Raw genomic sequence first — 55,645 nt, forward strand, 5'->3', positions numbered from 1 at the left:
CGCCACCCGAACATCCCGCGGCAACCAACGACGACGTATCCCAGCCACCACAACACCTCCACATCAGATGCTGCGACGACCACTAGAACCCAAGCTGCTGTCGTGGGCGGTCGAGCAACAGTGGTTGGACAAGCACGAAGCGGCAATCCTCACCGCGCGGTACTTCGGCGACCAGATCGATCAAGTACGGCGTGATCGCCGCGATCTTCCTCGGGATCCTGCTCAACCTCGACGGTGTGTCGGGCATGTTCGGCGCCTGGTTCACCAAATGACCTCGCAACGGGCACGCGGAGATGTCCTGATTGGACGGTCATATACAAGGTCGCGGCATTTTCCGCGAATGTTCGGACGGATGCCCGGCCGGGACGGCGGTACCTGCCTGGTGGTCCGTACACGGTCACCGGTCACTCAGGGCGTGGTCTTCCTCGTCCTTCTGCTGGCGGTGTGGAAGCTGCCGCTCCTGGACTGGCTCGGCCCGGCGCGCTGGGGCGTGCCGCTGTCCGCGATAGCGGTTCGCCGCGCGCGGATCGAGTCGCGGACTCCCGCTAGCTGGCTGATCGGCCTCGTTACGCATCTGCTCGCGCCATCCTTCTCGCCGGCAGCGGCTGGCGTGACGGAGGCCGTGCCCTGCTGCGAGCCGCAGGCGCGGCGCTGAGCGCGGGACTCGGCGTTCCGCCGCGTCCTGCGTCGGCTCAAGCTGTCGTTGAGGCGCAGGAACTGGCGCGTGTCATCGAGCACGAGCTCGGTGGTGCGATTTCGCTTCGGGGACCGACCTTCGGCCCGCGGCCAACGACGTGGCCGGTCGCGTGGCGGTGCTCGACCCTGCTCTGGATGCGGTGGTTGCCTGCGCAAGGACCGCATCCAGAGGACTAAACGCGGAGCACTGGTGTCGCGTGATCCTGCTTGCTTGACGTTGGGTTTCGTTCCTCAGATGGACATCACGCGAGATCTCCGTCCAGTCACGTGTAAGACCTGCAGGATCACGCGACACCAGGTGACTCTCACCGACGCGAACGGTGCCGAAGTCGCGCGACCGTGTCCGGTGACACACGGAGCTCCCGCTCAGGGGAAGGTTGCGCATGATCACCGAAATCGACAGCGAAGCACCGGTGGTGGCCCACAGTGAAATCGTCATCGACGCGGCACCACCGCGCGTGTGGCGGTTGCTCACCGAGGTGTCCTCGTGGCCGGACTGGCAACCCGACATCACCGCCGCTACCGGCGATAGTCCTCTTCGGACAGACAGCGTCTTCCGCTGGAGCACGGCCGGGATGGACATCGAGTCCACTGTGTACTCACTACGGGCACCGCGCCGGATCCTTTGGGGAGGCCCACCTGCGGAATCACCGGCATCCATCTGTGGACGGGGCGCCGGTACGTTCCGACGTCGACGGTATGCGCGCCGCCTTCCGCGAATCCCTCTCCGCTTGGCTCGTCCACCTCAGGAAGGCCGCGGAGAACTCCCGAACCCCCGCTCACGATCCGTTCCACCGATAGTGATGACTCGGCCGTCCGACCCTGCCGTGCCGCACGGACATCGTCGCTTCCCCGTGGTTGACCAGCTGTCGCAGATAACGTCCCGCGGCGACCGTCGACAGTCCGCACCGTTTGGCGATGTCGTGGACCGACATCGTGTGATTGTGCTGGCGGAGCACCGTCGAGACCTGGTCACGGGTGCTGTCGGACGCCGCCCGGCTCCGGGCGGGCCTGGTCCAGTCCGACGGCAGGAATTCGTCCACGACTCGCTGGGAGAGCTGTTCGTCCGGCGGCAATCGGGCCAGTTTGCGGGCCCTGTCCCGCCAGCCCGCCGCCCGCTCGCTGACCGACTCCGCGTCGAACGGTGAGACCAGGCACGCCAGGACGCCGAACCGCCCGGCGTTGCGGACCAGGGAGGCCTTCGGATGATCAGTGACGATGACCAGGTCACTGTTGTGGCGCCCAGGATCTCGGAGCCGGTGAAGCAGGGTCAAGCCACCGTCTGGGATCCCGTCCAGGGACAGCACCATCAGGTCGGGCTGCACGTCATCGAGGAGGTGCAGCGAATCCGTCGTGTCGTGCGCACCGAGCAGGGTTTCGAGGTCCGGAACCTTCCGCAGCCCGGCCACGATCGTCGCCTGATGCGGTCCGCCGTCGCTCACCAAGACCCGGTACGGGGCCGCCGTGTCGTCCGAACGGACGCCGGGCTTACGCTCGATGGCCTGCCGATCGGTTACCCCCATGTAGGTTGTATACCAATTATCCCGACAGCTGGCAAGGAACTTTCGGCCCATTCGGCGGGCGCCGGTTTCTAAAGTTTTTAAACGTCGCCCAATGCTCCGATCAGGTCTGCGAATGCCGAACTCTTGACGTGCTACTAATGCGTCGCGATGCTGGAGATCGCAACCCCGTCCGGATATTAATGTCGATTGGGGAAGGCAACCAGAGAATGTCGACGGAAATCGGAGATGGCTCCGCTTTGCCCGATTTCGGATTGGTCACACCGGTTTCTCTCCCCGCGGACGGCCGTGTTCCCGATTCGGTCACCGGCGCGGCGACGGCCGCGGAGTACGACGGCTACTTCCGCATCGCTCGCGAGGCGGCTGATCTCGGCGAGTGGACCCGGAGCTGTCTGAGTACCACAGGCAAGCTGCTGGACGACTTGCCGTCCGGTGGTCTGACGGATTCGGAACGGGCCGACCTGATGCGCGGCCTCGTCCTCGTTCTGCAGTCCACTTTGGAGCGTTGGCTGACGGTCGTGGAAACGGCCGACGGCCGCTGAGCTCCGACCCGTGAGTACGCCCAGGGAGCCCACCCATGCCCCAAGCTTCCGCGCTTTTCCCTGGTTACGCCGACGCCGTCCGCCGGTGGAAACTCGGCCACCAGGTGTTCCACTTGCAACTCATCGTCATGAACAGCACACTCGCCGACCTCCACGCGGCGTGCGGGCAGGCTCGCTGGGAGGAAGCGGATCGCCTGCTCCACGGCCTCACCCACCTTTACGACGCGGCCACCGCCAGCATGAAATACGCCGCGGACTTTCCGCCGCACGCCTACCGGGAGCTGATCCGGCCCTCCATGGGTGAACCGTTCCTGAGCCCCGGATTCTCCGGAACGCTCAACAACGACCATGGCCTGATGCTGGCGGGCCTGCGTGAACTGCGCGCCCGGCTGCGGGATCACCGCGACGCCGGGAGGCTGCCGCGGAGCACGGCGGCCGCGGCCAAGGCGCTGTGGTCCGCGCAGGCCCGGAACCGGCGCCACCACATGCTCGTCTGCGAGCGGTTCGTCCCCGGTGGCGAGTCGCAGCTGCGGGAATTCCTCAGCGGCCAGGACACCGCCGAGCACTCCGATCGCGAGAAGGGACAACCATGATCACCGTCAAGGAAACGTGGTACCTGCGTGCCGACCTGACCGACCGGGCCGTGGAACTGATGCAGGAGATGGACGACCTCACCGGGCCCAACGCACACGACGATCCGGGCTGGTCCGGGCACGCCCGGTTCTTCCAGCGCCAAGCCGACCCCCGCCAGGTGATCATGATCTACCCGTGGCGCAGCCACGAGGACCACGCCCGGTTGCGCGCCGCCGAGGAATCGCTTCTCGCCGACTTCCACGCGAAGTACTGCACACGCGAGCGGGAGATCGAGTACCTGGACGAACTCGCGGTGGAGGTCGAGGGCGAGCACGGGCACGGCCACGCGCACGGACACGCGCACGGCCACTGAGGCGCACCGACCGGACAGAAAGGACTCCCCTTGATCGGGACCGACGAGCCGCCCGGTGATTGGGCGCCCGAGGAGCTGGAGAAGAACGGGCAGCTTCTGCTTGCCCGCCTCCGGGAGCACTTCGCCGCCATCCGCGCCACACCGGTGACTTCGGATATCTCCGCCGCCGAACTGCAACGGCGGATCGACGCGCCCCTGCCCGAGGAGCCGACACCGTTCGAGCAGGTCCTCGCGGACACCTGGTCCGACGTGGTGCCGCATCTGGCGCTGTGGCACCACCCGAACTTCCACGCCTACTTCAGCAACAGTTCGAGCGGTCCCGCCATCCTGGCCGAGACGCTGACCGCCGCGCTGAACGTCAATTGCCAGCAGTGGCGGACCGCACCCGCGGCGTCGGCGGTCGAACGCCTGGTGCTGCGCTGGCTCGCCGAACTGGCGGGCTATCCCGCCGACGCGGACGGCGTGCTGGTCAACGGCGCGTCACTGGCGACGATGTACGCGCTGGTCGCGGCACGCGACGCGCGGAGCGAACTGCGGGTGCGCGAACGGGGGCTCGCCGGGCGCGATCTCCCGCGGATGCGGGTCTACACCTCCGATCAGGCGCACAGTTCGGTGGACAAGGCCGCGATCGCCCTGGGCATCGGGCTGGACAACGTGGTGCGCCTGCCCGCCGGTGACGGCCTGCGGCTCGATCCGGTGGCGCTCGCGGAGACACTCGACCGGGACATCGCCGACGGGGTCCTGCCCCTCGCGGTGTGCGCCACCGCCGGGACGACCTCGACCGGGGCGATCGACCCGGTGCCCGAGCTGGCGCGAGTGTGCGCCGAGCGAAACGTCTGGCTGCACGTCGACGCCGCCTACGGTGGATTCTGGCGGCTGGTCGAGAGGCTGGGGCCGGAGCTGGCCGATCTCGCCGCGGCCGACTCGGTGGTGGTCAACCCGCACAAGGTGTTGTTCTGCCCGATGGAGGTTTCCGCGCTCTACTGCCGGCGCGGCGGGGCGCTCGCCGACGCGTTCCGCCTCGTCCCGGAATACCTGAGGACCAGCCCCGACGAGGGTTCGGTGGACTACATGGACCACAGCCTGCAACTGGGCAGGCAGTTCCGGGCGTTGAAGGTGTGGTGGGTGGTCCGCTGCTTCGGCAGGGCCGGGCTCGCCCGGCGGCTGACCGACCGGGTCGACTACGCCGACTGGTTGCGCTCCGAAGCCCACGCGAATCCCGAGTGGACGGTCGCCGCGGAATCGGTGCTTCCGTTGGTATGCCTGCGTTACGACCCCGGCACGGCGCCGCCGTCCGGCGTCGATCGACGCGAATGGGTCGACGGCCTCAACGAAAGCATCTGTGCGGCGGTGCACCGGAGCGGCCGGTCGTTCGTCTCCCACACCGTGCTGGACACGGGCTACGTGATCCGGGTGTCGATCGGCAATATCCAGACCACCGGCGAGGACATCCGCGATTTGTGGTCCCTGCTCAAGGAAACCGCGGCCCAGTGCCGTGACCGTACGTCCGGCGCACCGAGGAGGACCGCATGACCGGCACCGTTCCTGACACCGACGAGGAATTCTACGCGCGGCTGGCCGAACTGAGTACCGAAGCGCGCTGGACGGCCGAGGAGGGCGCCTGGTCGCCCCAGCCCGCGTCGGCCGCGATGTTGTGGCGTTACGCCGACTTGCGTCCACTCGCGCTGCGGTCCGCGCAGTTCGTCCGGTCGGACGCGGCGGCTCTTCGCGTGATGACGTTGAAGAATCCCGGTGGTGCCGAGCAGATCGCCACGCCGCACGGCAGCGCGCCCGCGGTCGGCCATCTGTACACCGGTCTGCAGCTGCTCAACCCCGGCGAGTCGATGACGGCGCACCGGCACGCGGCGACGGCGCTGCGGTTCATCATCGAAGGCACCGGGGCGTGGACCGTCATCGGCGGTGACCGCGTCGAGGCCGGGCCGGGGGACTTCATCGTCACACCGAGCAGATCGTGGCACGAGCACGGTACGGACTCGCTCGAAGAGCCGGTGATCTGGCAGGACGGCACGGACGACCCGCTGGTGAACACGCTGGACGCGAACTTCTACGAGCTGCACCCCGATCTGCACCAGGTGCACGGCAAACCGATCGACGCCTCACTGCGCGCACACGGAAGCGCGCTGCTGCGGCCCGATCGGCGCCGGGCCACGCCCGCCTCGCCGCTGCTGCACTACCCGTGGGAAATGGCCTACAGCACGCTGCGCGGCTACGCGGAAGTCACGGACGGTTCTCCGTACGACGGAGTGCTGATGGAGTACCAGAATCCTGCCACCGGCGGCCCGGTGACCCCGACCCTCGGCGCGGCGTTGCAGATGCTGCGCCCCGGCGAGCGCACCAGGGCGCATCGCCACACCGGCTCGGTGGTGTACCAGGTCGCCAAGGGCCGCGGGCATTCCGTGATCGCCGGTACCCGGTTCGACTGGGCACCGCACGACATCTTCTGCGTTCCGTCGTGGGCTTGGCACCAGCACGCCAACGACGATCCCGACGACGACGCCTGCCTGTTCTCGTTCACCGACCGTCCCGTTCTGGACGCACTCGGACTCTACGTCGAGGAAGCGCCGGACGGGGACGCCGATTCACCGGGGAGTCCGACATGACCACCGCCTTGTTCGCCGTCACCGCAGCCGACCGGCTCAGGCTGGCGGACGGTTCCGAGCACCCGTGCGGCTACTGGCCCGAGGAACTCGTCACGCCGCACAAAGTACTGCGTGACGCGGGAATCGACGTCATGGTGGCCACCCCCGGCGGCGTCGCCCCGACCCCGGACCCGGCGGGCATGGCACCGGAATGGAAGTCCTATTTGGACACTGTCGGCGATCTCGCGACACCGCGGTCGCTGGAGGACATCGAGCCGAGCGAGATCGACCTGCTGTTCGTTCCCGGCGGGCACGCGCCGATGGCGGATCTGGCCGAGTCGGAACGGTTCGGCGCGTTGGTCGCCGCACTGGTGGTGAAGGGGACGCCGGTGGCGGCCGTCTGCCACGGACCCGCCGCGTTCCTGCCCGCCAGGGCCGCGGACGGCGGCTGGCTGTTCGACGGGTACCGGATGACCGTGTTCACCAACGCCGAGGAGCGGGACACCGGGCTGCACGAACGGATGGCCTGGCTGGCCGAGGACAGGCTGCGTGCTGCGGGCGGCGTGGTGTCCGCCGCGGCCGAACCGTGGGCCGAACACGTCGTCGTCGACAGGACCCTGCACACCGGCCAGAACCCGGCGTCCGCCGGACCGCTGGCGCAGGCCCTGATCCGGACCGTCGTCGCCGTCCGGCGATGAACGAAGGGAGACGGCAGTGCCCTTGACGACGATCAACGGGATCCGCCTGTCCTACGCCGACCGCGGCACCGGCAGGCCCGTCGTGTTGCTGATGGGGACCGGCGCGTCCGGCTCGGTCTGGGAGCTGCACCAGGTGCCGTCGCTCCTGGCCGCCGGGATGCGGGTGATCACGCTCGACAACCGCGGCGTACCGCCCAGCGACCCCGGCGAGGACGGGTTCACCATCGACGACCTCGTCGCCGACGTCGCAGGGCTGATCGAATCGCTCGGGATCGCTCCCTGCGCCGTGGTCGGGACGTCCATGGGCGCCTACATCGCGCAGGAACTCGCACTGGCCCGCCCGGACCTGCTGGACCGGGTGATCCTGCTGGCCGCTTGCGGCCGCAGCAGCCTTGTCCAGCGGACACTGGCGGCGGCGGAGGCGGAACTGATCGCCGCGGGGACCGAGCTGCCGCCGGGATATCGCGCGGCAGTGCGGGCCTTGCACCACCTAGGGCCCGCCACCTTGGCCGACGACGAGCTGACCGAGGACTGGCTCGACGTGCTCGCGAAGGCCGGGCCGACCGGGCCGGGAATACGGCACCAGTTGGCGGTGAGCGCGCTGCCCGACCGCCTCACCGCCTATCGGGCGATCACCGTGCCGTGTCACGTGCTGTCGTTCGAAAACGACATCGTCGCGCCGCCGAGCGCGGGTCGCGAACTCGCGGCGGCCATTCCCGGTGCCACGTACGACGTGATCGGCGGCTGCGGCCACTACGGGTATCTGGAGGATCCGGACGCGGTGAACCGGTATCTCGTCGACTTGCTGAGTGACCGGTCCGCGCTGGAGCGGAGCGCATGACCGCCTCGCCCACCGAGGCGCGGCTGCCGTCGCCCCTCGACGCGCCGACCACCGCCGCGCTGTTCGAGGCGGTGGCTGCCTCGGCACCCGACCTGCCCGCCGTGCTCCACGGCCGCGCACGATTCGGCTACGGCGAGCTCAACACCCTGGCCAACCGGTTGGCCCGACGGCTGGTGCGACGCGGTGTCGGGCCCGAGCAGCTCGTCGCGCTGATGATGCCGCGGTCGGTCGAGTTCGTCGTCGCGATGCTCGCCGTGCACAAGGCAGGCGGCGCCTATGTCCCGATCGATCCGGACTATCCGGTGCGGCGCCGGTCGTACATGGTGACGGACGCGGCGCCGCGGTGCGTACTCCGGTCGCCCGGCCAGGACGTGCCGGGGAACGGCGAGATACTGGACGTCGAGCTCTCGGAACTGACATCGGGGTCCGCGGCCGACCTGGACGACTCGGAGCGGTCGGAGCCGCTGCGATCCGATCACGCCGCGTACGTCATCTACACGTCCGGATCGACCGGACAGCCCAAGGGTGTGGTGGTGCCCCACCGCGGGATCGTCAACCTCGCCGCCGACTACGTGCCACGTCAGCGGCTGACCCCCGACAGCAGGCTGCTGGCGTTCGCTTCGCCGAGCTTCGACGCATCGGTCGCGGAATTCTGGCCGTCGTGGGCGGCAGGCGCCTGTCTGGTGCTGGCGTCGAAGGATCGCCTGATTCCGGGTGAGCCGCTGGCCGGGCTGATCCGGGAGCACGGCGTCACCCACCTGACCCTCCCCCCTTCGGCTCTGGCGCCGCTGGCGGAAGAGGGCGGTCTGCCGCCGGACCTGACGCTCCTGGTGGCGGGCGAAGCGTGCCCGGCGCCGGTCGCCCGCCGCTGGGCGCCCGGCAGGCTGATGATCAACGCGTACGGCCCGACCGAGACCACGGTCGCGGCGACCGCGAGCGATCCCCTCGACGGCGAGGGCGCCCCTCCCATCGGCAGGCCGATCCGAGGGACCACGGTGTCTCTGCTCGACGATCTGATGCGGCCGGTCCCCGACGGCGAGATCGGCGAGATGTACGTCGCGGGTCCCGGTGTCGCCCGCGGGTATCTCCGGCGGCCCGAGGAGACCGCGCGACGGTTCCTTCGCGATCCGTCCGGGCCGCCGGGTAGCCGGATGTACCGCACCGGCGACCGCGCGAGGGTCCGGCCGGACGGGCAGCTGGAGTTCGTGGGCAGGGTGGACGACCAGCTCAAGGTGCGGGGCTTCCGGATCGAACCCGGCGAGGTGGAGTCGGCGCTGCTCGAGTCGGCCGGGCTGGCACAAGCGGCGGTGGGCGCGCACGAAGACCGGCTTGTCGCCTACGTGGTGACCGCGGCGGAAGGCACCGTGGACGCCGAAGGTGTCCGAGTTCGGTTGCGCGATCGGTTGCCGGAGCATCTGGTCCCGGATGTGGTGGTCGACCTGCCGCGGCTGCCGACCACGCCGAACGGCAAGGTCGACCGGGCGGCCTTGCCCGCCCCCGGAGCGGGCGCGACGGGACGGCCTCCCACGACGCCGACGGAGATCGCGCTGGCCGATGTCTTCGCCGAAGTGCTCGACGCGCCCGAAGTCGGGATCGATGAAAGCTTCTTCGACATCGGCGGGCACTCGTTGCTCGCCACCCGCCTGGTCGGCCGGATCCGTTCGGCGCTGGGCGTGCGGCTGAGTGTCAAGGCGTTCTTCGAGGCGCCGAGCGTCCGTGGACTGGCACGGGTGCTCGACGAGCGGACCGGGTAGCGGGGCAAGCGATGGACTACGGCGACCCCGACCTCTACACCTCGGCGGAACGGCACACACGCTGGCGGGCGCTGGCGGCCGCCGACCGGATGGAATGGAGCGCGCCGGGCAGCTCGCCGACCGGGTTCTGGTCGGTGTTCTCCCACCGCGCGTGCGCGGCGGTCCTCGCCCCTTCCGCGCCGTTCACCTCCGAATACGGGATGATGATCGGCTTCGACCGGGACAGTTCCGGCGGCCGGATGATGGTCGTCACCGACGACGGCCCCCACCGCGGGCTCCGCAAGCTGGTCGGACCGCTGATGTCGAGGGCGTCCGCGCGGTCCGTCGCGGACCGGGTGGACAAGGAGGCGGACGAGCTGCTCGACCGCGTGCTGGACGCGCCGTCGTGCGACGTCGCCGCGGAATTCGGGCCGCGCGTCCCGGCGGCGGTGGTCTGCGATCTGCTCGGGATACCGCCGGACGACCAGGACATGCTGATCGGGCTGACCAACCATGCCTTCGGTGGCGAAGACGACCTCTTCGACGGGATGACGCCCCGGCAGGCACATACCGAGATCCTCGTGTACTTCGACGAACTGATCACCGCTCGGCGTCGCCTGCCGGGTGACGACCTGGTCAGCGTGCTGCTCGGCGACGGTGGCCTCGACGCCGACGACGTCCTGCTCAACTGTGACAACGTGCTGATCGGCGGCAACGAGACCACCCGGCACGCGATCACGGGTGCGGTACACGCCTTGGCGACGACACCCGGTCTGCTCGAAGTGGTGCGCGACCGTGGCGACGATCTCGGTCCGGTGGTCGAGGAGGTACTGCGGTGGACTTCGCCCGCGATGCACGTCCTCCGGGTGACCACCGTCCGGACTGTCCTCAATGGACATGAGCTCGACGCGGGCACCCCCGTGGTCGCCTGGCTGCCCGCCGCCAACCGGGACCCGGCGATGTTCGACGAGCCCGACGCCTTCCGCGTTGATCGCAGGCCGAATCGGCACCTCACCTTCGGACACGGCGCGCACCACTGTCTCGGCGCCGCGTTGGCCAGGGTCGAGCTGGCCGTGGTCCTGCGTGCGCTGGCGCGGCGGGTGTCACGGGTCGAGCTCGCCGGTGACGTGAAATGGCTGCGGGCGATCACCGTGCAGGGCTACCGGGCGCTCCCGGTCCGGTTCACCGCGTCCTGACGGGAAGCCAGCGCGGCCAGCAGGGCGCGTACCGGCGGGCCCTGATCGTCCTCGCGCCAAGCGGCGCGGATTTCGCGGTGCAGGACCGGTCGGGTGCGGACGAACCGGACCCCCTCCGGGGCGGGTCGCTGGGCCATCCTGGGGACGAGGGCGGCGGTGAGACCCGCGGCGACCAACGCGAGCTGGGTCGGGAATTCCGTGACGGTGAACCGGATGTCCGGCTCGACGCCGAGGCCGCGCATGGTCTGGGTGAGCGTCACGTCGGCCTCGGTACCCGCCGGGCAGCAGGACCACGTCTGCCCGGCGAGGTCGGCGAAGTCCACAAAGGACCGGTCGGCGAGCGGGTGATCCGCGGCGAGGGCGACTTCGGCCGGTTCCCGCACGAGGGTGCGCACGGCGACCCCCGCGGGCAGGAGCGGCGGCCGGACCTCCCAGCTCTCGATGAGCAGCACGGTGAGCTCGTCGGTGAGCAGCCGGGGCATGAGATCCACCACCTCGCCGTCGCACAACGTCACGACGAGCCGCGGGTGCTCGGCGACCAGCTCGGCCAGCACGTCCGGGAGCAGCGCCCGGATCGCGCTGCCGACCGACCCGATCTGCAGCGGTCCGGCCACCTCCTGGTCCAATGCGGCGAGGTCGGCTTCGGCCGCGGCCACCTGGGCGAGCACTCGCACCGCGTGCTCGGCCAGCAGCCGGCCGGCCCTGGTGAGCCGGACGCCGCGGCCCACAGGTTCCAGCAGCGGACGGCCGGTCTCCCGCTCCAGCTTGTTCAGCTGCTGCGACACCCCGGACGGGGTGATGTGCAGGATTTCCGCCGCACGGGCGACGGATCCATGCTTCGCGACCATGGCGAGGGCTTGCAGACGGCCCAGGTTCATGAAGCGATGCTACCGATTTCCCCCTACGAACATTTGCTTTTGCTGTACGGCCCGGCTGGGCATAGTGAACGACATGAGCGTTCAGGCACCGGATCGGCACCGCGCGGCCGCACTGCGCATCACCGGGGGCGCGGCGTGCACTTCGGTGTCGGCCGGGTTCGCCAAACTGTCCGGTGCCACGCCCGGCACCACCGCGTTCCTGCGCTGCGCCATCGCACTGGCGGTCCTCGTCCCCCTGGCCGTCCGGGAATGGGGGCGGGTCGGACCGCGGCCGTGGCGGCTGGTGCGGTTCGACCTCGCCGCGGGGGTGCTGCTCGGCGTCGACTACGTGTTCTGGGTGGCCAGCATCCAGGACGTCGGAGCTTCCATCGCCACCGTGCTGATCAACATCCAGGTGGTGGTGTTCCCGCTGCTCACCTGGCTGTTCCTGGGGTCGAAGCCGTCGGGGCGGTTCCTCGCGCTCGCGCCGTTCATGCTGATCGGCGTGACCATGGCGGCCGGCGTGATCGGCGAGGCCGAGCCGGGCACGGACCCGGTCGGCGGCATCGTGTTCGGCACCATCGCGGGCATCGCCTACGCGGGATACCTGTTCTTCATGCGGCGAGGCAGCGGCCAAGGCCACGCGGTGTTCCCGGTCTGCGCTTCCACGGCGGCGGCCTGTCTGGCCGCGGCGGTGGTCGGCGGCCTGTGGACGGGGATCGACCTGGACCTCGAACCGTCCGCGTGGCTGTGGCTGATCGCGCTCGCGCTGATCGGGCAGGTGCTGGCCTGGCTCCTCATCGCGGGAGCCCTTTCCCAGGTCGCGCCCCAGGTCAGTGCCGCACTGCTCCTGCTGCACCCGGTACTGGCCGTCCTTTTCGGTGTCCTGGCCCTGCACGAGCGGCCCACCCTCACCCAGCTGGCGGGCTGCCTGCTGGTGATCGTCAGCGTGTGGGCGGTGAGCCGGGCGCCGCGCGGTGGCTGAAGCCCCTATCGGATCCGGCGGTCCACCGCGCTCCAGTTCGTTTCCCACGTCGTGCCACCGTCCGCCGAGAACGCCTGCTCGAAGCGTGCCTCGTCCGGATTCGGGCGGAAGACACGGAAGCGCACCTTGATCGGGCGGCCCGAGCTGGTCGTCGCCGTAGAACTCCCCTACGCCGTCAGCGGCCGACAGCGATCACCAAGGCTTCCGTGCACGGGTACCTGAGATGCTCGTGCGAAGGAAGAAGGTCGATGACGTGACGTAGCCAGTTCAGCAGTTCCTGCTTGGAGTCTGCAAGCACGTCGACATCTTCTCGTGTCCTCTTAGCGGCTCCTCAAGCACCTCGCTTCGGGCGCACAACCTGTCGGCGTCGCAAGTAAGTCGCGCCGTCGCCAGTCACAGCACCTACGCGCTCGTTATCTGAAGCCGGGTGCTTAAGGCCCGCCAGCTCACCTTCGTCAACCCGACCGCCCGCATCAGCGTCCCCACACCCCACCCGCGGGCTCCGCCGTCGGTCGACCTGTCGGCGCTGCGCGCCGCGCTCGACTCCGAGGACCCGACCCGCGCGGCGCTGGCCGCGCTGCTGGCATTCCACGCCATCCGCATCTGGCAACTCTGCGCCCTGCACCTGACCGACCTTCGCGACGGACGACTGCACGTCGACGGCCGGGTCATCCCGCTCGCCGCACCTGTCCGGCTGCGGCTGGCTGCCTAGCTGACCTGTCGGCAACGGTCCTGGCCCAACACCGCCAACCCACACTTGTTCATCCACTACCGCAACGCCAACACCACCCGGCCGGTCACCCCCGTGGTGGATTCGCAAACGCCTCGGCATGAACGCCCAAGCCATCCGCCAGGACCGCATCCTCGACGAAGCCCACACCAGCAACGGCAACGTCCGCCTCATCTGCGACCTGTTCGGCCTCTCGGTCGTCGGCGCCTACCGCTACGCCGCCACCGTTGACCACCCCGGTGTCAGGAGGCATCAAATCCACGAGCGATGAGCTGCCCGTTGCCACCACCGCACGCCCGCCTGCCGTACAAACCTCTGGGGGACAACAACCATGGTGCTCAGGTGCCTGCCCATCGACGAACAGATCGAGTCGGCTGCCCATGAGATCGCGATCAGGCATATCGTTCCGGTCATGAACACGGACGACTGGTTGGCCGACACCCGGACCTCGTACGACACGGTCGCAGTTAGCTATGCCAACCAAGTCCGTGGTGCCCTCGCCGGTCACCAGTACCTTCGCGCGGCTCTGGCGGTGTTCGCCGACCGTGTGAGGGCCGGTGGAGGCGGGCCGGTAGCGGACGTCGGCTGCGGCCCCGGAGAAGTCACCGCCTACCTGCACGAGCTCGATGTCGACGCCTTCGGCATCGACCTTTCCCCAGGGATGATCGACGTGGCCCGGCACGAGCACCCCGGTCTGCGGTTCGAGGTGGGCTCGATGACAGACTTGGACCTCCCGGCCGCTTCGGCGGCTGGCCTGCTTGCCTGGCAGTCGTTGATCCACATCCCCGACGGCGATGTGCCGACAGTCTTCGCGCACTTCCACCGAGCGTTGCGTCCGGGCGGACCACTGCAACTCCTGTTTCACGTAGGCGACGGGTCGCAGTTGAAGACCGAGGGTTACGGCGGCCATCCGATGAAGCTCCATGTCCACCGCCGTCGGCCGGAAAGGGTCGCATCCTGGCTGCGTGAGGCCGGATTCGAGGTCGAGGCCCAGTGGCTGCTCGACCCGGACGAGCAATTTCCGCAAGCGATCTTTTTCGCACGTAGCCGTTCCTGACGACTGCATCCATCGCGTTATGGATCGGGCGATACTCGTGCCGGTTGGCAGTACAGGTGGTGCGCTGCCCCAACTGCATGCAGTTCCTGAACCGCGGGACCGCGATACCCTCATTACAGCTCCACCCACCCTGAGTTCGTGCCGGAATCCTGAAGAGTTGCGAGGAACTTCGGGTCAGTCGTGACCAGTTGATGCTCGACCGGTGAGATCGAGGCCCATGGGCAGGCTGGTGATCCAGCCCTGCAGGCTGCGGTAGGTGGTGGGTTTGCAGTCCAGCAGCAGTGACGCCGCCAGCGATCGGATCGCGGCGACTTCGTCGCTGAGGGCTTCCTCGGTGGGGGCCCGAGCCGGTAGAGCTTGCCCTCGCCGCGGGCGACTCGCGCGGACAGGTCGTAGGCGTCCTCGGTGGCTGCTTCGACGTGCGGGTCGACCAGCCGGCCCTTCTCGCTGGTGTGTCGGCGACCGCTTTCGAGTTTCGACAGCTGTTTCTTGAGGCGGTCGGCCGCGGTGACCGGGTCGATCGGCTCGATGTGCAGCGAGACGTCAACCCGTCCGGGGTAGGTCAGCAACGGCTGCAACCAACCGGGGTGGACCTCGCGGGGGTAGCCGACGACGGCGAAACTCGCGACCCATTCGCCACCGACTGCCAGCGCACGGAGATTGCGTCCGGGGTGAACGCGCTGGCACGCCCGAGCGACGGTTGTGATCTCGTCGAGTGGTGGCCCCGATGACGCGATGCAATGCGGGCAGTTGGCGACTCAACCGGCACGAGCGGCGAGTCCGCTCACCGCGTCCAGGTACACCTTGGGGCGCTCGAAGTGGACCAGATGGCCGGACTTCACGGTCACGACCTCGGGCTCGCCCAGCAGTTCCACGGCTCGTGCCCGGTCGTCTCCGTCCATCGCGGCCATGAGGACGCCGTCGTCCGAGTAGTACGTGCCGTGCTTGTCGAACCACCAGGTCGTATGGATGAGGGTGACCGGCACGTCGACCGCCGCGAGGGCGGCGGCGGTGTCGAATCCCTCGTACCAGGCCCCGTCGTCCCAGGCGACCCCGAAAGCCGGGTCGTAGTGGACCAGCCCGGCGAAATAGACGCTGACGATCAGTGGCAGGAAGGTGATCCGAAGGGGTTCGCCGGGATGCCGGTCGATCCACCTGAGCGAATACCTGACGAGCCACGGGGCGAACGGCCCGAAGAAGGCGAAGTAGCCGCTTCGCTCCACGTAATACCGCTGGAAATCGTCGTCGGGCCGATCACGGAGGTACTCGGCGGCCAGGCGCATCAGTACCGCACCGGTCGTTTTCTCGGCGCGCGGCAGCACCGACGAGAACAACGGCGGATCCTCCAGCAGCAGGCCTGATACCAGAGGGGAGTGGTGGGCGGCGAGCCCGAGCGCGAGGAGTCCTCCGGAAGAGTGGCCCGACACGATGGCCGGCTTCCGAACGATCGTTTTCAGGAACTCGGCGAGTGACGCTGTGACGCGAGCGTTGGTGTAGTCCTCCGGGGCGAGACGACCCGACCGGCCGTGACCTGGGACATCGACGGCGTAGACGTGATGGTTCTCGACGAGTGTGGGGAGCACTTTGGCGTAGTCCTGCCACCGTGAGCCCTGACCGTGCAGAAGAACGAGCGGAGGGCCGTTGTCCGGCCCTTCCGCGTAGTTGAGGACGTGCGCGCCGACGTCCACCTGACGCTCCACCACGGGATACGGGTCGGGACGACGTGAAGACCGGCTCAGCCGTTTGCTGGCGTCCATGCACACCTCTAGTACTAGTAGAACTTCTCCTACTTTTCCTACTTTACGCACATTGAGGTGGACCGGCTAGAGTGGGTGGCGGAGGAGGTCGCCAGGTGAACGGGATGATTCAGGGCCCCGACGGGCGGTACATCGTCGGGACGGTCAAGGTCGGTGAGAAGGGACAGATCGTGATCCCGAAGGACGCGCGCGACCTGCTGGGGCTGTCGCCGGGCGACACGCTCCTGGTGCTCGTCGACACCACGCAGGGGATCGCCCTCGTTGACAACGAACGCTTCCAGCATTTCGCCCGCAGCATTCTCGACGCTCCGGAAGCCGCCGACTGATCGGATGCCCGGCCGGCACGAGTTGCCGGCCCGCAGGTCGTCGACTTTCGGCAGCAGCGGCTGCCCCGGACGGCCCGCCACGTCAGTATCTCCGCTGACCTGCGGGGATTTGATTTTTCTGTGACTTGTCCACTTCGGCGTGGACCGTGATCGGATTTCCGTTCGCCGGGCAGGACCGTTGTCATCAAGATTTCATCAAAGAGCCCTAAGGTTTGCGCGGTGACCGAACCACAGTGGCAGCAGGAACCATCGCCGAAGAAGAAGCTCAACTTGGGCCTGATCGTCGGCATCGTCGTCGGCGTGCTCGGTCTCGCGGGTGGCGCCGTGACCGCGCTGGTCGTCACCCTGAACGACGGCGGTGGCAGCGCGCCCGCCGCCGCGGCCAAGTCCGGTGACATGCTCGCCACCGCCGAAGAGTTCGTCCAGGCGTACAACAACGCGCTCGACTCCTCGGACCTTGCCGCGTTTCCGCTCGATGACTACGTGTGCGCCGCTAACCACGACGACGTCGCGCAGCCGTTGAAGGACGGGACCGCGCAGCGGGATGGGCTGCGGCTGAGTGTCCGGGCGGTGACGCTGTACGTCGGCGGTGCCGAAGGCAACGTCACCATGTCGGTCGAGAAGCAGGGCCGCGCCCACCGTGAATTGTCTGTTGAGGCGACCCGGACCGACGGCCGCTGGAAGTTGTGCGACTCCAAGTTCGACATCGTCAAGCGCTGAGTGTCAAAGCCCGGTCGGCCCGACTCCCTGCCGACACTCTCCGCCCACTCCGGCGAGCTGCTCGACCACGACGGGCTCCCCTTGAGTGCGTGCGACGGAGATGATCGACCACTGTTGCTACGACCTGCCCGATCAGGCAGTGTCCTGGGGACCTTCATCGGAGGTGGAGGATGATTTCGGTGCGGTGGTATTCGGCGGCTCGTTTGGCGAACCGTGTTGCCAGGCCACGGAATTATTTGAGCCGGTTGAAGCATTGCTCGACCACGTTGGGGAGTTTGTAGAGGTTGGGGTCGAAGGCCCGTGGTGTCTGCCACCGGCCTTGCCCTTCGCTTTCCGGTGGGGCGATCTGGTCGGCGCGTTCGGGGATGGTGCCCTTGATCCGGCGCTCCCGCAGCACCTGCCAGCACCCGCCCGACCCGCACTTTCTGACCGTCCACCTTGATATCCCGGATGTCGTCCAGTAGGGGCAGCGGTTGCGGGTTCTCCCCGGCCTGGCCTGGGTGACAATCACCGCCAACGGCAGGCCCGCCGCGTCGACGAAGACTTCGGAAGGACGACGCGAGCAAGCCCTCTGACCGCGTGCGGCCGGGGGTCATCGCGAAGGCGCCGCCGGCAGGTAGCGGTCATCGGGTTCGGGAAGGTAGTCATGGACGTTGACGAACCGGATGTCAGCGGCCGCGGCCTGCCAGGGCGTAGCTCGACGACGCCGCCCTTGTCGCCGGTACGGTCGGCTGCCTTCCCTACTTGGTGCCCGTCGTCACCGGCAACATAGGACACTCCCGGAAAGCCTTGGATCCCGGCATGGCTCATCGCTGGAATTGGTGATCAGAAGCGGCCGATAGACGGAACCGGCGGCGCCATCTCCTTTGCCGAGCGACAACCTTACGTCGTCTGACTGGCACAGGATGTCTGCGGTGTGCGGCGTCGATGTCGATCCGATGGAGATGCTTGCCGAAGACACAGGTGAAGTGCCGGTCGCGGCCGGTGTCGTTCCGTCATCACCGCAGGCGGCAGGAGAGCGCAAAACGATGCCGTGATGGCCAAGGTCCATTTCGGACTTGGCTTCACCATGTGAATCCCTTTCTGGTCTGGTGGCGGGAGGTCCATGCCTGTCTTGACGAACCGTTACGTCAGGGACATGGGCGGCGGCATCTTCAGATCGCAAGGGAATCGTCAGGTCGAGCCCCGCGGGCGGCCGCCACACTGGTGTGAAGGTCCCGTCGGCCTGGCGGGGACGCAGGACGACGGGAGTCTTCTCATAGGTATGAAGTTGCGCTGGCCGAAGGTAACCACAAGCGACAGAAATGGCAGTGAAGCGGACGAAACGAGCCGCCTGGCTCCCGCTGTAGGGGGAGCGTGTACGTTTCTCGCCGGTGTCTGGTTGATACTTTCATCGTTTGTGCTCGATCATGAGTACACCGGAGGCGGATTCGACGGCTACTGGAACGATGTGCTCGTGGGTATCGCACTGATCGCAATCGGTTCCGCGCCCCTGGTGGAACCTCGCGCGGCTTCATGGTGGTCCTCGGTGCCGCCGGTTCTCGGCTTTTGGCTGCTCGTAGCGCCTTTTGTACTGGAGTACAACGACGGTACGCCGGCACCAAGAACCACGACGAGCGATATCGCGGTTGGTGCGTTCCTGCTGCTCATCTGGCTTGTGATCCCCATTTCTCAGGCAGGCCACTCACGCGGACAGTGACGCCGAGTTACGCAGGCCTCAGTGTGCGGTGATCCGGTCTTCACGATGCCGTTTCGGGGTGGTGGCCACCGGCCCCGCCGTATGCGCTAACGCAGGCGACGTGCTCGGCTACTGGCTCAGACTGCTGTACAGGCCGCGGCTGCGGCAGACCAAGCTGGTCAGGCGGTGGCGCGACGGCAGGGGGCCGCGGGACGGACGCACCTGCAGCGGCGGGGCGAGTGCGCCGCGCCGATCGCGATCGGCGCCGCCGCGGGCAAGGTCGAGCGGCGTAGGTATTGTCGATTCTGCCGGGCAATTCCGTGGTCGCGGTGCCCTGTCACCCACGCCGACAGGCGCCCTGGGCGGCAGGTGAATCGCAAGGCTATCGTCAGGTGGGCTCACTGGCGGGTGCGGCAGACTGAGCTTTTGCGCGGCGTTCGCCGGGCAAAGCGTCCGCGACGTACTGGGGCGCTGACGGGATGAGATCTTGGACGTACGACGTCCGAACCATCGCCGAGAATCGCAGTGCGGTACTGGCCGTCGCCGACGCCCTCGTATTCTTGCTCGGCCTATGGCTGCTGTTGTCGCCGTTCGCGCCGGATGATCCGGTCGGTGAGGTCGACCCGATGACCGGTCTGGTCGCTGGTGCCCCTCTCGTCGCGGTCGGTGCGGCTTCTCTCACCGAGCCGGGCACGAGGCGGGTTTGGCGGCCGATCCAGCCGGCCAGTGCTGACTGCTGCTGGCCCGTTCCTGGTCGACCGTGACGCTATATCTGGTTTCGACGCCGGAATAGCGGCGGTCTCGCTACTTGTTTTATGGGTGGCCTGCGAGAAGTGAATGTTATAGGGGGATATGGCGGGGACTCGCGGAGCAATTCTGTGGTTGGGCATGCCCAATCCAAGATAGGTCCATAGTGGACAGACGTATTCGAGTTGGCCTGAGTGAGTTACAGATGGGCCTGGCATGTGGCACGATCCGGGTCGTCACATTCGCCTCTCTTGGAGGTTCTGCAGTGCGGTCGTACGATGTCTTGGCCGAATCGGCGGCGCCACCGGCGGTCGTGTGGGCATTGTTGCTGGACCCGAGGACGTGGTCCGCCTGGTCACGCGCCGGTGAACTTGACGTCAGCAGTTCGAGCGGCCTCTCCCCGGACGGGCGTGACGGAGTCGGTGCCATCCGGGTCTTCCGCTCGGGTAAGGCGGTCGTCAGGGAGCGGATCACCAGCCTCACGCCTGGGCGGCGGTTCGCGTACGAGGGGCTGGAGAGTCCGCATATGGCCGACCACCAGGCGACGATCGACCTCCACGAGGTGCCCGGCGGTGGAACACGGATCCGTTGGCAGGGAACATATTCAGCTCGTGGCATGGGGCGCTGGTCGTCAGAGGGGCACGTGCAGCGCACGATGTCGAAGGTCGCCACAGGGCTTGCCGAGTATGCCTCCAGTGAAATCGTAAGGTGATTGTCAGGTTCGGGTTCGTAGTTCTGGTGCAAGCTGGTCGCCGTCCGGCGAAAGTCGGAGGGCGTAGGTGACAGCTCGGAAAGCGCGGCGATGATCGATCGGCAAAGCCCAGGTATGGACCGTGACGTGGCCAGACGGTGAACCCTGGTCGCGATCTTGGCTGTACCGGACCATGAAGCGGCTGCCGTGGATGTGCTGACGGGTCTGGAGCGACGTGCCTGGTGCGCGCTCGCGGCCGAACCTGTCGCCGCACGGTCGTACTACGAGAAGGTTCGCGATGACCGCATCGTGCTGTTGCCGATCGACCAGCGGCCTATCCAGGTGCGTGACGCAGCTTTGGTCGCCTTGTGCGGGGCGCGGTGGAAGGCATGCAGCCTCGCTGATTTGAGTGCGACAAGGCTTAGTCTCGCCGTCTGCACGGTCAACTACAGCGTCGCTGCCACCAAAGACGGGGTTCCTTACTCGGCGCGGGTGAGCAGTGTTTACGTTCGCCGGGACGATGGCTGGAAACAGACCTTTCATCAGCATATGAGTTGGTAGGTCGCTGCTGCCATTTTCGTAGTCGTGACTGTCGGTCGGCGCGCTCATCGGCCGCCGAGTGTGCGGAGCACACGAAACCGAGCCAGCCGATGCAGCGTTTCTCCCATGGCATCGGGTCCAACCTGGCCTTCGAGATCGGCGTGGGCCGAGCGCACGATCTCACTGACGGCCGATTCGGCCATCGAGGACGCGAATTCGCGCGCAAGCCAGTGGCGGACTTCGTCGGCGATGTCGTCGGGTTGGTGATGGTGGACAGACATGTCCATCTTCTCCTTTCGACGACTTCCTCATTGTGTTGGAGATGCGGAAGTCTGCACCTGACGACTGCCTGACGATCGCGTACGACTTGAGGGCGGTGAGGGTGGAGCTGTCCGGCTGGAGACCGTAAGTCGGAGCGACTCGATTGAGCGGGCTCAGGCGAAGACGAAGTACCGCAGCCACAGGTAGGGCGCCGCGACGAGAACGGTGATCAGCGTGACGAGAACGCCCTTCTTGGTGAATTCCCAGAAGGAGATGGGGCTTCCCGCTCGGGCGGCGATGCCGAGGACGACGACGTTGGCACTGGCTCCGATGGCGGTGGCGTTGCCGCCGAAGTCGGCGCCGAGAGCGAGTGACCACCAGAGAGCTTCGGAGTGGGCGGGGTCGGCGATGCTGCCGGTGAGGTCGAGGACCAGCGGGCTCATCGTCGCGACGTAGGGAATGTTGTCGACGACACCGGACAGAAGCGCGGAGACGCCGAGTATCAGCAGGACGGCGAGGAGCGCGTTGCCTCCGGTGGCGTCGGCGGCGAGTTTCGCCAAGTCACCGATGACCCCGGTTTTGACCAGGGCACCGATCATGATGAAGAGCCCGGCGAAGAACAGCAGGGTTTCCCATTCGACGCTCGCGAGGTAGTCCTTCGGCTTGGACTGGGACAGGAGCACGAGGGTGCCGGCGCCGAGCAGGGCGACGACCGACGGTTCGATGTGGAAGACCGAGTGGCCGATGAACGCGGCGAAGACGGCCAGGAGCACGACGCCGCATTTGACGAGCAGCTTCTTGTCGCGGATGGCTTCGCGCTCGTTGAGGGCCATGACATCGGCGACCCGCCCCGGGGCGACTGTGAAGGAACCGCGGAACAGCCTCGGCAGGACCAGGCAGAAGACGACCAGCTCGATCGCCACGATCGGGGCCATGTTGACGAGGAAGTCGTTGAACGTCAGACCGGCCCGGCTGCCGATGATGATGTTGGGCGGGTCGCCGATCAAGGTCGCGGCGCCGCCGATGTTCGAGGCCATGACCTCCGCGATCAGGAAGGGCGCCGGCTTGATGTCGAGCCGATCGCAGACCAGCAGGGTCACGGGTGCCATCAGCAGCACCGTGGTGACGTTGTCCAGGAACGCCGAAGCGACAGCGGTGATGAGGACCAGCAGGAGCATGATCCGCAGCGGCGATCCCTTGGCGCGCTTGGCCGCCCAGATCGCGGTGAACTCGAAGACGCCGGTCTTCCGGAGGACTCCGACGATGATCATCATGCCGAGCAGCAGGAAGATGACGTCCCAGTCGACACCGGTGTCGTGGGAGTAGAACGCGTCCTCGGAGCCGAGTACGCCGAGGCCGAGGACGATGCCCGCACCGGTGAGTGCGGTGACCATCTTCGGGATCTTCTCGGTGGCGATGAACAGATATGCCACCACGAACACGGTGATCGCGACGGTGGCGCTCATGCCACGCCCTCAAGGGCGAAAATCGGCCGATGACGCTGCCAGATCACTTGTGCTCTCACCGATTCCTGTCCATACCGACCGCCCCGGCCGATCAGGACGGGGTATGCCGACCAGACTTCCCGGCGCTCCAGGCGTCAACATGCCGTAAACGAGAAGCGGAGGCAACTCGGACAAATGCCACCTCGTCCAGTGGATTCGGTGATGGTGCCGTCCTGTACCCTGGACTGTGCCGGTGATCACAGTGATGTGAGATGGGGAGCTTATGTCCGGACTGCTCGGTCCTCTCGCGTTGATCGCCGTGTTCGTCGTCCTGATGGCCGCCCTCCGCGTAATGCACCTGCGGCAGGAGCGCGGTGAATCGTCGAATAGCACCGGAATCTCGTCGGGCCGTAAAGAATCGGACAGTAACGACGGATGACTCGGGCGCACCTGCCCGGACGGTCGTAGTCTTGCGCCATGCAAGCCAGCGAGATGGCCGAGGAATTCCCGGTCGTGGACATGGATTCCGACGCGCTCGACGCGGCGCGACTTCTCGCGGAGCACCGCCTGCCCGGCATCGTCGTGACCGACCGGAGTGGCTGCCCTCAGTCGGTCCTGCCTGCTTCAGAGGTGGTCCGTTTCCTGGTGCCGACCTATGTGCAGGACGACCCGTCGCTCGCCGGTGTCCTCAATGAGTCGATGGCCGATCGTGTCGCCGACAAGCTGGGCGGCCGCAAGGTGCGTTCGTTGCTTCCGGCGGAGCCCGCCGAGCTGCCTCGAGTGAACTCCGACGACACGATCATCGAGGTCGCCGCGATCATGGCGAGGCTGCACTGCCCGCTGGTCGCGGTGATGCAGGACAAGACGCTGCTCGGCGTGATTTCCGCGTCCCGCCTCTTGGAGTTGGCGCTCGCTCCACGGTGATCAGCTGACCTCGGTCAGCGTTCCGGCCTTCACGTCGTAGACGAAGCCACGGACGTTGTCGGTGTGCAGGAGAAAATCCGACCGCTTTACGCGCTGCATCGAGCGGCGGACGCTGTCGGAAACGTCGCGGAACGCCTCGATCGACCACGTCGGTCGCAGCCCGGTGTCGGCTTCCAATTCGTCCTTGAAGTCGTCCTCGGTCACCAGCGACAACCCGCAGTCGGTGTGCTGCACGACGAGGACCTCGCGGGTGCCCAGCTTTCGTTGGCTCAGCGCGAGCGAGCGGATCACGTCGTCGGTGACCACGCCGCCGGCGTTGCGCAGCACATGCGCTTCGCCCTGGATGAGGCCGAAGATCTCGAATACTCGCACGCGTGCGTCCATGCAGGTCAGGATGGTCACCTGCAGGGTAGGCCGGGGTGATCGCCGATCGCCTGGCACCGCGTCGCCGAGTTCGTCATTGCGTTTGAGCAGTACGTCGATCGCGGTCATGACTTCCCATCGTTCGGCCGGTTCGCGGCACTGGGCGCGTTCCTGATGACGGTGGTGAGTTTGTCGCGCTGTTCGTCGTTCGCGAGCGCGGTCAATTTGTGCTCGACATGTGGTGGCAGATCCTTGAAGTCGAGTTCCACGTCGGATCTGTGGGAGTGATCGATAAAGGTCAGCAGTCCCTTGGCGCCGGACATGTCCATGTAGCTCACGTGCTCCAGGCTGAGCGACAGCTTCGGCTTGTCGTCGCGCAGTCTGGTCAAGACGCCGTCGATGGAGAGGAACGACAGCGGCCCGTCGATGCGGTAGGTACCGGTCTCGTCGTAGCTGACCGAGGCCCGGCTCCGGCGCGATTGCGCGAAATGCACGACGAGCGCCACGGCCACGCCGACCGCGACCGCCACGGTCAGGTCGACGAGGACGGTGATGATCATCGTCGCGAACATGACCACGAGGTCTCCACGGGGTGTGACGCGGGCCTTGCGGAGGCTTTCCCAGTCGAACATTCCGATCGCGGTCAGGATCAGGATGCCCGACAGCACGGCGAGCGGGATGTACTGGACGACCGCGCCGAGACCGGCGACCAGGGCGAGAAGTATGACGCTGTGGGTCGCGGCGGAAAGCGCGGTCTTTCCGCCGCTGCGCACGTTGACCACGGACCGGACGGTCGCCCCCGCACTGGCCAACCCGCCGAACAGCCCGCTGGCCATGTTTCCGAGCCCCTGGCCGACCAGCTCGCGGTTGCTGCGGTGCCGACGGCCGGTGATGTTGTCCATCACGACCGAGGTCAGCAAGGAGTCGATCGAGCCCAGCAGCGCGATGCTCAACGCGGGCAGCACGAGGGTGAGAATCAGCGAACCGCTCAACTCCGGGAAGGTGAAGGTGGGGATCGACTCCGGGATCCGGCCGATGTATTCGACGGTGCCGTTGAGTGAAATCGGCCCGATTCGAACGTTCTGCAGGGCGGGTTCCGCGAAGGACAGGATCGCGGTGATGATCACGAGCGCGATCAGGCTCGCCGGGATGGACCTGATCACCCGTGCGGACGCGAGCATGAGCACGATCGTCGTCGCGACTACCAGAAAGCTCTTCTGCACCTGGTCGAGCTCGCCCAGGATGATGATCAGCGCGATTCCGCCCATGAATCCCGACACCACGGGGTGTGGGATGTAGCGGATGAGGGAACCGAGCCGGCACACGCCGAACAGGATCTGAAGCGCACCCGCCATGATGAACGCGAGGAACGCGCCCTCGAGTCCGTGCGCCGCGATGACCCCGGTGGCGACCACGGTGATCGGGCCGGTCGGGCCGGTCACCTGCGCCGGGGTCCCGCCGAAGACCGCAGCGAAGAACCCGGCGAAAATCGCGCCGTACAGGCCGACGAGCGCGCCCTCGGACGTGCCGGTCGCCGTGATGCCGAAGGCGATCGCCAGTGGCAGCGCCACGATGGCCACGGTCAGCCCGGCAAGAAGTTCTCTGGCGAAACGCTGGAGCATCGGTCCCCGCTCGTCGGCATGCCTCTAACTCGGCCCCTCGGTGGGCCAAGCCGCCGACCAGACTTCCCGGCACTCCTGGGCGTAAAGATGCCCTAAAAGAGTGTAATGGTCCAGTAAAGAAGACTTGCGGTCGAGATCATCACGCCGATGGCCTAGCTGACGCCCGGTCGTTCGCGGCATAGTTGAAATGACCGATTTGCCGTACTCTGCGAAGATGCACGCCGCCGTCATGGCCGAGAAGTTCCCGGTAGTGCGTCTCGATTCGCTCGCGCTGCAGGCGGCTCGGCTTCTTGCCGGGAACCGGCTACCCGGGCTCGTCGTCATAACGGCCGATGGACGGCCCTACACGGTCTTGCCCGCCTCGGACGTGGTGAAGTTCCTGGTGCCCGCCTACGTCCAGGAGGCACCAACGCTGGCCGCGGTGCTCTCGGAATCGATGGCCGACCGGGCCGCGGACAAACTGGGCGGCAAGACGGTCCGCGACGTCCTTTCCACGCGGCCTTCTGAACTGGCTGTTGTCGAGCATGACGACAACATCGTGGAAGTCGCCGCGACGATGGCTCGACTGCGCTGTCCGCTGGCCGCCGTACTGCGCGACGGAACGATGATCGGTGTGATCACGGCGTCCCGGCTACTGGAACTGGTACTCGCGCCACACTGATCCCCGTGCTGCCCCGAGGTGTCGCGTACGGGCCGACGCAACGGAGCGGAAGTGCTGGCCTTGCGTCGTGGCACAGCTGTGGCGGATCGACCGGTTCGGCTGGCTCTGGGAGCGGGCCGAGGAGCAGGCGGCCGCGTGAAAGCGTCAGTCGTCGACTATCCGTACCGTGCCCGCGGTTCCGTCGATGGCGATCAACTGGCCGGTGGTGATTTCGCGGGTGGCGTCGCGGACACAGATGACGGCGGGGATGCCGTATTCCCGGGCGACCGTGGGGCCGTGCGCGACCGGTGAGCCGGTTTCGGTGACCAGACCGGCCGTGGTCAGGAACAGCGGGGTCCAGCCGGGGTCGGTGGTCGGCGCGACGAGGATCTCGCCCGGCTCGATGTACGCGCCGACCGGATCGCGGATCACGCGCGCTCTCCCGGTCGCTTGACCCGCCGCACCGGCCATTCCGACCAGTACGCCGTCTTCTGCGGGCCCGGGTGGGGCAAGTGCTTCCACGTCGGTCCCGTCGGAGAGCAGGGCGCCGGGGACGGTGTGCCGTCGTAGCTCTCGCCGGTGGTCCGCGCGGCGCGCGGCGGCCAGGTGGCGGTGGTCGGTCGCGTCGTGGACGGCCGCGCGTGCTTCGTCGAGGGTGAGGAACATGATGTCGTCGCCGCGTTCCAGCAGGCCACGGGACATCAGGTCATCGCCGACGAGGAGAAGTTGACGGCGAGCCGCTTGGATCGCGGGCAGCCACGCGAACTTCCCGATCTCCCGCAGGCCGGTGAGCTTGCGGGAGCGGTGCATGAGGAAAGTCGCGACCCTGCCGCGGATCGGACGCCGGTGCCGCGCTCGCTGGGACAGCGTCTCGATCATCGCCTCGGCCTTCTCCTCGGCTCTGTGGAATCGCCGGTCGGGGGCCTGCTCGGGGTCGTCGACACGGAGGTAGTTCGCGATCGTGGCGAACAGCGGCGCCGGGTCCTCGTCCCAGCGGGGCATGCCGACGTCGATCTCGGCCGCGGCGCGCATGCCGTACTTGTCCAGGAATCCGGCCATCCCGATGTCGGGCAGTCGCCCGGCGCGGTACGTCGCGGCCAGTTCGCCGGGTGGGGTGGAGAGGAACAGCTCGTGGTGCTCTCGCGCGTTCACGGCGAGGCCCCAGAGGGCCAGATCCATCTCGGTGGTCACGTTATGGGGCATTCCGCCGAGGACGATGTCCAGTTCCTCGTCCGTGGCGATGCCTTTGAGCAGGCCGGAGGGCGCTGTCCCGAGGGCGATCCCGGCCATCAAGGGCCCGGTGAGACCCAGCATGCCGTGGCTCATGATCGCTCGATGCGAGTCCTCGATGACCCATCTCAGCCGCTCAGCCGTGGTCGCCGAGTCCGGAGGCGGTACGGTCATGCGCCGGATTTCCTCCACCGCCCGGTAAGTGCGGGCGCGTGCCGCGTCCGGGCGGGCCAGGCTCGACACGAATCCCGAGACCACGCTCGGCGTCACCTTCGCCGTTGCCCTGAGGATGTTGCCCGGCCGGAACGGAAAGCCGCGCCGTGGGGCGAAGCGTGGATCGGTCATCATGCGCTCGACTGCGCCCTGGACCCGTGGCCCGTACACCTGCAGGGACGTCGGCAGCCGCTTGCGCATGACCCTGTTGCGGACGAAGTCGGTCAGGTCGAAGTAGAGCCGTCCGCCGATCGGCACCAGCCGCGGCAGTGGATCCCGCGGATCGCCTCGGACACCGTGCGCTTCGAACCACATCGCCGATCCGGTCTTGAGCATGGAGATCCCCATCGGTGTGCACGGGCGGAGCATTCCCTGGATGTGGCCGAACTCGAGGTACAGCCGGGTGTCGCTGGTGTCCGGCGGCGGCGGGAACAGGGTGGTGATCGGCCGGGACTGCAGCAGCCACAGCACGCCGTCGGAATCGATCGCCCATTCGATGTCCTGTGGCGAGCCGAAATGCCTTTGCAGCCGCAGACCGGCGTCCCGGAGCAGTTCCAGCTGCCGGGTATCGAGACATCCCTCGGCCTGGTGCGGCATGGTCCGCGCACGGTGCCCGAACACGTAGTGATCGGGAACGACGGTGCCCTCGACGATCGCGGTACCCAGACCGGGGGCGGCGTCGACGACCATCTCGGTGCGGCAACCGGTGATCGGGTTGGCGGTGAACAGGACACCGGCCACCACGGGGTCGATCATCCGCTGGATCACCACCGCCATCGCGGCGTCGTCGATACCGACGGTGGCACGGTAGGCCACCGCGCGATCGGAACGCAGGGAGTCCCAGCACTTGCGAACGGCGTCGGCGAGCGGGGCGGCCCCGTCGATGTCGAGGAAGGTGTCCTGCTGTCCGGCGAAGCTGGCGTCCGGCAGGTCTTCGGCGGTGGCGCTGGAACGCACCGCGACCCGGCCGCCGCCGAGCCGTTCGTAGGCGGCGAGCAACTCCTTCTCCGGGAGATCGCGCGATCTATAGGCCTCGACGGTCAAGCAGAAGCCGTCCGGCACACGCTCGCCGGTCTTGATCAGCTCACCGAGCCCGGCGGCCTTCCCGCCCACCAGATCGATCATCGAAGCGTCGATCTCGGACAGCTGAAGGAGTTTCATCTCATTCTCCTTGCCGCGTGGGTGATCAGGTGGTCCGATGCCGTGCCCGATACGTCACCGCGGCGACGAGCCCCAGCCACGCGATGCCGAACAGGATCGCGTGCCCGGAATGGCCGAGCATCATGTTTCCGAGGCAGGCGAGGAGAAGCAAAATGGAGATCGGTGCCCACATGGCCTTCGTCCTTTTCTTGGTGGTCGGAGCGCCGAGATAGTGCTCGTAGAGCGTGGTCCAAACCTCGACCCGATTCAGTTGCCGAGTGAACTCGCGACCGGTAGCGGTGAGCTCATAGCGGGTCGACGGAGGAGGGAGAATGTCCCAGCTGCCGCAGTGTCCGCGGCGGCGGACCACCCCGGCCGCGGCGAGAACGCGCAGTGCCGAGGAGATCGTCCGGCGAGTCGCTTTCAGCTGCCGGTGCAGGTCCGTGAGCGGGCGAGGCGTTTCGGCGAGGACGTCGAGGATCTCGACCGCGCAGGGTTGACTGACCAGCCAGGCCAGCTCTGCTGTGGGGTGGTCGGGCACCGGCCGTGGTTCCCCTTTCCCGCCGTCGGGATAGTCGGCATTACACGATAGGCGTGAAAGCGCGACGCGCATGACCGCTGTGCTGCCGCACCGCCGTATTTTGATGCTTTCTCTACGGCGTTGGACCGGTCAGGCGATCCCGGTGTGCCAATAGGCTTACGGGTTGTGCCGGTCTTCGCCGTTGGTGTCCTTCGTGTAGAGGCCTCGGCGGATCGAACCGGGGGCCATCTCGGGCCGGTTCGCGGGTTTCCTGCGTATTTGTCTGGGAAGGAGTGACCCAGTATCTGACCGAGACCGGTGTCCGCAAGACGCTCGGTGTCCTGGCCAAGGCCGGCTCCGGAAGCCGGCTGCTGTTCACCTACATGCGTAAGGACTTAGAAGGACCGGATCTGGCGGTTCGGGTTGAACCCGGACGACGTAGACCGGTTTATCGCCCGAGTGCGGCTGGCGGAACTCGAGCAAGTGGGCTCCGGCAGGGCGGCCCACGTCGGTCTCGGACCTGGAACGAACCGTTCACGACGAGAAGCTTTGAGGAACCGTCACGTGTCCGGGTCGTGCCGGAAGCACACTTCAAGGTCAAGGCCGGCCAGAGCAGGCTGAAGACGGTGATCGCCATGCCCAGCGAATCGGTCCAGTGACCGGTGAACGCGCTGTCGATCCAGACCAGGACCCAGCCGAGTACCGCGGGGAGCTGCAGGTACCAGTAGCGCCTGGGGATGACGCCGAGCAGGACCATGAACAGCAACGCGAACACCAGGGCGGCGGTGATGCCTCCTATCAGGAATTCTCCTTCTGTGGAAGCTTTTCCGGTTGTCCGGTGGGCAGGTTGTCCGGTGGTTCGATGCGGAGTGCTTTGGCGACGGGGACGTCGGTGGAGGAGTGCAGCACGATCGATAGTGCGATGGTGATCGCGACAAGATCGAAGACATGCTCTCCCGCTGGGATCCCCGCTTGTAGCGCAAGGAGTCCATAGACAACGGAGGCGAAGCCCTTGGGGCCGAACCAGGCCGCGACCGATCGTTCCCTGGCGGGAAGCGGTGTGCGTATCAGCGAGAGCATCATCGCGGCGGGCCGCACCAGCACGATCGCGATCACCGCGACCGCCCAGTCGCCGATGCTGAGGTGCGACAGCCGGTCCGGAGTGATGAGCGCGCCGAATACAAGGAGAGCGGCGAATTTCGTCGTTTCGGACAACAGATCGCCGAAATGCTCGAAGTGCTCGGCCGAGACTCGGTCCATTGTGGCCAGTGTCACCCCGGCCGCGAACGCGGCGAGGTAAGGATTGGCGTGGGTGAGGTGGCAGGTCGCGTACAGGATCACCGCGACCGCCAACGGTCCCAAGGCCTGCAACCGTGGTTCCGCGGTGAGGACCTTCAGCCGCCAGGCGAGCGCGATGGCTGCGGGGATGGCGACGCCGAGCACGAGGCCGGCGACGAGTTCGATGGCGATGCCGCCGAAGTCGGTGTCCCGGTTCGCGGCGGTCGCAAGGAAGATCAGCACGAAGGGCAGCGCGAGGCCGTCGTTTAGGCCTGATTCGACGTTGAGGAGCCTGCGCAGGCGTAGCGGCACGTCCGTGCGGCCGACGATGGCGGAGGCGAACACCGGGTCGGTCGGCGACAGGATCGCGCCGATCAGGAACGACGTCGTCCAGTCCAGGCCGGTGAGGTAGTGGGTCGGCACCGCGATGCCCACCATGGTCAAGGGCATCGCCAAGCCCAGCGCGCGGCCGGAGAGCCGCCAGCCCTCCTTCAGGGAGGGCAGGTTGGCGCGCTGGCCGTCGGTGAACAGCACGGTGAACAACGCCAGATCGGCGAGGCCGGTCACGAAGGCCCCATTGGAGGGGATGTCGACGAGGCCGAATCCGCCCTGCCCGATCAGTGCGCCGCCACCAGGAACAGTAGTGCGGTCGACAGCACGGTGCGTGCCGCGAGTCCGGAGAGCGACACGCTGATCAACAGCACCAGCCCGAACGCCAAAGCGAGAGCCATCTGAACCCCGTCCACGTCGAACGACCCACCCCTTGTGGATGGGTTGTGCCGACCAGACTTCCCGGCGCTCCGCGCGTAAAGATGCCGTATGGGCGCGGTGGACGCAAACTTCCGTCCCGGTCACGCCGAAGCCGGGGATACCGGCGGCTCCTTGCCTCCGCCGTCAGGCGTCCTCGGTTTCCGTCGTGGCCAGCGGGTGAGCACTGGCCCAGCTGTGGCGAGGATGAGGACGTAGGCGGTGACGAGCGGACCGAGCGCGGCGCTCGCCGTGCCCGCGAGGCTGACGATCACCACCGAGAACTCCCCGCGCGCGATCAGAACCGTCCCGGCTCTGATCCGTCCTCGGCGTGCGGCGCCGTCCCGGCGTGCGGCCAGCCAGCCGGTCGCGAATTTGGTCGCTGTCCCCGCCACCGCGAGAGCCAGCGCGGCGGGCAGGACGGGCAACAAACCCGCCGGGCTGACCGCGAACCCGATCGAGAGGAAGAACGCGGCGGCGAACAGGTCGCGCAGCGGTGCGAGCACTGTCCTCGTGCGCTCGGCCGCGTCGCCGGTGAGGGTCAAACCGACGAGGAACGCGCCGACGGCCGCGGACACGTCCACGAACTCGGCCAGAGCGGCCACGACCAGGGTCGAGCCGAGGACCCGCAGCATCAGCTGTTCCGAGTCGGGATGTGCGAGCCACCGGTTGACGTGATGTCCCCAGCGATGGGACGCGACGAACGCAGCGGCGACACAGACGATAGCGATCAGGACACCGGTGACCGCCTCGACCCAGGTGCCTCCGGACGCGAGGACCGCCAGCACCGGGAGGTACAACGCCATGGCGAAGTCCTCGATGACCAGGATCGACAACACCGCGGAGGTTTCCCGGTTACCGAGCCGTCGCAGGTCGGCGAGTAGCCGGGCGATGATGCCGGAGGACGAGATCCAGGTCGCCCCGGCGAGGGCGAACACCCCCACCCAGTCCAAGCCGAGCAACCATCCCGCGATCGCTCCCGGCGCCGCGTTCAGCACGAGGTCGGCGACGGCGGAGGGAAGATGACGGCGGAGGCTGTCCCGGAGCTCGGAGGCGTCGAATTCCAGGCCAAGGGTCAGCAGGAGGAGGACGACTCCGATTGAGGCGCCTGTCTGGACGAAGTCCCCAGCGGCCGGGATAGGCGCGATTCCGCCTTCGCCGAGGGCCAGGCCGGTAAGGAGGTAGAGGGGAATCGGTGAGAGCGACAGGCGGCGTGCGAACGCGCCCAGCACGCTGAGCACCAGGAGGATGATGCCGAGCTCGAGCAGGAGCGCGAGCGAGGTGTGCATGGTCAGCTCTCGATGATCGCACGCACGCCGGCGATCCCCTCGTGTGTTCCGATCACCACCAGAACGTCCCCGCCGCGAAGGACTTCGTCCGGAACTGGAGACGCGATGACCTCGCCACCGCGGACGATGGCGACGATGGACGCTCCCGTGCGGGTCCGGGCCCTGGTGTGGCCGAGCGGCTGTCCCACGTGGCCGGAAGCCGACGGCACCACGATCTGGCCGGCGTCGAGGCCGGGTACCTCCTTGGTCAGGTCGGCGAAGCGCTCCGCGATCCTCGGTGCCCCGAGGATTTCCGCGACCGTGTCCGCTTCGGCAGCGGTGAGCCGGAACAGGAGATCACCTTCGTCCGGGTCGGTCGTCGAGTATCCGATCACTTCGAAGGCGCCTGATCTGCGGGCGACGATGCCGATCCGGTCGCCGTCGGAGTTGGTGAACTCGTAGCGAAGCCCGACACCGGGCAGGAGAACCTCGTTGACGTCCATGGCTTCATCCTTACTGCGACTACGGTCGGTGCAACCGTGGTGTGCACCGTGTGCTTCCGTGATCGATCGTAAGGATTTCGTCAGGTCGGCCCTCCGCCTTCCGTGACAGGCTCGGCGTGTGGCCGGCATCTGGTCGTGGACGAGGAGAAGTGATGGCGCCTACGGCCAGCTTGCGTAGCAGGGCGCTCACGGAGTTGCTGTATCTGGACGCTGCGAAGCCATCCGGAACCCCGGCTCTGGAGAGCGTCGGTGACAACGGAGAGTGGCGCGCGAGGCGGCTGCGCGGTCACGCGGCGCGTCTCCGCAAGATCGCGGGCGAGCACCTCGAACTGGCGGCCGAGTCGGCCGCTGCGGGTGACCTGCTGCTGGCGCAGCGCCAGCGGGATCTCGCCGAACGGGCCTCCTGCCACTACATGGCCTATGACGAACTCGCCATGGCGGCGGAGCGCCGGGGCAGGGCCCGGCGGTTCGTGCGCGGGTCGACGGTGTGGGAGATCGAAGTCTGCCTCGCGCTCGCGGCCATCAGACGCGCGGAGGGCCATCGTGAGCGCGGCGAAGTCGTCCTGCACCGTGGCGACACTTCGGCCTCAGCACGTCATCGCCACTTCGCGGAGGAAGCAGAGGAGACGGCGAGAATCGCCGAGCTTCGCGCGGCGGAACTACTGGAGGCGCAAGCCGGAGCGTCCCAAGGAGTGCCATGAACCCCCAGAACCGCGGACGGCCGCGATTCGGCCGATTGGACCCCTTCTGCCTGTTCGCCGTCGTTCCCTCCATGCTGGTAGCGGCGCTCTTGGTCACTCAGGGGCTATGGCTGCTCGGACTCGCCCCGGTGGGTTTCGCCGCGTTCATCCTGCTGTTCGATTCCTGGGCGAATCGGCCGGACCCGCCCGCGCCGCCGCGACGCACTGCGCCTCAGCCGCGACCCCGCAACCGGCAAGTCTTACGGGTACCTCCGACCCACGCGGGACATCCGCGAGGAAACCCTCCTATGAGGACAGTATGGGCGCGTCCGCATCGGTAGCGTTTCTGCTACCGGAGAAGCGGTTCGTACCGAGCCAGGTGATCGCCTCACGCACGGCACTCCGGGGTCCGGTGATCACGATCGCCTTGTCCCGCAGGGCTTCCAGCCAGTCCGTGTGACCGAGCCAGACCTGAGCCAGCGCGCCGAGCGTGCAGTCGATCCGCATCGCCTGCGGCAGCCGTGGGTCATGGATGGTCGGTGCTACGAGGTCCCGCGAGAGCACGAGCCACCACCAACGCGGCCCTGGCGACTCCGTGAACCGGAAATGGACCGACATCGCTTTGTCCGGAAGGGTGGACCGGTCGATTTCCCGGGAGATGTCGCGTAATAGCAGGGCAGGGTCGAGGTCGTTGTGCCGTGGCGGTGGCAACCAGCGCGCACCCCAGCTGCCGAGCGGTTCGACGACCGCCGCCAGTTCGCGACCGGCTTCGGTCAGCTCGACCCGCTGGGGTCGGTTCGGCGGGTGGAGGGCGACCACTCCCGCGGTCTCCAGGGTCCGGAGCCGTTTGCTCAGCAACCCGGTGGACATCCCAGGCACACCGGCGGCGACGTCCGAGAGCAGGGTGCTTCCGTGCAGCAGTTCACGGACGATCAGCAGTGTCCACGGTTCGCCGACCACCTCGGCCGCCAGCGCGATCGGGCAGTGCTGTTCATAGCGCATCAGAGCACCTGGACGAGGCGGGCTATCCGGTGCCGCGCCATCCGGTGGAGCATCTCACTGAGCGCTTCGGGGACGATCTGTCCCTGGAGGTCCCGGTGGGTGGCGCGGACGATGGCGCCGACCGCGACCGGGGACAACTTCGTCGAGAACTCGCTGGCCAGCCAGACGGTCACGTCTTCGACGACGTCCTTCGCGCTCGGGGTCTCTACGCTCATCGCACTCCTCATGTGCTCTCGGCTCCGGTCGATTCTTCCGGTTCTGCCTGGGAGTGAACCTGACGACTGCCTGACGATTCATCCAGTGCCCGCAGGAGCGCCGGAAGCCTGATCGGCAACAGAATTCGCCGACCATGAAGACTTCCGAGAGCTATGGGGCGGTCAGCGTCACTCGTCACTGAGCCTGAGGTGGCGGACTCGTCTGGCTACCCGTGTCGGACATGCGTGAGGCGCGCAGGCTCGACAGGGAGCCAGGGGGCGACAAGTGCGCTACAAAGAGTGACTTCAGTTGAGCACTCACATACGTTGGGTGACATGCGTGCCGTGTGAACCACCGATCGGCGGAACTATCGGCGTGTCGCCGTTCACCGTGTCGGGTGGACCGCTTGTCGCTCGGGTCGGACTACCGGTAGGGGTCGTGTCATGACAACCGTGTAAGCCATGGGTGGACCAAGATCGGGTCGTCGAACGCGACCCAGAAAGGCTCCATCCGTGACCGAGGACACACCTGGCCAGGACGCGGGCGTCGCCGCCGGCGAAGCGCTCGCCCGTGCGTTGCCGCCGGACATGCTCGACGCGTTGGTGAAAGACGCGTATGCGAATGGCGGGGCGCTGGGTGCGCAAGAATTGCTGAATCAGAAGACCAAGGCGGTGCTCGAACGGGCACTGGACGCCGCCCGCCGACACGGCAGAACGAGAACTCGTCGAATCACAATGCTTGATCAGGTGGTCCGGCTTGCGTGGGGCAGCCGGTTCGGCAGGGTTGCCCGCGGTCGGGGACGGCGGCAGATCATCTCCGCTCAGTGGTCACCGTCGAAGAGTGTCGCCACCAGTTTCCGGGCGTACTCGGGGCCGAGTTCGCCCGGCCGGAACAGGATGCGGTACATCATCGGCGCGACCGCGCGGTCGAGCACCGTCTCCACGTCCGGCGCCTGTTCGCCCCGTTCGGCGGCCCTTGCGAGGATCACTTCGATTTGCTCGGCCGCGTATGCCGAGCACTGGCCGGCGTTGGTGCCGTCCGGGTCACCGAGCAGGGCGTCGCGGATGTAGGCGCGCCCCGGCGGCGAGGACATTTCGTCGAGGAACTGTTCCGCCCAAGCCTCCAAGTCCGCGGCGAGCGTGCCTCGGTCCTCAGGCGGTGCCTCCGGCCTCAGCCGGGCGACGGCGACGTCGGACAACAGTTCGCGGAGATCGCCCCACCGGCGGTAGATCGTCGAGGGCGTGACCCCTGCCCTGGCGGCGATTTGAGGCACGGACAACGCGTCGCGCCCTGCCTCGGCCTCGAGATCACGCACGGCCGCGTGGACCGATTCCTGGACCCTGGCGCTGCGACCTCCGGGACGCACCATCGACCTGCGGCTCATGCTGTCCAGCTTAAGCCGTCAAGCACGTGCTCAGGTCTTCCGCGAACTGGGCCGACCGTTCGTAGGCCCGGCCGGCGCGCAGCAGCACGTCCTCCGCGTACGGACGGCCCATGAGCTGAAGCCCGATGGGCAGCCCGGCGCTGTCGCGGCCGGCAGGCACCGTCAGCGAGGGCAGTCCGGTGATGTTGGCGGGAGCCGACAGCCGTACGTAGGCGTCGGCCACGGTTTCCGTGTCGCCGTCCGGCCACGTCACGCTTTGTTGCCCGAGAGGTACCGCGGTCGACGGCACGGCCGGTGCGGCGATCATGTCGACGGACTCCATCAGGCGCAGCCATTCCCGCCGCATCAGGGTTTGCGCCCGCTGGGCACGCAGGTAGTCCCCAGCGGACACGAGTTCTCCCGCTTCGAGAAGAATCCGTACGTCGGATCCGTACAACTCCGGCGTCGTGCGCAGCGTCCGTTCGTGGTAAGCGGTGGCCTCCGGGACCATCAGTCCCCACTGCGTCGCCTGGATGTAGCGCGCCATCGGGATCTCGACCTCGACCAGCCGGGCTCCGAGTGACTCCAGCAGGGTTATCGCCGTGCGCACGGTGGACTCCACCTCGGGGTCGACGCGTTCGAAATAGTGGTTGCGCGGCACACCGATGCGCAGACCGGCAATATCGGTGTCCACTGTGTACGGTTCGCGGCCCGTCAGTGCGGACAACACGAGCCCCGCGTCCGTCACCGTGCGGGTGAGCGGGCCGACGTGGTCCAGCGACCACGACAGCGAGACCACGCCGTCGCGCGGCACCAGGCCGTACGTCGGTTTGAGCCCGACCACGCCGTTCAGCGCCGCGGGCGTCCGAATCGAGCCGCCCGTGTCGGTGCCCAGCGCGAACGTCGCCGTGCCCGACGCCACCGCGACGGCCGATCCGCCGCTGGACCCGCCCGCGATGCGGCCGGGATCCCAGGCGTTGACGGTCTGCGGCGTGACGAGGCCGTAGGCGAACTCGTGGGTGTGGGTCTTGCCGACGACCACCGCGCCCGCCGCCGCGAGCCGCGCCGCGACCGCACTGTCGGCGGTGGCCTGGTGTCCGGCTCGCACGCGCGAACTACCCGTGGTCGGCAGCCCCGCGACGTCGATGAGATCTTTCAGCGCCACCGGAATTCCGTGCAGGGGGCCGTGCAGGATTCCGGCGGCGATCTCCTGTTCGGCGCGGCGCGCCGACTCGCGTGCGGAGTCCGCGGTCACGGTGACGTAGGCACCGAGGCGAGGGTCGACCCGCGCCAGGCGTTCCAGCACCGAATCGACGAGTTCGACCGGCGACAGCTCCAGTCTCCGTATCGCGTGCGCGGCGGCGTCGAGTGTCAGCTCATACGGCTCCATCGTGGTCTTCCCTTCGGTATGGCGCGATGTCGTCGAAGTCCAGCTCGCGCAGGACCGTGATGACGGAGTGGATGTGGTTGGCGGTGGCGGCCACGTCGGCGTGCCGGTCAGCGGGCAGGGGGAGCCCCGCGCGGGCGGCCAAGCTCGCCGCTTCGGACGGGCCAAGTTCGGACATGTCAGCTCCAAAAGCCAAAGATTTGCTTTAAGCGACAGTAGGGCATACAGTCGACTAAAGCAAATATGTTGCTTTTAGATGGAGGAGAGATGGGCGGACCTTGCTGGACCGTGGGGGACTTCACCGTGCGGCGCGTGGACGAGGTGGTGCTGCCGCCGGCGACCGGCCCCTGGCTGCTGCCCGCCGCGACACCCGAGGTCGTCGCCGGGCACGGGTGGCTGCGTCCCGATTTCGCCGACGACGCCGGGACGCTGCGCCTGGCCACCCACAGCTTCGCGATCTCGGCGGGTGGGCTGAAGATCCTGGTGGATACCGGGATCGGGAACGGGAAGCGCCGAGCCAACCCCGCTTGGCACGACCTGCGGACCGGCTATCTCGACGACCTCACGGCGGCGGGGTTTTCGCCGGAGTCGGTCGATTTGGTGGTGCTGACCCATCTGCACGCCGACCACGTGGGCTGGAACACGCGGCTGGAGGCGGTTGACTGGGTGCCGACCTTCCCCAACGCCCGGTACCTCACCTCCCGCGTGGAACGGGAATTCTGGGCGGGCTACGACATGGACGAGCCCCGACGGCAGATGTTCCGGGACTCCGTGCATCCCGTCGAGGACGCGGGGCTGCTGGACCTGATCGACGTGCCCGCCGACGGGGTGGACGTGGCCCCCGGCGTGCGGCTCGTGCCGACGCCCGGTCATACGCCTGGGCACGTTGCCGTCCGGCTCGCCAGCGGTGGCGAGACCGCTTTGATCACCGGCGACAGCCTCCACCACCCGGTCCAGATCCCCCGGCCGGACATCGGCAGTTGTGTGGACATCGATCCCGCCCGCGCCGAGGCCACCCGGCGCTCACTGCTCGCTTCGCTCGCCGACACCGGCACCCTGGTGCTCGGCACCCATTTCCCGCCGCCGACAGCAGGTCAGGTCGTCTCGACAGAGACCGCTCTCGCCTGGAACGCACGAGCGGATGCCTCCTGAGCGACGATGAACGCCGTAGCGGCAACCTGACGTGATCGAGTCCGGTGGTGCACCATCTTGTCCGCCATGTCACCGTGAACAGAATTGTTGATGCTGTGCCACAAACAGCAAAGGAATTTCGCGACCTGACCAAGATCGGTCTTGACCTCCGAGAATCGTGTGTGGCGAAATGCGGGTGAGGAGGTCGGCATGACGCGCTATCTCGTTCGACGGCCGACGGACCCGCCCTTGCCGGGGCTGGATTCGTTCGCGGACGGTGCCTTGGCGCGGCGCTGGTTCCTGTCGCCGAGGTCGTACGCGGTCGCTCGCTTCGAGCGGCTGCGCGCCGGGTTCTCCCTCAACTACGCTCGAACCGTGTTTACTCCGAGCTCGTCCAGACCGGTTTGAGTGCCTTGGCGATCGGATCCCAATGCCGGCGCCCGGCATAGCGGAAACTGTTGCGCAGCAAGTGCACCATGCAGATCTGAGTAATCGTGGCTGGCCAGACGGTGGTGATCGCGTCGGACAGGCCGGTCAGGCCGTCGCAGACGACCATGAGCACGTCGGCCACGCCGCGGTTCTGGTGGCGGTCATCTCGTCGAGCGGGTTCGGTGGACCACACCCACATCTCTGGAGGGTTCTGAGTGGTTCGATGCGCCGGCCGCCGAGCGGGCCCGCGGGCGATGCCGGGCCGTTCAGCGGCGGATGAGGACCTTGCCGATCAGCTGGAACGCTTGCTTGAACGTGATCCTCGGCAGATACGCTTTGGCGATGGCGTTGCCGACGCTCGGTAACGCCGCCACCCGCGGGTAGGCCATGTACAGCGGGAGGTACGTGGGCTGGAACTTGGCCTTGAAGGCCAGGAGCGACCGGAATCCGTAGACGGGTTCCAGCGTCTTGCCGACGACGTCGAGCAGTCGTTGCGGCGGCGCGGTTTGCTCGTCCCGGTCGAGCCGCGCGAGTGGTGCGCCGGACAGGCTGAGGTACTCGGAGCCTTCGTCGCGGCAGCGGACGACCATGGACGCGATCAGGAATTCCATCACGCCGGGGAACGCGTCCGGACCGCGGCGCATGAAGTCCAGTGTCCAGGCCACGATCCGGCCTTCGTCGCGGACCGGGAGCCAGCTCGTGACGCCGTGGACGTGCTGCTTGTCGTCGACCGCGACGAGACAACGGACGTCGGGGTCGGCGAGTTCGTCAAGGCCGCCGAGGGTGAACCTCATTTCCGGTAGACCCTTGTCGGCCAGCCAGTCCCGGGACAATGTCTTGATCTGGCCGGACATCCACGGTGGAGCGTCCACATAGGACAGCCACTCTGCGATGACACCGGACTTCTGCGCCTTGTTCATCGCCGTGCGGATGTCCTGCCACTTTTTTCCCTTGAATTCCAGGCCTTTCAGTGGGACGAGGGTCTCTTCGGCGACCTGAACCGAATTCCACGACGGCAGGTCTTGCCGGAGTTCGTCGGTGATGCCGTAGAAACACGGTGTCCACCCGTTGCGCGCGCAGAATCGGGAGAACTCCTGTGCGGCGGCACCTCTGGCGGCGGGTGCGCCGACCGGCTCGCCTGTGGTGAGCGCGACGGAGGAGATGACGCGGTAGGCGATGACGGCGTGGCCGTCCGGAGCGAACCAGTAGTCGTTGCCCGGCCAGGTGATCATATGGGACATCGAAGTGCCGCCGTGGGACTCGAGCAGTTCGCGGGCGCGGGCGCGGTCGGACGCACGTCGTTCGACGATGGCCTTCCTGAACGTGATCAACCCACCGGTGAGCACGACGAGCCAGAAGATCACGCCGATCCACTGGTGCAGCATCGTCGCGAGCCAGCCGTTGGGCAGCACCGCCGTTTCGATGGCGCCGAGGTAACCGGGTGGGGCGAACCGGGTCGGGAGGTCCGTGACGATTCCGCCGATCGTCGCCGCCGGTTCGAACTGGTCGCGTAGCAGATAGGCGCCCCAGACGTAGACGACCGAACAGATCAGCAGCGCCTTGGACGCGAGACCGGCGAACCTGCGGTAAGTGCCCCGCGGCGCCGACACGTCGAACTTCGCCCTGGTCACCACCAGCAAGACGAGAATGGCGGCCGGCTGCACCAGCGGGGCGAGCGTCTGCACCCAGTCCGATGTGGACCGAGGCAACGGCTCGTCCGTATAGGACGTGAACAACACGGCGCCGAGCCCCGCGAGTGCGAGGTTCAAGGCGATCGTGGCCCACCAGGCGAACTTCCGGCCCCTGCGCAGCCCTTCGGCCAGCACCAGCAGCAGAACGACCGGGACGACCGACATGAGGGCGGACCCGAGCCCGTTCATCCGGACTTCGGCGCGCAGCCTGCGGCACTCCGCCAGCGCGCTGGGATCGGCACAAGTGGAATCCACGAAGGCGAGATCCGGTTGCGATCCGACCAAGAGGTACTGGAACACCGAGAGGGGGCCGCTCGCGGTCTGGGACACCGCGGCGACCAGCGGGCCGACCGCCGACGCCGCGACGGCCAAGGCCACCAGTAGCCGGGCCTCGCCCCTGGACGGCGGTGACGGCTCCTCCGCGCTCTTACGTTCTGTCAGCATGCCGAGTGTAAGCCCGATCAAGGCCGCGAAGACCTGTGACAGCTGAATCAAGGAACCGACGTATAACGCGAGCATGATCACGGCCAGCAGGACGATCAGGCGCAGGCGCCTCCGCCAGACGGCGGACAACGCGGACGTCGCGGCGACGGCGACCCCGACGGCACCGGCGGACGGGCCGACCTCGACCGCCGACAGCAGATCGGCGGACCACCATTCGTCGGCGCCAGAGCCGATCACGAGCACCGCGGTCGCCGTCGTTCCCAACACCTGGGTGATCAGGAAGACCGACATGGTCCGCACGGTCGACAGATGCCGTTCGGCGAATCCGCACAGGACCGCGACGAGAATGGTGTTCCCGACGTACTGGGCGAGTCCGCCGGACCAGAACGTCGAGGTGAACGGCGTCCACCACTGACCTCGCAGCCATTGGCCGAAGCCGAAGCCGACCTTGTCCAGCACGGCGCCGGAGGGCCCGGACCACAGGCTTCCGGAGGCGACCCCGAGCAGCCAGAGCAACGCGACCATGGTGGTGGTGAAGGGCATGCCCAGCGGAATCCGGGCGACTTTGCCGAACCATGCCTTCACCGCTTGACCAATCCCATCCGGCCGGCCAGCCAAGCTAGTGAATCGCTCAGCCCGGCGGACCATGCTTGCCAGTTGTGCGCACCCGGCGTTTCACGCCAGGTCACGTTGATGCCGTTGCGCTGAGCGGCTTCGAAGACGCGCTTCTGCTGCGGCAGGAACACCGAGTCGGACCTGCCGACGCTGAAGACGCCCGCGGATCCGGGGTAGCTGTGTGTGGTGAGGAGGTCGACCGGGTTGAACCGGCGGAACGCTTGCTCGTCCCCGCCGAAAATCTCGTTGATGGTTCTGGCCCGCGAGCCGAGGGTCGGTTCGTCTTGGCCGGAGATGTCCACGAAGGTGGGAAACACCGCCGGCTTGCGCAAGGCCAGCTGGAGCGCGCACGTTCCGCCATAGGAATAGCCCGATACGGCCCATTTCGAATTGTCTGGGTCGATCTGAAGGGTCTTCTTGATCCAGCCGGGGACATCCGCGGTCAAGTAGGTCGCGCTGTGGCCGAGCCGCGAATCGACGCAGAGCGGGTTCGCGAAGGCGCTGCCGGTGGCGTCCGGCATCACGACGACCGGCGCGAGTCCTTTGTGCGCCGCGGCGAACCGGTCCATCATCGTCGCGATCTGACCGCCGTTGATCCAGTCGCGCGGTCCGCCGGGCTGTCCGTGGAGCAGTACGAGCACTGGCAGCAAGGGGCGAGGCGAGGTCCGGTAGGCGGGCGGCAGGTAGAGATACGCGTCACGGTTCGCCGGAAAGCGGGATGCCGTGGCGGGGATGGGCACTTGGGTCACCACCCCGTTCTTCGGCATCGTGGACGGGGGGTGCCAGCCGTCGAGCAGGGGCTGTCCCGGTGACCGCGGAACGGGCCGCCCAGGCGCCGAGTGCAGGCTCGTGAACGGGATCTCGTTGGCTGGTGGCAGTGCGAAGGCCGCTCGCAGACTGGGGAACTGTCCGTAGTGCGCGTTGATGTTCGCTCCGGCGGCCAGTACTACCACGAGGCAGGCGAGAACGCTGAGACCGCGCCGGGACCATCGGCTTCGCCATTGCCACACGATCGCCAGTCCGAATCCGAACAGCGCGACGCCGATCCACGCGACGACGCCACGCGGCACCGGGTCGGGAAAGGGCTTCCACAGTACGTCGACGACCAGCCAGAGCAGGAACACGATCACAACGCACGTGGCCGCGACGATCGGCACCGTCCGCGACCACCACCGGCGATCCCGCCGGAGCAGCAACACGGCACCGGCGACCAGACCGGCCACGGTGACGATGGCCGGTACGGCCCCGCGCACCAGGTCCCAGTCCAGCACAGCGTTCATTCCGGTGAATACTCCCGTTCGATCGTTCGTCGGTGGTTGCGTGCCCTCCTCGTCGACGGTAAGCGCGGCATGTCCGGTCCACCATGGACAGAGGAGGAAACCGGACCCACAACCGGATGGTGGGCCGGAGAGTCCCGCCGACCGGCGGGGGGTGAACCAGCCACTTGCCGGGTGGACCGCGAGCGCGCCGGATGAAATTTCGCCTTGTGGCGCCGAAAGCCCATAATGATCCGGTGGATGAACGATCAGGCACCGAGGTGACGCCCCGGCGGCGCGTCCCTTCGTGGGCGGTGGACGTGGCCTTGATCGGCCTGGCGATACTGGACGCGTGGCTCGGTCTTGAGCAGGCAGACCTGAGTGCCAAGGTGGCCGCCGGTGTCGCGATCCTCGCCTTGCTGATCCGGCGGAGGCATCCGTACGCCGGTTTCGTGCTGACTTTGCCGATGCTGGCGTTCTCGTTTTCGGTCATCGCGGTTCTGATCGCGTTGTACAGCGTCGCGGTCGAGACACGTGACCGGCGCGTGATCACAGTGTGCGTGGCGGTCGTGATCCTCGGCTACGCCGTGCCCTGGCAGGGCCAGATCGACGTGGAATCGGGGCGGTCGGTCCTGGTCGACGCGCTCTACGCGCTGCTGATGGGCGCCGCGCCCGCCGTCCTCGGGCAGCTGGTGCAGGCGCGAAGGGATCTGACGTCACGGCTCAAGGAAATCGCCGAGGCGCGCGATCACGAGCGGCTGCTGATCGAGCAGACGATCCTGGCCAAGGAACGGGCTCAGCTGGCCCGTGAGATGCACGACGTCGTTTCGCATCAGGTCAGTCTCATCGCGGTGCAGGCCGGGGTACTGCAGGTCACCCCGGCAGGGGAGGACACGAAGGACGTCGCGTCCTCCATTCGACGGCTCAGTGTCGACACCCTCGACGAGCTTCGCCATATGGTGACGCTGCTGCGGGCATCCGGTGGCGCGGAAACGGATCTCGCCCCGCAACCGACGCTCGCCGTGTTGCCGGCGCTGGTCGCCAACAGCGGCATCCAGACGACGGTCGAAGGCGAACTGCCGTCCGATGTGGACGCCGCCACGCAGCGGGCGATCTATCGCACGGTCCAGGAAGCGCTGACCAACGTGCGTAAACACGCGCCAGGGGCCACGGCGGCCGTGCAGCTGTGGCACCACGAGAACGGCATGGGGGTCACGATCACCAACGGCCCGCCGACTCGGCCGACATTGTCCCTGCCGAGCGCTCAACACGGTTTGATCGGCCTACGAGAGCGAGCCGAGCTTCTGGACGGGACCCTGGAAGCCGGGCCGACACCCGGCGGCGGGTACCGGGTGCAGCTCCGTCTTCCGTCGGCTCAAGGCTGAGTTCGGTCCTGGTCCCGCAGCAGCCCCGCACGCTGCGCGAGCAGCGCCGCCTGGACCCGGCTGTTCACCTTGAGCTTGGTCAAGATCGCGCTGACGTGATCCTTGATCGTGCCCACGCTGAGATGCACCCTGGCGCCGATGTCCGCATTGGACAGACCCTCGGCGATCAGCACCAGGACATCGCGCTCCCGGTCGGTCAGTCGCGCCACATCGTCGACGGCGTTCGCATCGGCGCCCGAACCGAGGAAACCGTCCACAACGGACCGGGTGACCTTCGGGGAAAGCACCACCCCGCCGCTCGCGAGGGTCCGCACCAGCTGTGCGAGGTGCTCCGGCTCGGTGTCCTTCAGCAGGAACCCCGCGGCGCCCGAGCGGAGCGCGGTCGCGATGTACTCGTCCGAGTCGAACGTGGTCAGCATGGCCACGACGGGCGGATTGGGCAGCGCGCGCAGCTGCCGCAGGATGGTCAGGCCGTCGACGTCCGGCATCCGGATGTCGAGCAGCACGACGTCCGGTTTGTGCACTCCGATCTCGCGCACCGCCTGCGCACCGGTCGCGGTGGCCACCACGTCGATGTCGCCGGCGGCCCGCAGGATCAGCTGGAATCCGGAACGGACCAGCGCCTCGTCGTCCACCACCACTACCCGGATCACATTCCGCTCCTACCCACGCCGCCGGACCACCGGGAAGAGAATAAGCGCCATCGCCACGCTCCCGCACATCGTGTTCAGAAGTCCCACCCATCGTCGAAACCGACGTCGTCGGGAGCGAACACGTCCTGACCGCCCGTTTCGAAACCGTCCTGCCAGGTCTGCGCCGCGGCGACACCCGCCATTCCCACGAACAGCGAACCGAACAGGACGGCCGCTCCCGCGCCCCACGCGCCACCGATCAGCGCCTGCTTCCACCACGGCCGGTTGTACCAGCCCTCCGGCACCGGCGTCCCGCGACCTGACCGCCGGGGTAGTAGTGCGGCGTGTCGTTTCCGGGCCTCGGCGACGCTTCGTACGTCTCGCCCTCGATCGCGACCTTGCGATGCTCCGTGACCGCGCCCGCCCGCGCCCGCTCGGCGTCCGCCGGGAGCGCGGGACCCGGATCCAAAGCCATCGCGACCCGTGCCGCGCGGATGTAGTACAGGCCTTCCATCGCGGTCTCCTTGGCCAAACCCGCCTGTTCGACGGTCCGGGCCAGGTCCAGCTGCGAACCCGCGGCGGTGTACCGCTCCGACGCGTCCGCCAGGGCCTGCCTCGCCGCGGCATTGGTGCCGGTCAGATGCAAAACCTGACCGGCGAGCCGCTCCACCCAGCGACGTGCCTCGGACAGCGCGTCGTCCAGCTGCCGTTTTCTGGTCACGGCCTGGAAGCGGGTGAAGAGCAGGCCTGCCCCGAAAGTGAGGGCGGCCAGCACGACCAGAACAATCGCGAAACTCACGAAGAACACTCCAAAGTAGTGACGGGATGCGGGTGGCCCTGGTGCCTCACCGGACGGATTTCGCGGCCTTGGTGGCGAAGTGGAGCAGGTACTCCAGCGGTCCGCGGCGGAAGAAGCGCGACCAGAGCCAGGCGAAGACGGTGGCCCCGACGATGAACCAGAGCAGCACCATGGCGGAGTCGTTCCCGGCGCCCTGGCCCTTTCCGAGGGCTCCGATCAGCCCGCCCACCAGGAAGTGCCCGACGTAGAGGGTCAACGACATGGTGCCCACGGCGATGACCGGCGCCGACAGCCGGCGCAGCCACGACAGCCTGCTCAGCAGCGCCGTCGCGCCCACCACCACGACGATCGCGATGCCCACACTGCCGACCAGATCGAAGGTGGAGGAGCTGTGCGGCCTGGCCAGCAACAGGCCCCACCCCGAGTCGTCCATCCCCTTCGGCCCGCCTTCGGCCATGGCCTTCACGCCCTCACCCATGGATTTGACGGTCGCCGAGCCCGCCTTCTCGGCGCCCCGGCCCCACGGCTGCTGCGCGGCTTCCCGAAGCCCGTCGATGAACCTGGTCAGCAGCCAAGGCACTCCATAGCCGAAGGCGATGAGCGCGGCGCCGATCGAGGCCAGCTTCCGCCGCACCGCGCTGGAGTCGATGTCCGCCCGGCCCAGCGCCATCCCGGCGACCACGAAGGTCATCCAGGTGATGGTCGGGTAAAGCCCGCTGAGCAGAAGGTCCAGCACGCCGACCTCACTGAGCCGCTTGAGCGGGTCATACGCGTTGACGGTCTCCATGACCGGCCCGCTCACCAGAGCCGTCAGGCCGAACTTCGCCAGCGGAGTGACGACCGCGAGCACGGCCGCGATGATCGCGAGGGTCTTGGCCCGCAGCCGTAGAAGAGGCAGCGCCAGAAGGAAGTACACCCCGTAGTAAGCGAGGATGACGACGGTTCCGGCGTCGGTCATCGCCAAAAGGGTCCCCATCACGAACAGGATCACGGCGCGGATCCCGATCCGCGCCCGGGCCTGCCGTGCCGCCACACCGGTCTTCGGCTCCAGCCGTCCGGCGATCAACATCAGGGAGAACCCCGCGAGGGTGGCGAAAAGCGCCGACGCCCGGCCTTCCGCCAAGCCCAGCAGCCATCCGCCGAAGCCGCCTACCGCGGTCGGCGCCGGTCCGAGGTGCACGGCGTACATGCCGAATACGGCGAGGGCGCGGGCCAGGTCCACCCCGATCAGCCGCGCCGTCGACGGTCCGGCCTCCACCGGCGGGGCAGGTTCGGCGAGTTCGGACTGCGGGGGAGGTGACGATCCTGGGGAGGATTCGGTCTGGGACATACTCAAAACGTCGCAGTGCAGGAGTGCGCCGACCATCCGGCAGGTGTCGATTGTGGACCGCCGGTCGGATTGAGGTTCCCGCCGATCGGATGGCCGGAATCGCCGCCAGTCCGATGAAACCGGCTCAGGGATTCACATACCGTCGCCAGGAGTCAATGTTCCGGACACCGGGAGAGAATTCATGCGACGTACAGCAGTCGCCGTGGCCGTGGCAACCTGCCTCGTCGTGACGGGTTGTGGAGGCCAGGCGAGTAAATCGTCCTCCGCGAGCGCGACCAGCACAGCGAAAAGCGCGGCCCCGCAAGTGATGAAGTTCGGCGAGGAGCGGACGGGCAAACGCGGCGTCATCACCGTCGGCAAACCTGCCGGCTACGACCTGCCCGCCGATCCGCAACGGCCGAAAGAACTGACGCGTGGCGCGAAGTTCACCGTCACGGTTCGCAACACGGCCAAAAAGGCATTGGAGGCTTCGGCCTTCACCTTCGCCGCGACCACGAACGGTGCCGCGGCGGTGAGCGTCACCGACGCGGCCAAGGGCATCGGGGACAAGCTGCCCGCCGATGTCCTTCCGAATACGGATCGCACCTTCGGGCTCGTCGTGGCGCTACCGGCCAACGCGGCCGAGGTCACGGTCAAGATCGCTTACCAGGGCGTCAATCCGCTCTACTGGACCGGCACCGCCTGACCCGTGCCGTCGAGCTACCGGCCGACCGGTTGGTCGCGGGCAGCCACCTGGCGGGGGTTTCCGGCCGGGTCACCGATGCCGGCTGCTCCCGGCTTCGCGCAGGATTGGAGCAGAGGAAGGGAGATCCCATGGAACACGAAGACCGGCAGCTCATTTTCGGCCTCGCGGAAAGACTTCGTCAGGCCCAGCCGGTGTACAAGGACCCGGAGGTCGCCGACCTGATCGCCAGGCAGATCGCCGGTCAGCCGGACGCGATGTACCTCTTGGTGGGCGCAGTCCTGATGCAGGAGGACGCCTTGCGTAACGCGAAGACACGCATCGCCGAATTGGAGCGTTCCGCGCCTTACCAGGATCCGTACGTGAATCACCGGGATCCGTATGCGGCGCAGAGGGACCCGTACGGCCAGGCTCCGGCGCAGTCCGGCGGCGGGTTCCTCTCGGGCATGTTCGGCAGGGAACGCGACGCCGGGGAAGCCCAGCAGGGCCGCCCGGGAGGAGGGTTCCTCAAGACCGCGGCCGCGGCCGCGGCGGGGGTCGCCGGTGGCGGGCTGCTGCTCGGCGGGCTCACCGGAGCCTTCGGCGGAAACGAGGCCTCCGCGGGTGAGCAACAGCACCACGGCGGACAGGACGGCGGGACGGACCACGGCGCCGACGATCAGTGGTGACCCGCGAAGAACCACCGATGGCCGCTGTCGTCGTCCCCGCGTAGCAGCGGTCGTCGGTACCACCGGCGGCGGCTCAATCCCCGAGCTCCCGTGAGCCGCCGCCGGGCCCCTTATGACGGCCACCGCAGGTCGTCGAACACGCACAGGCGACCGGGGCACTCGAATCCCCTTGGATCTTCGGTGGTGCAAGAACGGAGTGTTCTCGTGAATATCCTGATCGTTCTGATCGTGTTATCCGGTGTCGCCTTCTTGTGCGGCCTCCTCTACATGCGGTTCCAGGACATCGCCCGGAAGCGTGAGCTGGATGACGCCCTGTCCGAAGCGAGGCGCTGGGTGGAACGCCTGGCAGGCCAGGTCTCGCATCTGCTGGGCACCAACGCGCCCGCGAAGCAGGCGGTGGTCGACGCTTCCGAGCGATTCACCGGTGCCTGCTCCCGGCTGGATCTGGCGAAGACCGTCGATGAAGCGGGACTGGCCAAAGAGACCGCGCTGGAAGGGCTTCACTACATTCGCGCTGCACGGATGGCGATGAGCCTCAACCCGGGACCGGCGTTGCCGGACGAAGCCGAGCGGACGCGGGCCGGCGCCGTTTCCGAGCACCGGCGAGTCGAGGTCGGCGGCGTGAGCTGTGAAACGTCGCCGCGGCCCGGCCCCGGCCGGCTTCACTACCATCCCGGCGGCGAGGTAGCCGGTCGCCCGGTGCCCCGGGGCTGGTACAGCCGGCCGTGGTGGAGGTCCGCTTCGGACACTGGCGTGTGGGACGCGGAGGCCGAGGTGTTGTTCGGCGCACTGTTCGCGGGGATGGCGGATGTACCGACGTGGGCGAACGGCCCCGATCCGGCCCGGCGAGAAGGGATTCCGGCGGGTGGCTCGGCTGACTGACCGCGGACGCGCGCGCTCACCGTCGAAAGCGGGAGGTGTCACGTTCCACCCCTGCGTGCCGCCTTCGATCTCACGTCGAACGCGGGTGCCCATTCAGTCACTACGGAACGAAAGTCCATGAACACCGAAAAGAATCTTCCCACCACCGCGCCCAGACTCGGGGCGTTCATCTTCCTGAGCCGCTGGTTGCAGGCACCGCTCTATCTCGGCCTCATCGTGGCGCAAGGCGCCTACGTCTGGCAGTTCATGCTCGAACTATGGCATCTGATCACCAAAATCGGTTCCCTGAACGAATCCGAGATCATGCTCATCGTGCTCGGCCTGGTCGACGTCGTGATGATCGCCAACCTGCTCATCATGGTCATCATCGGCGGATACGAGACGTTCGTGTCCCGCATCCGCCTGCACGATCATCCGGACCAGCCCGAGTGGCTGTCGCACGTCAACGCCAACGTGCTCAAGGTGAAACTGGCCATGGCCATCATCGGCATCTCGTCGATCCACCTCCTGAGAACCTTCATCCAGGCACAGTCGCTGTACACGACCACACCGCACGCCGGCCAGATCATCCTGTGGCAGACGGTGATCCACCTCGCCTTCATCGTCTCGGCGGTGGCCCTCGCCTGGATAGACAAGGCCGGGCGACCGGACAAAGCGAAACAGACGGTGAACGGCCGTTCCGGCTTCGTGCCCGACGCGGTGCGATGAGCCTTCGCGTCCGATTGAGTCCACAAAGGAGTGTGACATGATCCGGGTGATCGTCGTCGGTCTGCTCGGGGGCGAGGAGTGGCCATGACCGAGCGGTTGCGCGCCACGATCGTCGAGGCCGCGGTGATCGTGGTCGCCGTGGTCGAGGGGGCGTTGACAGCGATCGGTGAGGAGCCATCCGAAAGTCTCGTCCTGTGCCTGATCGCCGTGCTCGCGGTTCTGGTGCGCGAGCGCTGGCCGCTCGTGTCCTTCGTCGCGACCTTGCCGGCGGTCGTGTTCCCCGGCGCGATGGTCGCGGCGCTGGTCGCGCTGTACACCGTCGCCGCCCGATACCGGAGCTGGTGGCTGCTCACGGGTTGCTGGCTGGTCACCGCCGGTACCGTCGCATTTCCGCTGCTCGATGTCGCGCCGCAGTTCTGGCACACCGAGATGCTGCTCGGTGTCATCTACTTCACCATGACGGCGGGAGCGCCGATCCTGCTCGGCCGGTTCCTGCACAGCCGGCGCGAGCTGGCCTTGCGGCTGAACGAAGTCAAAGAGGCCAGGGAGCACGAACGACGGCTGGACGCCCAGGCCGTCCTGGCCAACGAACGCAACCAGCTGGCTCGCGAGATGCATGACGTCGTCTCGCATCAGGTGAGCCTCATCGCGGTGCAGGCCGGCGCGATGAAGGTCAGCACCACGGACCCGGCCGCGAGGGCGGGGGCGGAGAACGTCCGGCAACTGTCGGTGAACACGCTCGACGAGCTGCGGCACATGGTGAACCTGCTGCGGGCCTCCGGCACGCCGGCGACCGAGCTCACGCCTCAGCCCACGCTGACCGACCTCCAGCGGCTCATCGCAGGCAGCGCGATCGACGCCCGGCTCGTCGGGGACGCCCCTGAGGACCTCGAACCGCCGGTGCAGCGGGCCATCTATCGCACCATTCAGGAGGCGCTGACCAACGTGCGTAAGCATGCGCCGGGCGCAGGCGTCACCATCGACCTCAGCCGTGAGGACACGGATCTGACCGTCACCGTCACGAACACCCGGCCCACCAGGCCGACACTCGCCCTGCCCAGCGCTCGCCACGGACTCGTCGGGCTGCAGGAACGGGCCGCGCTGCTGGGCGGAAGGCTGCACGCCGGATCGATGCCCGACGGTGGCTTCCGGCTCAGGCTGTGGCTCCCGCTCGCGGCGCACGGAGGACACGGCCCCAAGTGAGCTCCGTCAAGCGGATTCCTGGGTAGGGCATCGGAGTTGAGCCCGTCATCCCGCCTCTTGCGGCGGCGCGGTCTTGGTGACGTAGAACATCCGGGCGATCAAGAATGCCTACGAGACCCTGCCGTGGATGAACAAGCAGAAGGCCATCGGTTCGAAGAAACCACGGTCTGTTGGTGGCCACACTGGGACGTCGACCGGGGAAGCAACAGCGCCAACGCGGTGGTCTCCTTCCTGGCGCCTCCGACACGAACGCGGGTTCGGTCGATGTGCTCGCGGTGCCGAACTGAATCAAGGATCGCGGCTCGTACGGCGACGTGACGGTCGGTGAGGTCCAGTTCGGCCTCGAAATCACGTCGTCCAGCGGTGGTCATGAACTTCGCGGGGAACAGATGTTCCGTCTCCTCGTCCTGATCGGTAGCCGACGGAATCGGCGGCGTGCCTTGCCTCTCGGAGCGCGTGATCGGCGCGCTCCGAGAGGCGGCTCACTCGTCGCGTTCACCGGTGAGCAGCTGGGTGGCGGCGAAGTCGGCGTACAGCGGCTCGGCGACGAGTAGCTCGTCGTGCGTGCCGGTAGCCCGCACCACTCCGTTGTCCAGCACCACGATCCGGTCAGCTTGCGTGACCGTCGACAGCCGGTGGGCCACGACGACCACGGTCATCGTCTTCGCCGCCGTCGTGACCACGTCCCGGATCGCCATCTCGTTCGCGGCGTCCAGTTGCGAGGTGATCTCGTCGAGGAGGAGAACGCGAGGCCGCCGGATCAGTGCGCGGGCGAGCGCGACTCGTTGCCGCTCACCGCCGGACAGGAAGTTGCCGCGGTGTCCGACAGCGGTGTCCAGCCCGTCGGGCAGGCGGTCGACGAGCGTGTCCAGACGGGTCTGTGCCACCGCGTCGCGGATCTCTTCCTCGGGGGCGTCCGGCCTGCCGTAGACGAGGTTGTCGCGCAACGTCCCCGAAAGCAGAGGCGCGTCCTGCTCCACGTACCCGATGTCCGCACGGAGCCTCGCCAGGTCCCAATCGGCCAGGTCGCGGCCGTCCAGCAGGATCCGACCGGACTCCGGTTCGTGGAACCGCTCGACCAGCCCGAAAAGCGTGGATTTGCCCGCACCGGAAGGACCGACGAACGCCGTCATGCCCACCGCCGGGATGTCGACGTTCACACCACGCAGGACCTCCGGCCGGTCGGGGCCGTAGCGGAACCGCACGTCGTCGAAGACCAGTCCTGTTCCTCGCTCGCCGACAGCATCGGACCGGACTACTTCCGAGCCGGTCTGCTCGGTAGGCATCGTCTCGATCTCGGAGAGGCGGCGAATCGCGGCCAGCCCGATCTGGAGCCTGCTGCCCGCGTGCAGCAATTGCCCGATCGGCTCGTGCAGATAGAACAGGAACAGCAGGAAAGCCACCAAAGAGGACAGTGACATGGCGCCGGTCGCGACGCGTGCCCCGCCGACTCCGAGCACGGCGAGGAAGGAGGCCTGGACGGCGAGGGTGTTCGCACCGTGCACCAGCGACTCCCACCGCGCCGAACGGACACCGGCGCGCCACGCGTCCTCGGCGCCGTGTTCGATCGCGGCGATCTCCCTGGTTTCGGCGCCGGCGGCCTTGACGGTGCGGAAGGCACCGAGCACACGCTCCAGCCGCGCACCCGTCTCACCGACGGCGCTCTGTGCCGCGTGGGAGGCCTTTTCGATCTTGGGCATTCCGGCGGCGGCGAGCAGGCCGACGATCAGGAGCACCGCCAGGGTGATGCCCAGGAGGACGAGGTCCATCACGCCCATCATCACGACCATCACGACGGTCGTCACCGAGCCGGTGACCAGTGCGACGAACGCGTGAGTGCACACCTCGCGCAGCAACGTCGTGTCGCTGGTGAACCGGGACAGCAGGTCGCCGGGCTCGGCGCGTTGCACGGCGGGCACACGCAACGAGATCAGCCGCCGGGCCAGCCGTTTCCTGGCGACCAGCACCACCGATTCACCTGCCCGTTCGAGGAGGTAGTCGCCGACCACGGAGATCGCGGCGCCTGCCAGCGCGAGGCCGACCAGCAGCGCCAGCAGGCCGGTGATCCCGTCGCTGGAGCCCAGCCGGTCCATCAGGGCCTTCGCGGCGAGGGGCTGAGCCGCGGCGGCGAGACCGCCGAGCAGGACGAGGGCTCCGCCGAAGAGGACGGTGCGCCGCTGCGGCTTGACGTACCCTACGAGCATTCGCCAGGTCGAGCGGTCGATCGGGGTGCGCACGGTGAAACAACTCCGTTTTCTGGTCACTTGGCCGCGGGTCGGCTCTTCGATCTTGGGCCGCGCGTGGACCTCGCGACACCCGCGAGCCGGTCGGACCGTCCAGCCGGGTGGCGGGACCCAGCCCGCCGACCGGCGGGGTGAACGGGCTTCGGTGACCATTGTGGACGGCTGTGCGAGTCCACAATGGTCAGAGCAGGTGAGTAAACTTCCCTCCGGCATCGAACACGTCCGATACCCCGACTCACGAAGCACGGTCCTATGAATTCGCTCCTGCTCATGATCGCGGTCGCCATCGCGATCCGTTCGTTCTTGGCGTCACGGCTGGACCGGTGGAACCTCGGCGCACCGGTCGTCATGGTCGCCGCGGGCGTCGTGATCGGCCTCGTCAACGAGAGTTCCATCGCGATCGCGCTCAACACCGAGGCCATGCTGTACGTGGCGGAGATCGTCCTCGCAGTGCTGCTGTTCGTGGACGCCACCGAGGTACGCGGAGGGCGGTTGTGGGGCAGTTCACCGGGCTTGGTGGCCAGGGTGCTGCTCATCGCGATGCCTGTCAGCCTCGTGGCGGCGATGCTGCTCGGCTGGTGGCTGTTCCCCGGCCTGCCGTGGCCGGTGCTCCTGCTGCTCGCCGGAGTGGTCGTGCCGATCGACTTCGCCCCCGCCGAACGGGTCGTGCGCGACCGAGGCCTGCCCTCACGAGTGCGCAGTGTGCTCAACGTGGAAAGCGGCTACAACGACGGAATCATTTCTCCGTTGTTCCTTTTCGCGCTGATCCTGGCAGGTGATCGGACCCAGCAACGGACACCGCTGGACGCGCTGGGGACCGTGCTGCCCTTCGCACTCAAAGCCCTGATAGTCGGCGTCCTGTTCGGCGCGGGACTGGCGTTGCTGTTGACCGCGGCCCACCGCGCGCGCTGGCTCACCGAACAGTCGGGGCGCGTCGCTGTACTGCTGGTGCCGCTACTGACCTACACCGCCACCGTCGCGATGGACGGCAACGGTTTCGTCGCCTCCTTCGTCTGTGGTGTCACCTTCCGTTACGTTCACCGGTTGGCCAAGGCCAGGCAAATCCATCGTTCTCCGGCAGGGCGTGAACTTGTGCGCGCCGGTGCGTTGGACGAGGACTTCCGCCTGCTGGAAGACTTCACCTCGCTGTTGACCATGACTCTGTGGTTCGTCGTGGGCGTCAGCGCCGTGCTGGCGTTCTCCTCCGGACTCCCGTGGCAGGTCGCGCTGTTCTGCTTCGCGGCGATCACCGTGGTCCGCATCATCCCGGTCCATCTGTCCCTCGCCGGATCGACGCTGACCCACCGCGAACGTCTGCAGGTCGGGATACTCGGGCCGCGTGGCACCACGTCGGTCGTCTTCGGACTCCTCGCCTTCAACCGCCTCCCCGAGGGACCCGTCGCCGACACCATCCTGCTCATCACCGTCACCCTGGTCCTCGGCAGCGTGGTGCTGCACGGCATCGGCGCCGGCCCTACCGTGAAATGGCTGACACCCGCGAAGCCGGCTCGTCGCTGAACCTTCGCGACCGGGACTCTTGGGCGACCTCGCCCAAGAGTCTTTTCATGGCGAGGTCTGCAGGAGCGGAACTCGGGCGAGTATCTGCCCGTGCTGGTGATGCTCGGCTACGGCATCTCAGTCACGGTCAACACGGCTGCGTCACCTCACCGCACTCAGCGAACATCACGTCGGGACCGGGCCACCGCGTCGGGCGGCGAGAGCGCCACGCGTCACCTGGTGATCGCCGACGACAGCCGAAATTGCGACTGGCGCTGCGTGCCCTGCCCGAAACGTTGCCAGTCACCTACCGCCCTGCCCGTCGACGCTCAGCGCGAATTCGCCACCCTGCGCCGGTCGTACCGCGCTACCGGGTGTGATCCGAGGTAGGCGCCGGACGATCGTTCCG

The 55,645-nt window shown here is 67.5% G+C and carries 57 protein-coding genes and 3 pseudogenes (1 of these 60 cut by a window edge); 32 read left to right on the forward strand and 28 right to left on the reverse strand.

The features are described 5' to 3' along the window. Positions 1-340: 340 nt before the first annotated feature. A complete protein-coding gene (locus tag ACFVM3_RS20165) occupies positions 341-655 on the forward strand; it encodes a hypothetical protein (RefSeq protein ID WP_378440629.1) in 315 nt (104 codons plus the stop codon). Positions 656-1,079: 424 nt separating this feature from the next. Continuing rightward, positions 1,080-1,271, forward strand: a pseudogene (locus tag ACFVM3_RS20170) (SRPBCC family protein); the annotation flags it as partial. Between the two features lie 204 nt (positions 1,272-1,475). On the opposite strand, the gene ACFVM3_RS20175 reads toward ACFVM3_RS20170, so the two are convergent. After that, positions 1,476-2,219, reverse strand: coding sequence for a hypothetical protein (locus ACFVM3_RS20175; protein ID WP_378440757.1), 744 nt, complete (start codon positions 2,217-2,219; stop codon positions 1,476-1,478). A 137-nt stretch (positions 2,220-2,356) separates the two neighbouring features. On the opposite strand from ACFVM3_RS20175, the gene ACFVM3_RS20180 reads away from it, so the two are divergent. From ACFVM3_RS20180 to ACFVM3_RS20220, 9 genes are read left to right on the forward strand one after another with little or no spacing between them, the layout of a single operon-like run. Beyond that, a complete protein-coding gene (locus ACFVM3_RS20180) occupies positions 2,357-2,758 on the forward strand; it encodes a hypothetical protein (RefSeq protein WP_378440630.1) in 402 nt (133 codons plus the stop codon). 35 nt (positions 2,759-2,793) lie between these two features. Then, the gene (locus tag ACFVM3_RS20185) at positions 2,794-3,351 is read left to right on the forward strand and encodes a hypothetical protein (RefSeq protein ID WP_378440632.1); all 558 of its coding nucleotides are present in this window, start codon (positions 2,794-2,796) and stop codon (positions 3,349-3,351) included. Then, positions 3,348-3,704, forward strand: coding sequence for a hypothetical protein (locus ACFVM3_RS20190; RefSeq protein WP_378440634.1), 357 nt, complete (start codon positions 3,348-3,350; stop codon positions 3,702-3,704). Before ACFVM3_RS20185 ends, ACFVM3_RS20190 begins: the two co-directional genes overlap by 4 nt. Before the next feature lie 30 nt (positions 3,705-3,734). Continuing rightward, positions 3,735-5,237, forward strand: coding sequence for a pyridoxal phosphate-dependent decarboxylase family protein (locus ACFVM3_RS20195; RefSeq protein ID WP_378440636.1), 1,503 nt, complete (start codon positions 3,735-3,737; stop codon positions 5,235-5,237). Further along, a complete protein-coding gene (locus tag ACFVM3_RS20200) occupies positions 5,234-6,325 on the forward strand; it encodes a cupin domain-containing protein (protein WP_378440637.1) in 1,092 nt (363 codons plus the stop codon). Before ACFVM3_RS20195 ends, ACFVM3_RS20200 begins: the two co-directional genes overlap by 4 nt. Beyond that, complete coding sequence (locus ACFVM3_RS20205; RefSeq protein ID WP_378440639.1) at positions 6,322-7,002, forward strand: type 1 glutamine amidotransferase domain-containing protein; 681 nt, start codon at positions 6,322-6,324, stop codon at positions 7,000-7,002. Before ACFVM3_RS20200 ends, ACFVM3_RS20205 begins: the two co-directional genes overlap by 4 nt. Before the next feature lie 16 nt (positions 7,003-7,018). Further along, a complete protein-coding gene (locus ACFVM3_RS20210) occupies positions 7,019-7,843 on the forward strand; it encodes an alpha/beta fold hydrolase (protein ID WP_378440641.1) in 825 nt (274 codons plus the stop codon). Continuing rightward, positions 7,840-9,597, forward strand: coding sequence for an amino acid adenylation domain-containing protein (locus ACFVM3_RS20215; RefSeq protein WP_378440643.1), 1,758 nt, complete (start codon positions 7,840-7,842; stop codon positions 9,595-9,597). Before ACFVM3_RS20210 ends, ACFVM3_RS20215 begins: the two co-directional genes overlap by 4 nt. 11 nt (positions 9,598-9,608) lie before the next feature. Beyond that, the gene (locus ACFVM3_RS20220; RefSeq protein ID WP_378440645.1) at positions 9,609-10,772 is read left to right on the forward strand and encodes a cytochrome P450; all 1,164 of its coding nucleotides are present in this window, start codon (positions 9,609-9,611) and stop codon (positions 10,770-10,772) included. Here ACFVM3_RS20220 and ACFVM3_RS20225 read toward each other — a convergent pair. Further along, the gene (locus tag ACFVM3_RS20225) at positions 10,736-11,650 is read right to left on the reverse strand and encodes a LysR family transcriptional regulator (RefSeq protein ID WP_378440647.1); all 915 of its coding nucleotides are present in this window, start codon (positions 11,648-11,650) and stop codon (positions 10,736-10,738) included. The genes ACFVM3_RS20220 and ACFVM3_RS20225 overlap by 37 nt on opposite strands. Positions 11,651-11,723: 73 nt before the next feature. On the opposite strand from ACFVM3_RS20225, the gene ACFVM3_RS20230 reads away from it, so the two are divergent. The 4 genes from ACFVM3_RS20230 (at position 11,724) to ACFVM3_RS20245 (ending at position 14,401) form a co-directional block, all read left to right on the forward strand. Next, on the forward strand, positions 11,724-12,614 hold the full coding sequence (locus ACFVM3_RS20230; protein ID WP_378440649.1) for a DMT family transporter: 891 nt from the start codon (positions 11,724-11,726) through the stop codon (positions 12,612-12,614). A 427-nt stretch (positions 12,615-13,041) separates the two neighbouring features. Continuing rightward, on the forward strand, positions 13,042-13,326 hold the full coding sequence (locus tag ACFVM3_RS20235) for a hypothetical protein (RefSeq protein ID WP_378440651.1): 285 nt from the start codon (positions 13,042-13,044) through the stop codon (positions 13,324-13,326). 118 nt (positions 13,327-13,444) lie between these two features. After that, entirely contained in the window at positions 13,445-13,615 is a 171-nt protein-coding gene (locus ACFVM3_RS20240; protein ID WP_378440653.1) for a hypothetical protein, read from the forward strand. Positions 13,616-13,756: 141 nt separating this feature from the next. Continuing rightward, positions 13,757-14,401: a class I SAM-dependent DNA methyltransferase gene (locus tag ACFVM3_RS20245; RefSeq protein WP_378440655.1), complete on the forward strand. Its 645-nt coding sequence runs from the start codon at positions 13,757-13,759 to the stop codon at positions 14,399-14,401. Between the two features lie 186 nt (positions 14,402-14,587). Here ACFVM3_RS20245 and ACFVM3_RS20250 read toward each other — a convergent pair. Further along, positions 14,588-15,143: pseudogene (locus ACFVM3_RS20250) on the reverse strand (conjugal transfer protein TraC); the annotation flags it as partial. 16 nt (positions 15,144-15,159) lie between these two features. Next, entirely contained in the window at positions 15,160-16,158 is a 999-nt protein-coding gene (locus ACFVM3_RS20255; RefSeq protein ID WP_378440657.1) for an alpha/beta fold hydrolase, read from the reverse strand. A gap of 104 nt (positions 16,159-16,262) precedes the next feature. On the opposite strand from ACFVM3_RS20255, the gene ACFVM3_RS20260 reads away from it, so the two are divergent. Together ACFVM3_RS20260 and ACFVM3_RS20265 are read left to right on the forward strand one after the other, a co-directional pair. After that, positions 16,263-16,484 carry an AbrB/MazE/SpoVT family DNA-binding domain-containing protein gene (locus ACFVM3_RS20260; protein WP_378440755.1) on the forward strand — a complete coding sequence of 74 codons (222 nt, stop codon included), beginning with the start codon at positions 16,263-16,265 and terminating at the stop codon, positions 16,482-16,484. A gap of 219 nt (positions 16,485-16,703) precedes the next feature. Continuing rightward, positions 16,704-17,204: a hypothetical protein gene (locus ACFVM3_RS20265; RefSeq protein ID WP_378440659.1), complete on the forward strand. Its 501-nt coding sequence runs from the start codon at positions 16,704-16,706 to the stop codon at positions 17,202-17,204. A 232-nt stretch (positions 17,205-17,436) separates the two neighbouring features. Here the strand turns inward: ACFVM3_RS20265 and ACFVM3_RS20270 are convergent, their stop codons facing one another. Next, positions 17,437-17,601 carry a hypothetical protein gene (locus ACFVM3_RS20270; RefSeq protein WP_378440661.1) on the reverse strand — a complete coding sequence of 55 codons (165 nt, stop codon included), beginning with the start codon at positions 17,599-17,601 and terminating at the stop codon, positions 17,437-17,439. Between the two features lie 110 nt (positions 17,602-17,711). Continuing rightward, a complete protein-coding gene (locus tag ACFVM3_RS20275) occupies positions 17,712-18,014 on the reverse strand; it encodes a DUF4232 domain-containing protein (protein WP_378440662.1) in 303 nt (100 codons plus the stop codon). Positions 18,015-18,468: 454 nt separating this feature from the next. Between ACFVM3_RS20275 and ACFVM3_RS20280 the strand changes: the two genes are divergently transcribed. From ACFVM3_RS20280 to ACFVM3_RS20290, 3 genes are all read left to right on the forward strand, one after another. Further along, on the forward strand, positions 18,469-18,903 hold the full coding sequence (locus tag ACFVM3_RS20280) for a hypothetical protein (protein WP_378440664.1): 435 nt from the start codon (positions 18,469-18,471) through the stop codon (positions 18,901-18,903). A gap of 991 nt (positions 18,904-19,894) precedes the next feature. Further along, complete coding sequence (locus ACFVM3_RS20285) at positions 19,895-20,341, forward strand: SRPBCC family protein (RefSeq protein WP_378440666.1); 447 nt, start codon at positions 19,895-19,897, stop codon at positions 20,339-20,341. A 186-nt stretch (positions 20,342-20,527) separates the two neighbouring features. Next, positions 20,528-20,881, forward strand: coding sequence for a hypothetical protein (locus tag ACFVM3_RS20290; protein ID WP_378440668.1), 354 nt, complete (start codon positions 20,528-20,530; stop codon positions 20,879-20,881). Positions 20,882-20,925: 44 nt separating this feature from the next. Here ACFVM3_RS20290 and ACFVM3_RS20295 read toward each other — a convergent pair whose 3' ends face one another. Continuing rightward, a complete protein-coding gene (locus tag ACFVM3_RS20295; protein WP_378440670.1) occupies positions 20,926-21,147 on the reverse strand; it encodes a hypothetical protein in 222 nt (73 codons plus the stop codon). Positions 21,148-21,294: 147 nt separating this feature from the next. After that, entirely contained in the window at positions 21,295-22,587 is a 1,293-nt protein-coding gene (locus ACFVM3_RS20300) for an SLC13 family permease (RefSeq protein WP_378440672.1), read from the reverse strand. 456 nt (positions 22,588-23,043) lie between these two features. Between ACFVM3_RS20300 and ACFVM3_RS20305 the strand changes: the two genes are divergently transcribed. Beyond that, positions 23,044-23,490, forward strand: coding sequence for a CBS domain-containing protein (locus ACFVM3_RS20305; RefSeq protein WP_378440674.1), 447 nt, complete (start codon positions 23,044-23,046; stop codon positions 23,488-23,490). Here ACFVM3_RS20305 and ACFVM3_RS20310 read toward each other — a convergent pair whose 3' ends face one another. Beyond that, positions 23,491-23,982, reverse strand: coding sequence for a beta-class carbonic anhydrase (locus ACFVM3_RS20310; RefSeq protein WP_378440676.1), 492 nt, complete (start codon positions 23,980-23,982; stop codon positions 23,491-23,493). Continuing rightward, positions 23,979-25,475 (reverse strand): SulP family inorganic anion transporter, encoded by a 1,497-nt coding sequence (locus ACFVM3_RS20315; RefSeq protein ID WP_378440678.1) that lies wholly within the window; start codon positions 25,473-25,475, stop codon positions 23,979-23,981. Before ACFVM3_RS20315 ends, ACFVM3_RS20310 begins: the two co-directional genes overlap by 4 nt. Before the next feature lie 214 nt (positions 25,476-25,689). Here ACFVM3_RS20315 and ACFVM3_RS20320 point away from each other — a divergent pair, with 214 nt between their 5' ends. Further along, positions 25,690-26,136 carry a CBS domain-containing protein gene (locus tag ACFVM3_RS20320; protein ID WP_378440680.1) on the forward strand — a complete coding sequence of 149 codons (447 nt, stop codon included), beginning with the start codon at positions 25,690-25,692 and terminating at the stop codon, positions 26,134-26,136. 144 nt (positions 26,137-26,280) lie between these two features. Here ACFVM3_RS20320 and ACFVM3_RS20325 read toward each other — a convergent pair whose 3' ends face one another. Beyond that, positions 26,281-28,719 (reverse strand): PEP/pyruvate-binding domain-containing protein, encoded by a 2,439-nt coding sequence (locus tag ACFVM3_RS20325; RefSeq protein WP_378440681.1) that lies wholly within the window; start codon positions 28,717-28,719, stop codon positions 26,281-26,283. Positions 28,720-28,744: 25 nt separating this feature from the next. Continuing rightward, on the reverse strand, positions 28,745-29,239 hold the full coding sequence (locus tag ACFVM3_RS20330; RefSeq protein ID WP_378440683.1) for a winged helix-turn-helix transcriptional regulator: 495 nt from the start codon (positions 29,237-29,239) through the stop codon (positions 28,745-28,747). Between the two features lie 272 nt (positions 29,240-29,511). On the opposite strand from ACFVM3_RS20330, the gene ACFVM3_RS20335 reads away from it, so the two are divergent. Further along, complete coding sequence (locus ACFVM3_RS20335; RefSeq protein ID WP_378440685.1) at positions 29,512-29,877, forward strand: hypothetical protein; 366 nt, start codon at positions 29,512-29,514, stop codon at positions 29,875-29,877. Positions 29,878-30,016: 139 nt separating this feature from the next. Here ACFVM3_RS20335 and ACFVM3_RS20340 read toward each other — a convergent pair whose 3' ends face one another. The 3 genes from ACFVM3_RS20340 to ACFVM3_RS20350 form a co-directional block, all read right to left on the reverse strand. Next, positions 30,017-31,063, reverse strand: coding sequence for a cation:proton antiporter (locus ACFVM3_RS20340; protein ID WP_378440687.1), 1,047 nt, complete (start codon positions 31,061-31,063; stop codon positions 30,017-30,019). Between the two features lie 284 nt (positions 31,064-31,347). Further along, positions 31,348-32,532, reverse strand: coding sequence for a cation:proton antiporter (locus ACFVM3_RS20345; RefSeq protein ID WP_378440689.1), 1,185 nt, complete (start codon positions 32,530-32,532; stop codon positions 31,348-31,350). A gap of 2 nt (positions 32,533-32,534) precedes the next feature. Beyond that, positions 32,535-33,014 (reverse strand): cation:proton antiporter regulatory subunit, encoded by a 480-nt coding sequence (locus tag ACFVM3_RS20350; RefSeq protein ID WP_378440691.1) that lies wholly within the window; start codon positions 33,012-33,014, stop codon positions 32,535-32,537. 152 nt (positions 33,015-33,166) lie between these two features. Here ACFVM3_RS20350 and ACFVM3_RS20355 point away from each other — a divergent pair, with 152 nt between their 5' ends. Further along, positions 33,167-33,715, forward strand: a complete 549-nt coding sequence (locus ACFVM3_RS20355; RefSeq protein WP_378440693.1) for a hypothetical protein — start codon at positions 33,167-33,169, stop codon at positions 33,713-33,715. Between the two features lie 285 nt (positions 33,716-34,000). On the opposite strand, the gene ACFVM3_RS20360 is transcribed toward ACFVM3_RS20355, so the two are convergent. From ACFVM3_RS20360 to ACFVM3_RS20380, 5 genes are all read right to left on the reverse strand, one after another. Then, complete coding sequence (locus ACFVM3_RS20360; RefSeq protein ID WP_378440695.1) at positions 34,001-34,696, reverse strand: winged helix-turn-helix transcriptional regulator; 696 nt, start codon at positions 34,694-34,696, stop codon at positions 34,001-34,003. Further along, the gene (locus ACFVM3_RS20365) at positions 34,696-34,911 is read right to left on the reverse strand and encodes a hypothetical protein (RefSeq protein WP_378440697.1); all 216 of its coding nucleotides are present in this window, start codon (positions 34,909-34,911) and stop codon (positions 34,696-34,698) included. Before ACFVM3_RS20365 ends, ACFVM3_RS20360 begins: the two co-directional genes overlap by 1 nt. An 800-nt stretch (positions 34,912-35,711) precedes the next feature. Beyond that, the gene (locus ACFVM3_RS20370) at positions 35,712-36,275 is read right to left on the reverse strand and encodes a TetR/AcrR family transcriptional regulator (RefSeq protein WP_378440698.1); all 564 of its coding nucleotides are present in this window, start codon (positions 36,273-36,275) and stop codon (positions 35,712-35,714) included. 10 nt (positions 36,276-36,285) lie between these two features. Then, the gene (locus ACFVM3_RS20375; protein ID WP_378440700.1) at positions 36,286-37,644 is read right to left on the reverse strand and encodes an amidase; all 1,359 of its coding nucleotides are present in this window, start codon (positions 37,642-37,644) and stop codon (positions 36,286-36,288) included. Next, positions 37,631-37,819, reverse strand: a complete 189-nt coding sequence (locus ACFVM3_RS20380) for a hypothetical protein (protein WP_378440702.1) — start codon at positions 37,817-37,819, stop codon at positions 37,631-37,633. Before ACFVM3_RS20380 ends, ACFVM3_RS20375 begins: the two co-directional genes overlap by 14 nt. An 89-nt stretch (positions 37,820-37,908) precedes the next feature. On the opposite strand from ACFVM3_RS20380, the gene ACFVM3_RS20385 reads away from it, so the two are divergent. Continuing rightward, a complete protein-coding gene (locus tag ACFVM3_RS20385) occupies positions 37,909-38,793 on the forward strand; it encodes an MBL fold metallo-hydrolase (protein ID WP_378440704.1) in 885 nt (294 codons plus the stop codon). A 358-nt stretch (positions 38,794-39,151) separates the two neighbouring features. Here the strand turns inward: ACFVM3_RS20385 and ACFVM3_RS20390 are convergent, their stop codons facing one another. The 3 genes from ACFVM3_RS20390 to ACFVM3_RS20400 all read right to left on the reverse strand — a co-directional run bounded on the left by ACFVM3_RS20390 (position 39,152) and on the right by ACFVM3_RS20400 (position 43,231). After that, positions 39,152-39,400, reverse strand: coding sequence for a transposase (locus ACFVM3_RS20390; protein WP_378440706.1), 249 nt, complete (start codon positions 39,398-39,400; stop codon positions 39,152-39,154). Positions 39,401-39,467: 67 nt separating this feature from the next. Then, positions 39,468-41,921, reverse strand: a complete 2,454-nt coding sequence (locus ACFVM3_RS20395; protein WP_378440708.1) for a rhomboid family intramembrane serine protease — start codon at positions 41,919-41,921, stop codon at positions 39,468-39,470. Then, positions 41,918-43,231, reverse strand: coding sequence for an alpha/beta hydrolase-fold protein (locus tag ACFVM3_RS20400; RefSeq protein ID WP_378440710.1), 1,314 nt, complete (start codon positions 43,229-43,231; stop codon positions 41,918-41,920). Before ACFVM3_RS20400 ends, ACFVM3_RS20395 begins: the two co-directional genes overlap by 4 nt. A gap of 233 nt (positions 43,232-43,464) precedes the next feature. Between ACFVM3_RS20400 and ACFVM3_RS20405 the strand changes: the two genes are divergently transcribed. Continuing rightward, complete coding sequence (locus ACFVM3_RS20405; protein WP_378440712.1) at positions 43,465-44,592, forward strand: sensor histidine kinase; 1,128 nt, start codon at positions 43,465-43,467, stop codon at positions 44,590-44,592. Here ACFVM3_RS20405 and ACFVM3_RS20410 read toward each other — a convergent pair. The 3 genes and pseudogenes from ACFVM3_RS20410 to ACFVM3_RS20420 form a co-directional block, all read right to left on the reverse strand. Further along, a complete protein-coding gene (locus ACFVM3_RS20410) occupies positions 44,583-45,245 on the reverse strand; it encodes a response regulator (protein ID WP_378440714.1) in 663 nt (220 codons plus the stop codon). The two genes, ACFVM3_RS20405 and ACFVM3_RS20410, sit on opposite strands and share 10 nt — an antisense overlap. Positions 45,246-45,319: 74 nt before the next feature. Continuing rightward, positions 45,320-46,023, reverse strand: a pseudogene (locus tag ACFVM3_RS20415) (hypothetical protein). Between the two features lie 46 nt (positions 46,024-46,069). Continuing rightward, complete coding sequence (locus tag ACFVM3_RS20420) at positions 46,070-47,353, reverse strand: DUF418 domain-containing protein (protein ID WP_378440716.1); 1,284 nt, start codon at positions 47,351-47,353, stop codon at positions 46,070-46,072. Positions 47,354-47,534: 181 nt separating this feature from the next. On the opposite strand from ACFVM3_RS20420, the gene ACFVM3_RS20425 reads away from it, so the two are divergent. The 5 genes from ACFVM3_RS20425 (at position 47,535) to ACFVM3_RS20445 (ending at position 51,496) form a co-directional block, all read left to right on the forward strand. Beyond that, positions 47,535-48,038 carry a hypothetical protein gene (locus ACFVM3_RS20425; protein WP_378440718.1) on the forward strand — a complete coding sequence of 168 codons (504 nt, stop codon included), beginning with the start codon at positions 47,535-47,537 and terminating at the stop codon, positions 48,036-48,038. Positions 48,039-48,166: 128 nt separating this feature from the next. Then, positions 48,167-48,703: a DUF2076 domain-containing protein gene (locus tag ACFVM3_RS20430; protein ID WP_378440719.1), complete on the forward strand. Its 537-nt coding sequence runs from the start codon at positions 48,167-48,169 to the stop codon at positions 48,701-48,703. A 204-nt stretch (positions 48,704-48,907) separates the two neighbouring features. Continuing rightward, entirely contained in the window at positions 48,908-49,585 is a 678-nt protein-coding gene (locus ACFVM3_RS20435) for a hypothetical protein (protein ID WP_378440721.1), read from the forward strand. A gap of 117 nt (positions 49,586-49,702) precedes the next feature. Then, on the forward strand, positions 49,703-50,293 hold the full coding sequence (locus ACFVM3_RS20440; protein WP_378440723.1) for a TIGR00645 family protein: 591 nt from the start codon (positions 49,703-49,705) through the stop codon (positions 50,291-50,293). Positions 50,294-50,377: 84 nt separating this feature from the next. Continuing rightward, positions 50,378-51,496: a sensor histidine kinase gene (locus tag ACFVM3_RS20445; protein WP_378440725.1), complete on the forward strand. Its 1,119-nt coding sequence runs from the start codon at positions 50,378-50,380 to the stop codon at positions 51,494-51,496. Between the two features lie 482 nt (positions 51,497-51,978). On the opposite strand, the gene ACFVM3_RS20450 is transcribed toward ACFVM3_RS20445, so the two are convergent. After that, positions 51,979-53,733, reverse strand: a complete 1,755-nt coding sequence (locus tag ACFVM3_RS20450) for an ABC transporter ATP-binding protein (protein WP_378440727.1) — start codon at positions 53,731-53,733, stop codon at positions 51,979-51,981. Positions 53,734-53,991: 258 nt separating this feature from the next. On the opposite strand from ACFVM3_RS20450, the gene ACFVM3_RS20455 reads away from it, so the two are divergent. Then, complete coding sequence (locus ACFVM3_RS20455) at positions 53,992-55,257, forward strand: cation:proton antiporter (RefSeq protein WP_378440729.1); 1,266 nt, start codon at positions 53,992-53,994, stop codon at positions 55,255-55,257. A gap of 346 nt (positions 55,258-55,603) precedes the next feature. On the opposite strand, the gene ACFVM3_RS20460 is transcribed toward ACFVM3_RS20455, so the two are convergent. Further along, on the reverse strand, positions 55,604-55,645 hold the 3' end of the coding sequence (locus tag ACFVM3_RS20460; protein ID WP_378440731.1) for a hypothetical protein. It continues 312 nt past the right edge of the window; only the last 42 of its 354 coding nucleotides appear in the window; the start codon falls outside the window, past its right edge — the gene reads right to left on this strand; its stop codon occupies positions 55,604-55,606.

It is taken from the genome of Amycolatopsis sp. NPDC057786 (genome assembly GCF_042797905.1).
GTDB lineage: Bacteria > Actinomycetota > Actinomycetes > Mycobacteriales > Pseudonocardiaceae > Amycolatopsis.

Coding starts and splice junctions, on each gene's coding strand:
- ACFVM3_RS20165 (WP_378440629.1), top strand. CDS start 341: ATGTTCGGACGGATGCCCGGCCGGGACGGCGGTACCTGCCTGGTGGTC.
- ACFVM3_RS20175 (WP_378440757.1), bottom strand. CDS start 2,219: ATGGGGGTAACCGATCGGCAGGCCATCGAGCGTAAGCCCGGCGTCCGT.
- ACFVM3_RS20180 (WP_378440630.1), top strand. CDS start 2,357: ATGCGTCGCGATGCTGGAGATCGCAACCCCGTCCGGATATTAATGTCG.
- ACFVM3_RS20185 (WP_378440632.1), top strand. CDS start 2,794: ATGCCCCAAGCTTCCGCGCTTTTCCCTGGTTACGCCGACGCCGTCCGC.
- ACFVM3_RS20190 (WP_378440634.1), top strand. CDS start 3,348: ATGATCACCGTCAAGGAAACGTGGTACCTGCGTGCCGACCTGACCGAC.
- ACFVM3_RS20200 (WP_378440637.1), top strand. CDS start 5,234: ATGACCGGCACCGTTCCTGACACCGACGAGGAATTCTACGCGCGGCTG.
- ACFVM3_RS20205 (WP_378440639.1), top strand. CDS start 6,322: ATGACCACCGCCTTGTTCGCCGTCACCGCAGCCGACCGGCTCAGGCTG.
- ACFVM3_RS20215 (WP_378440643.1), top strand. CDS start 7,840: ATGACCGCCTCGCCCACCGAGGCGCGGCTGCCGTCGCCCCTCGACGCG.
- ACFVM3_RS20220 (WP_378440645.1), top strand. CDS start 9,609: ATGGACTACGGCGACCCCGACCTCTACACCTCGGCGGAACGGCACACA.
- ACFVM3_RS20225 (WP_378440647.1), bottom strand. CDS start 11,650: ATGAACCTGGGCCGTCTGCAAGCCCTCGCCATGGTCGCGAAGCATGGA.
- ACFVM3_RS20230 (WP_378440649.1), top strand. CDS start 11,724: ATGAGCGTTCAGGCACCGGATCGGCACCGCGCGGCCGCACTGCGCATC.
- ACFVM3_RS20240 (WP_378440653.1), top strand. CDS start 13,445: ATGAACGCCCAAGCCATCCGCCAGGACCGCATCCTCGACGAAGCCCAC.
- ACFVM3_RS20245 (WP_378440655.1), top strand. CDS start 13,757: ATGAACACGGACGACTGGTTGGCCGACACCCGGACCTCGTACGACACG.
- ACFVM3_RS20255 (WP_378440657.1), bottom strand. CDS start 16,158: ATGGACGCCAGCAAACGGCTGAGCCGGTCTTCACGTCGTCCCGACCCG.
- ACFVM3_RS20260 (WP_378440755.1), top strand. CDS start 16,263: ATGATTCAGGGCCCCGACGGGCGGTACATCGTCGGGACGGTCAAGGTC.
- ACFVM3_RS20275 (WP_378440662.1), bottom strand. CDS start 18,014: ATGAGCCATGCCGGGATCCAAGGCTTTCCGGGAGTGTCCTATGTTGCC.
- ACFVM3_RS20280 (WP_378440664.1), top strand. CDS start 18,469: ATGAAGTTGCGCTGGCCGAAGGTAACCACAAGCGACAGAAATGGCAGT.
- ACFVM3_RS20295 (WP_378440670.1), bottom strand. CDS start 21,147: ATGGACATGTCTGTCCACCATCACCAACCCGACGACATCGCCGACGAA.
- ACFVM3_RS20300 (WP_378440672.1), bottom strand. CDS start 22,587: ATGAGCGCCACCGTCGCGATCACCGTGTTCGTGGTGGCATATCTGTTC.
- ACFVM3_RS20305 (WP_378440674.1), top strand. CDS start 23,044: ATGCAAGCCAGCGAGATGGCCGAGGAATTCCCGGTCGTGGACATGGAT.
- ACFVM3_RS20310 (WP_378440676.1), bottom strand. CDS start 23,982: ATGACCGCGATCGACGTACTGCTCAAACGCAATGACGAACTCGGCGAC.
- ACFVM3_RS20315 (WP_378440678.1), bottom strand. CDS start 25,475: ATGCTCCAGCGTTTCGCCAGAGAACTTCTTGCCGGGCTGACCGTGGCC.
- ACFVM3_RS20320 (WP_378440680.1), top strand. CDS start 25,690: ATGCACGCCGCCGTCATGGCCGAGAAGTTCCCGGTAGTGCGTCTCGAT.
- ACFVM3_RS20325 (WP_378440681.1), bottom strand. CDS start 28,719: ATGAAACTCCTTCAGCTGTCCGAGATCGACGCTTCGATGATCGATCTG.
- ACFVM3_RS20345 (WP_378440689.1), bottom strand. CDS start 32,532: ATGCACACCTCGCTCGCGCTCCTGCTCGAGCTCGGCATCATCCTCCTG.
- ACFVM3_RS20350 (WP_378440691.1), bottom strand. CDS start 33,014: ATGGACGTCAACGAGGTTCTCCTGCCCGGTGTCGGGCTTCGCTACGAG.
- ACFVM3_RS20355 (WP_378440693.1), top strand. CDS start 33,167: ATGGCGCCTACGGCCAGCTTGCGTAGCAGGGCGCTCACGGAGTTGCTG.
- ACFVM3_RS20360 (WP_378440695.1), bottom strand. CDS start 34,696: ATGCGCTATGAACAGCACTGCCCGATCGCGCTGGCGGCCGAGGTGGTC.
- ACFVM3_RS20365 (WP_378440697.1), bottom strand. CDS start 34,911: ATGAGCGTAGAGACCCCGAGCGCGAAGGACGTCGTCGAAGACGTGACC.
- ACFVM3_RS20370 (WP_378440698.1), bottom strand. CDS start 36,275: ATGAGCCGCAGGTCGATGGTGCGTCCCGGAGGTCGCAGCGCCAGGGTC.
- ACFVM3_RS20375 (WP_378440700.1), bottom strand. CDS start 37,644: ATGGAGCCGTATGAGCTGACACTCGACGCCGCCGCGCACGCGATACGG.
- ACFVM3_RS20380 (WP_378440702.1), bottom strand. CDS start 37,819: ATGTCCGAACTTGGCCCGTCCGAAGCGGCGAGCTTGGCCGCCCGCGCG.
- ACFVM3_RS20385 (WP_378440704.1), top strand. CDS start 37,909: ATGGGCGGACCTTGCTGGACCGTGGGGGACTTCACCGTGCGGCGCGTG.
- ACFVM3_RS20390 (WP_378440706.1), bottom strand. CDS start 39,400: ATGTGGGTGTGGTCCACCGAACCCGCTCGACGAGATGACCGCCACCAG.
- ACFVM3_RS20400 (WP_378440710.1), bottom strand. CDS start 43,231: ATGAACGCTGTGCTGGACTGGGACCTGGTGCGCGGGGCCGTACCGGCC.
- ACFVM3_RS20420 (WP_378440716.1), bottom strand. CDS start 47,353: ATGTCCCAGACCGAATCCTCCCCAGGATCGTCACCTCCCCCGCAGTCC.
- ACFVM3_RS20425 (WP_378440718.1), top strand. CDS start 47,535: ATGCGACGTACAGCAGTCGCCGTGGCCGTGGCAACCTGCCTCGTCGTG.
- ACFVM3_RS20430 (WP_378440719.1), top strand. CDS start 48,167: ATGGAACACGAAGACCGGCAGCTCATTTTCGGCCTCGCGGAAAGACTT.
- ACFVM3_RS20440 (WP_378440723.1), top strand. CDS start 49,703: ATGAACACCGAAAAGAATCTTCCCACCACCGCGCCCAGACTCGGGGCG.
- ACFVM3_RS20445 (WP_378440725.1), top strand. CDS start 50,378: ATGACCGAGCGGTTGCGCGCCACGATCGTCGAGGCCGCGGTGATCGTG.
- ACFVM3_RS20455 (WP_378440729.1), top strand. CDS start 53,992: ATGAATTCGCTCCTGCTCATGATCGCGGTCGCCATCGCGATCCGTTCG.